At 39.2% G+C, this 54,111-nt stretch carries 40 protein-coding genes and 1 other annotated feature (1 of these 41 cut by a window edge); of the genes, 29 read left to right on the plus strand and 11 right to left on the minus strand.

From position 1 onward, the window contains the following. The 4 genes from rsmB to MT391_RS11400 all read left to right on the plus strand — a co-directional run. Positions 1-1,143: the 3' portion of a 16S rRNA (cytosine(967)-C(5))-methyltransferase RsmB gene (rsmB, locus tag MT391_RS11385; protein WP_499498073.1), read on the plus strand. The gene continues 156 nt to the left of window position 1, outside the view; only the last 1,143 of its 1,299 coding nucleotides appear in the window; the start codon falls outside the window, past its left edge; it ends in the stop codon at positions 1,141-1,143. 42 nt (positions 1,144-1,185) lie between these two features. Further along, positions 1,186-2,562 carry a Trk system potassium transporter TrkA gene (gene trkA, locus MT391_RS11390; RefSeq protein WP_028869375.1) on the plus strand — a complete coding sequence of 459 codons (1,377 nt, stop codon included), beginning with the start codon at positions 1,186-1,188 and terminating at the stop codon, positions 2,560-2,562. Between the two features lie 10 nt (positions 2,563-2,572). Then, entirely contained in the window at positions 2,573-4,018 is a 1,446-nt protein-coding gene (locus MT391_RS11395; protein WP_499498075.1) for a TrkH family potassium uptake protein, read from the plus strand. A 94-nt stretch (positions 4,019-4,112) separates the two neighbouring features. Then, a complete protein-coding gene (locus tag MT391_RS11400) occupies positions 4,113-4,997 on the plus strand; it encodes a LysR family transcriptional regulator (RefSeq protein WP_499498077.1) in 885 nt (294 codons plus the stop codon). Positions 4,998-5,000: 3 nt separating this feature from the next. Here MT391_RS11400 and rmuC read toward each other — a convergent pair whose 3' ends face one another. Both rmuC and MT391_RS11410 read right to left on the minus strand, forming a co-directional pair. Beyond that, positions 5,001-6,362, minus strand: coding sequence for a DNA recombination protein RmuC (gene rmuC, locus MT391_RS11405; RefSeq protein WP_499498079.1), 1,362 nt, complete (start codon positions 6,360-6,362; stop codon positions 5,001-5,003). Then, positions 6,363-6,614, minus strand: a complete 252-nt coding sequence (locus tag MT391_RS11410) for a hypothetical protein (RefSeq protein ID WP_028869371.1) — start codon at positions 6,612-6,614, stop codon at positions 6,363-6,365. A 277-nt stretch (positions 6,615-6,891) separates the two neighbouring features. On the opposite strand from MT391_RS11410, the gene glmS reads away from it, so the two are divergent. The 19 genes from glmS (at position 6,892) to MT391_RS11505 (ending at position 31,278) form a co-directional block, all read left to right on the plus strand. Further along, positions 6,892-8,724, plus strand: coding sequence for a glutamine--fructose-6-phosphate transaminase (isomerizing) (gene glmS / locus MT391_RS11415; protein ID WP_499498080.1), 1,833 nt, complete (start codon positions 6,892-6,894; stop codon positions 8,722-8,724). 142 nt (positions 8,725-8,866) lie between these two features. Next, positions 8,867-9,691 carry a heteromeric transposase endonuclease subunit TnsA gene (locus tag MT391_RS11420; RefSeq protein ID WP_028869369.1) on the plus strand — a complete coding sequence of 275 codons (825 nt, stop codon included), beginning with the start codon at positions 8,867-8,869 and terminating at the stop codon, positions 9,689-9,691. Then, a complete protein-coding gene (locus MT391_RS11425) occupies positions 9,678-11,753 on the plus strand; it encodes a TnsB C-terminal domain-containing protein (protein ID WP_028869368.1) in 2,076 nt (691 codons plus the stop codon). The genes MT391_RS11420 and MT391_RS11425 overlap by 14 nt, the downstream gene beginning before the upstream one ends. Continuing rightward, positions 11,753-13,411 carry an AAA family ATPase gene (locus MT391_RS11430; protein WP_499498082.1) on the plus strand — a complete coding sequence of 553 codons (1,659 nt, stop codon included), beginning with the start codon at positions 11,753-11,755 and terminating at the stop codon, positions 13,409-13,411. Before MT391_RS11425 ends, MT391_RS11430 begins: the two co-directional genes overlap by 1 nt. Continuing rightward, the gene (locus MT391_RS11435) at positions 13,411-14,913 is read left to right on the plus strand and encodes a TnsD family Tn7-like transposition protein (RefSeq protein ID WP_028869366.1); all 1,503 of its coding nucleotides are present in this window, start codon (positions 13,411-13,413) and stop codon (positions 14,911-14,913) included. The genes MT391_RS11430 and MT391_RS11435 overlap by 1 nt, the downstream gene beginning before the upstream one ends. Further along, entirely contained in the window at positions 14,906-16,504 is a 1,599-nt protein-coding gene (locus MT391_RS11440) for a Tn7-like element transposition protein TnsE (protein WP_028869365.1), read from the plus strand. The genes MT391_RS11435 and MT391_RS11440 overlap by 8 nt, the downstream gene beginning before the upstream one ends. A 242-nt stretch (positions 16,505-16,746) precedes the next feature. Next, positions 16,747-17,667: a WYL domain-containing protein gene (locus MT391_RS11445; protein ID WP_028869364.1), complete on the plus strand. Its 921-nt coding sequence runs from the start codon at positions 16,747-16,749 to the stop codon at positions 17,665-17,667. Between the two features lie 88 nt (positions 17,668-17,755). Continuing rightward, positions 17,756-19,300: a type I restriction-modification system subunit M gene (locus tag MT391_RS11450; protein ID WP_028869363.1), complete on the plus strand. Its 1,545-nt coding sequence runs from the start codon at positions 17,756-17,758 to the stop codon at positions 19,298-19,300. Next, a complete protein-coding gene (locus tag MT391_RS11455) occupies positions 19,297-20,490 on the plus strand; it encodes a restriction endonuclease subunit S (RefSeq protein WP_084296293.1) in 1,194 nt (397 codons plus the stop codon). The genes MT391_RS11450 and MT391_RS11455 overlap by 4 nt, the downstream gene beginning before the upstream one ends. Continuing rightward, positions 20,490-21,632, plus strand: a complete 1,143-nt coding sequence (locus MT391_RS11460) for an AAA family ATPase (protein ID WP_499498085.1) — start codon at positions 20,490-20,492, stop codon at positions 21,630-21,632. Before MT391_RS11455 ends, MT391_RS11460 begins: the two co-directional genes overlap by 1 nt. Positions 21,633-21,642: 10 nt before the next feature. Further along, the gene (locus MT391_RS11465; RefSeq protein WP_028869361.1) at positions 21,643-22,689 is read left to right on the plus strand and encodes a virulence RhuM family protein; all 1,047 of its coding nucleotides are present in this window, start codon (positions 21,643-21,645) and stop codon (positions 22,687-22,689) included. A gap of 18 nt (positions 22,690-22,707) precedes the next feature. Next, positions 22,708-25,806, plus strand: coding sequence for an HsdR family type I site-specific deoxyribonuclease (locus tag MT391_RS11470; RefSeq protein ID WP_028869360.1), 3,099 nt, complete (start codon positions 22,708-22,710; stop codon positions 25,804-25,806). An 85-nt stretch (positions 25,807-25,891) separates the two neighbouring features. Continuing rightward, positions 25,892-26,977, plus strand: a complete 1,086-nt coding sequence (locus MT391_RS11475; protein ID WP_499498087.1) for an ATP-binding protein — start codon at positions 25,892-25,894, stop codon at positions 26,975-26,977. A gap of 22 nt (positions 26,978-26,999) precedes the next feature. Beyond that, positions 27,000-27,551: a MarR family transcriptional regulator gene (locus MT391_RS11480; RefSeq protein ID WP_028869359.1), complete on the plus strand. Its 552-nt coding sequence runs from the start codon at positions 27,000-27,002 to the stop codon at positions 27,549-27,551. A gap of 130 nt (positions 27,552-27,681) precedes the next feature. After that, entirely contained in the window at positions 27,682-27,855 is a 174-nt protein-coding gene (locus MT391_RS11485; RefSeq protein WP_169727663.1) for a hypothetical protein, read from the plus strand. A 200-nt stretch (positions 27,856-28,055) separates the two neighbouring features. After that, entirely contained in the window at positions 28,056-28,226 is a 171-nt protein-coding gene (locus MT391_RS11490; RefSeq protein WP_499498123.1) for a hypothetical protein, read from the plus strand. A gap of 9 nt (positions 28,227-28,235) precedes the next feature. Continuing rightward, a complete protein-coding gene (locus MT391_RS11495; RefSeq protein ID WP_499498090.1) occupies positions 28,236-29,390 on the plus strand; it encodes an SAVED domain-containing protein in 1,155 nt (384 codons plus the stop codon). Further along, complete coding sequence (locus tag MT391_RS11500; RefSeq protein ID WP_499498092.1) at positions 29,383-30,573, plus strand: nucleotidyltransferase domain-containing protein; 1,191 nt, start codon at positions 29,383-29,385, stop codon at positions 30,571-30,573. The genes MT391_RS11495 and MT391_RS11500 overlap by 8 nt, the downstream gene beginning before the upstream one ends. Then, entirely contained in the window at positions 30,574-31,278 is a 705-nt protein-coding gene (locus tag MT391_RS11505; protein ID WP_499498094.1) for a hypothetical protein, read from the plus strand. 87 nt (positions 31,279-31,365) lie between these two features. Here MT391_RS11505 and MT391_RS11510 read toward each other — a convergent pair whose 3' ends face one another. Beyond that, the gene (locus tag MT391_RS11510; protein WP_499498096.1) at positions 31,366-31,884 is read right to left on the minus strand and encodes a VspR family transcription factor; all 519 of its coding nucleotides are present in this window, start codon (positions 31,882-31,884) and stop codon (positions 31,366-31,368) included. Positions 31,885-31,990: 106 nt separating this feature from the next. On the opposite strand from MT391_RS11510, the gene MT391_RS11515 reads away from it, so the two are divergent. Both MT391_RS11515 and MT391_RS11520 read left to right on the plus strand, forming a co-directional pair. Continuing rightward, complete coding sequence (locus tag MT391_RS11515; RefSeq protein WP_499498098.1) at positions 31,991-32,197, plus strand: helix-turn-helix domain-containing protein; 207 nt, start codon at positions 31,991-31,993, stop codon at positions 32,195-32,197. Between the two features lie 210 nt (positions 32,198-32,407). Continuing rightward, entirely contained in the window at positions 32,408-38,197 is a 5,790-nt protein-coding gene (locus MT391_RS11520) for an ATP-binding protein (RefSeq protein ID WP_499498100.1), read from the plus strand. Positions 38,198-38,716: 519 nt separating this feature from the next. Here the strand turns inward: MT391_RS11520 and MT391_RS11525 are convergent. The 8 genes from MT391_RS11525 to MT391_RS11560 form a co-directional block, all read right to left on the minus strand. Continuing rightward, on the minus strand, positions 38,717-38,905 hold the full coding sequence (locus tag MT391_RS11525; RefSeq protein WP_499498101.1) for a hypothetical protein: 189 nt from the start codon (positions 38,903-38,905) through the stop codon (positions 38,717-38,719). Continuing rightward, the gene (locus MT391_RS11530) at positions 38,898-39,272 is read right to left on the minus strand and encodes a hypothetical protein (protein WP_206013403.1); all 375 of its coding nucleotides are present in this window, start codon (positions 39,270-39,272) and stop codon (positions 38,898-38,900) included. Before MT391_RS11530 ends, MT391_RS11525 begins: the two co-directional genes overlap by 8 nt. Positions 39,273-39,335: 63 nt before the next feature. After that, positions 39,336-40,703: a site-specific integrase gene (locus MT391_RS11535; protein ID WP_499498103.1), complete on the minus strand. Its 1,368-nt coding sequence runs from the start codon at positions 40,701-40,703 to the stop codon at positions 39,336-39,338. Further along, positions 40,700-42,352, minus strand: a complete 1,653-nt coding sequence (locus tag MT391_RS11540; protein ID WP_499498105.1) for a site-specific integrase — start codon at positions 42,350-42,352, stop codon at positions 40,700-40,702. The genes MT391_RS11535 and MT391_RS11540 overlap by 4 nt, the downstream gene beginning before the upstream one ends. A 7-nt stretch (positions 42,353-42,359) precedes the next feature. After that, positions 42,360-43,493, minus strand: coding sequence for a tyrosine-type recombinase/integrase (locus tag MT391_RS11545; protein ID WP_499498107.1), 1,134 nt, complete (start codon positions 43,491-43,493; stop codon positions 42,360-42,362). Between the two features lie 186 nt (positions 43,494-43,679). Beyond that, positions 43,680-46,115 (minus strand): ATP-binding protein, encoded by a 2,436-nt coding sequence (locus MT391_RS11550; RefSeq protein WP_499498109.1) that lies wholly within the window; start codon positions 46,113-46,115, stop codon positions 43,680-43,682. Between the two features lie 36 nt (positions 46,116-46,151). Beyond that, positions 46,152-47,264, minus strand: a complete 1,113-nt coding sequence (locus tag MT391_RS11555; protein ID WP_499498111.1) for a response regulator — start codon at positions 47,262-47,264, stop codon at positions 46,152-46,154. A 202-nt stretch (positions 47,265-47,466) separates the two neighbouring features. Continuing rightward, positions 47,467-48,686 (minus strand): IS3 family transposase gene (locus MT391_RS11560; protein WP_499498112.1). Its coding sequence is split into 2 segments (ribosomal slippage): positions 47,467-48,392 and positions 48,392-48,686, totalling 1,221 coding nucleotides; the frame shifts between segments, so codons are not numbered across the junction. Beyond that, positions 48,292-48,408 (minus strand) — a sequence feature (AL1L pseudoknot). It overlaps the preceding gene by 117 nt. A gap of 495 nt (positions 48,687-49,181) precedes the next feature. Between MT391_RS11560 and MT391_RS11565 the strand changes: the two genes are divergently transcribed. The 4 genes from MT391_RS11565 to MT391_RS11580 form a co-directional block, all read left to right on the plus strand. After that, positions 49,182-50,003 carry a TnsA endonuclease N-terminal domain-containing protein gene (locus MT391_RS11565; RefSeq protein WP_499498114.1) on the plus strand — a complete coding sequence of 274 codons (822 nt, stop codon included), beginning with the start codon at positions 49,182-49,184 and terminating at the stop codon, positions 50,001-50,003. Next, the gene (locus tag MT391_RS11570; RefSeq protein ID WP_499498116.1) at positions 49,993-52,074 is read left to right on the plus strand and encodes a TnsB C-terminal domain-containing protein; all 2,082 of its coding nucleotides are present in this window, start codon (positions 49,993-49,995) and stop codon (positions 52,072-52,074) included. Before MT391_RS11565 ends, MT391_RS11570 begins: the two co-directional genes overlap by 11 nt. Next, complete coding sequence (locus MT391_RS11575) at positions 52,067-53,650, plus strand: ATP-binding protein (protein WP_499498118.1); 1,584 nt, start codon at positions 52,067-52,069, stop codon at positions 53,648-53,650. Before MT391_RS11570 ends, MT391_RS11575 begins: the two co-directional genes overlap by 8 nt. Before the next feature lie 43 nt (positions 53,651-53,693). After that, a partial coding sequence (locus tag MT391_RS11580) for a TniQ family protein (RefSeq protein WP_499498120.1) occupies positions 53,694-54,111 on the plus strand: 418 nt, incomplete at its 3' end.

Genomic DNA, 54,111 nt, shown 5'->3' on the forward strand with positions numbered 1-54,111 from the left:
CGTTTAGATTTTTTCTGTCGTTCATTGATGAAAAAACCTTTAACGGGTAAACAAAGAGATCTGCATTTTTTAATCTTAGTAGGTATTTATCAACTGCTATACACGCGTATTCCTAGCCATGCTGCGGTGGGGGAAACCGTTAATGGTGCCAAAGCCCTTAAAAAGCCTGCGTTAAAGGGCATGGTTAATGGTGTATTACGTAGTTTTTTACGTGAGCAAGAAAGCTTAATTGCTAAGGCCGATCAACAACCTGCTTTACTGTATTGCCATCCTAGTTGGTTAGTAAAACGTTTGCAGTCTGCTTATGGCGAAGAAAAAGCAGCTCAAATTATGACTGAAAATAACCAGCAAGCACCAATGTGGTTACGTGTAAATTCACGTTTTCATGATCGTGAACAATATCTTGCTTTATTAACCGAGCAAGATAAACAAGCAGAAATAACAGCGTTTAATGACAATGCATTATGTTTAGAAAATGCCTGTGACGTTTACCAACTACCTGGATTTGAAGAAGGTTGGGTATCAGTACAAGATGGCGCAGCGCAATTAGCGGCACATTATTTAGATGCACAACCGGGAGATTTAGTTTTGGATGCTTGTTCTGCGCCTGGCGGCAAAACCGTGCATACTTTAGAGCTACAACCAGAGTTGAAGCAGATGGTTGCTGTGGATTTTGATGAAAAACGTTTAGTACGTGTTAATGAAAATCTACAAAGACTTAATCTGCAAGCGACGGTTATTCATGGTGATGCAGCTAAACCAGATGATTGGTGGTCTGGAGAGCAGTTTGACCGTATTTTGTGTGATGCCCCTTGTAGTGCAACGGGAGTGATACGTCGCCACCCAGACATTCGTTGGTTACGACGCGATAGTGACATTAGTGAGTTGGTTGCTTTACAGAAAAATATTCTTCATGCGTTATGGCAAAAACTAAAACCGGGCGGCGTATTGTTATATGCAACGTGCTCTATTTTACCCGATGAAAATGATCAACAAATTAAAGCTTTTTTGGCAGCAACAAGTGACGCATCACTGATACCATTAGCTGCACACTATGATGGTCAAGCAGTAACTCGCCAAATTTTGCCAAACGAAGAAAAAATGGATGGGTTTTATTACGCTAAGTTGCAAAAAGCGTTATAAGTAGTCAGCGATAATTAGTAAATCGATAAGCAGTGAGATGACATGAAAATTATTATTTTAGGTGCAGGGCAAGTGGGTGCTTCTTTAGCGGAAAACTTGGTTGGCGAAAATAACGATATCACGGTGGTGGATGAAAACCACGAAGCTTTGCAAGAGTTACAAGATCGTTTTGATTTACGTGTTGTTCAAGGTAGTGCCTCAAGCCCACATACTCTCGGTGATGCCGGTGCTATTGATGCTGATATGTTGATTGCGGTAACCAATAGTGACGAAGTCAATATGGTTGCCTGCCAAATCGCATTTACCCTGTTTAACGTACCTAAAAAAATCGCCCGTATTCGTTCTCAAAGTGTGGTTATGCATGAGAAAGAATTATTCAATAAAGATGCCTTTCCGATTGACCATATTATTGCCCCTGAAAAATTAGTGAGTGATTATATAACCCAGCTAATTGAATATCCGGGGGCTTTGCAAGTGGCAAACTTTGCTAATGGCAAGGTTGGGTTAGTGGCGATCCGTGCTTATTATGGAGGGTCTCTAGTCGGTAATGCCATTTCTGCATTAAAAGAACATATGCCCAATATCGAAGCACGCGTGGCGGCAATATTTAGGCGTGGTAAAGCCATTCGTCCGCAGGGCACGACCATAATCGAAGCCGATGATGAAGTTTTCTTTATTACTGCAAGCCCCAATATTCGTGCCATTATGGGCGAAATGCAAAAGCTTGAGCACCCTTATAAACGCATTATGATTGTTGGTGGTGGTTATATTGGTGAAAGCTTAGCGAAGCGTTTAGAAAAAGAAAATTCAGTTAAATTGATCGAAAAGAATTTTCGTCGAGCAGAGTATTTATCTGAAACTTTATCCAATACTATTGTTTTCTGTGGTGACCCTTCTGACCAAGATTTACTGTTAGAGGAACATATCGACCAGACCGATCTATTTATCACTGTGACTAACGATGATGAAGCGAATATTATGTCGGCAATGTTGGCAAAGCGATTAGGTGCGAGAAAAGCGATGGTGTTAATTCAACGTAATGCTTATGTGGATCTGATCCAAGGTAATATTCTGGATATCGCCATTTCACCACAACAGGCGACGTTATCCGCACTACTAACACATGTGCGTAAAGCTGACTTAAAACACGTTTATTCGTTACGAGAAGGCCTAGCTGAGGCGATTGAGATTGTCGCGCGAGGCGACAACATGACCTCGAAAGTGGTGGGTAAAGAGATATCGCAGTTGAAATTACCAAAAGGAACAAGTGTAGGGGCAATTGTTCGTGATGAACAAGTATTAATTGCACATGATGATACGGTAATTGAAAGTGACGACCATGTGATCCTGTTCTTGGTGAATAAGAAGTACATTAACGACATCGAAAAACTATTCCAACCAAGTCCATTCTTCTTATAAGCTGTGTAATATGACCTATCGTCCGCTGTTTTTTATTACAGGTTTAGTACTGTCTAAAATGGCGGTATTTATGTATTTTCCCATGTTATTGGCTTTTTATAATAACACTTTGGGTGGCGTCGAGTTTTTCATTTCTATTATTATTACACATCTTGCTTCAGCTATTTTCTTATACCTAGGTGGCGAACAACAACATTCGCATTTAGGCGTAAGAGAGATGTTTTTATTAACCACAGGTGTGTGGTTACTTTCTAGTTTATTTGCAGCCTTACCTTTTGTTTTTATTGAGCATATTAGTTATAGCGATGCCTTTTTTGAAACTATGTCTGGTATTACTACGACCGGCAGTACGGTACTGCATGGTTTAGATACTATGCACCCGAGTATCTTGCTTTGGCGATCTATTTTGCAATGGTTAGGTGGTGTCGGTTTCATTGTAATGGGAGTTGCAATTTTACCATTTTTAAATGTTGGTGGCATGCGCTTGTTCCAAACCGAGTCTTCTGACTGGTCCGATAAATCCACGGCCAAAACACGTCGTGTTGCCTTAGATATATTATTTGTTTATGTGTTCTTATCTATCTGTTGTTTTGTTGGCTATCGAATTTCAGGCATGAATAATTTTGATGCCGTCAATCATGCCATGACAACCATTTCCACTGGAGGATATTCCACCTCCGATAGTTCGATGGGACACTTTTCCCATATTGCACATTGGAATGCGATTATCTTTATGTTTTTAGGTGGGTTACCTTTTTTATTATTGATTCGAGGTATGAAGCAAAAGTCATTACAACCGTTATGGAAAGATGCCCAGATTCAAGGTTTTGCATGGTTAGTGATTGCTTGTTCATTAAGTCTAAGCATTTATTTAGTCATGAGTGGCCAGTTTTCATGGCTTGATGCCATTAGGCTGAGTGTCTTTAATGTGGTTTCAGTGGTCACCACTACTGGTTTTGGTTTAGATGATTTTCTGACCTGGGGGGATTTCAGCTTGCTGATCTTTGCGGGTTTGTTATTTACCGGTGCTTGTTCTGGCTCCACTTCTGGTGGCATGAAAATTTTTCGTTTTCAAATAGCCTTTAGCTTATTAAAACGCCATCTAATGTTATTAATGCACCCGCACGCGTTACTGACGCAAAAGTACAATAATCGTAAAGTGAGCGATGAAATTTTACGTTCATTAGTGGCCTTTGTCATTGCCTATATGGCTACCATTGCAGTCTCTACATTATTGCTTACTTTATTTGGATCACAGGCCATGCTGGCATTAACTGCATCAATTACTGCGGTATCAAATGTCGGGCCTGGGTTAGTTGAATCAATAGGACCTTCGGGTAATTTTGCTGAACTTCCGAATGTTTCTAAGTGGATATTATCTATTTGTATGTTAATGGGACGCTTAGAGATATTAACTGTAGCGGTTATGTTTACAGGACACTTTTGGCGTCGTTAAACATGTTGTGGTGAATGTGAGCAATTTCCTCTGCGATAGTCTTGATTAATTGGAACGCATGTTCCAACGATAAACGTATTAAGAGAAGATACTCATGATTAATCAAAAGCATTTAAACACCTTTTTGAAATTGGTTGAGACAAAGCACTTTACGCATACCGCAGAACAGTTGTTTATGACCCAACCTGGCGTTTCTCAACATATTAAAAAGCTTGAAAAATACTTTGATACCTTATTGTTAACACGTTATGGCAAACAGTTCGAATTAACATTAGCCGGTGAAAAACTCTATCAAATGGGGTTAAGTATGCGAACTCTTGAAGCACAACTAAGTGAGAGTATTAATCATGATGATGCAACACAAGGAGTCTGTTCAATCACTTGCTCAGGTGCACTCGCAAACTTCCTATATCCCTATTTTGTAAAACAACAAAGTGCGCATCCGCAATTAAGTGTATTTGTAGAAGCAGCGCCAAATCAAAACATTATTAGTGATTTACTCAATAATAAAATAGACCTTGGTATTGTGACTCGGCAAACAGTACATGAACAACTAAAGCAAACATTAGTGGGTTACGAGGAGCTACAATTAGTATTGCCGGCGAATATTGATTTCGATGAAGATGTTGGGTTTGCAACACTGAATAAATTGGGGTTTATCAATCACCCGGATGGTTTAGACTTTCTTGATGAGGTTTTCTCAAGTAACTTTGCGGCGGATTATAAGGGCCCTAGTAGCCTCTATATCAAAGGTTATGTGAATCAAATACAACAAATACTATTGCCCGTTGCACAAGGGGTTGGTTACACTATTTTGCAAAAGCGTGCGATACAACAATTTAACCAACATCAACAATTAAAAATAGTACCATTAGCTAATGCAACGCACGAACCTCTGTATTTAACTCAAAAGCGTTATCGTCAATTACCTGCTCGTTATCAATGGTTTGAAACTAAAATAATGCAACTGTTAAAGTAAGAACTATTCTTCAGTTAATTGTTGTGGCTCGCTATTGTGTTGCGTTAATTGCTCTGCGATCGGCCTTTTAATCGGCACACCTAAACCCTTTAACTGCTCTGCTTGTTGAATTACATTACCACGACCCACACTCAATTGTTTGAGGGCGCTATGGTAAGTTTTTTGCGCTTTATCTAGTTGTGAACCAACCTCTAAAAAGTTGTCACTGAATAAGCGTAGTTTGTCGTATAACTTGCTCGCCTGTTGCGCAATTAACTGCCCATTTTTTTCTTGTCGTTCAAAGCGCCATAGGTTTTCGATAGTGCGGAGTGCAATCATTAAGTTACTTGGGCTAGCTAATAAAATATTATTATCGAGCGCCAGTTGAACTAAGCTTGGATCGTGCTCTAAAGCTGTAATAAAGGCGGGTTCAACGGCCACAAATAACAACACATAGTCGAGCGTGTTGGCACCAATTAAATCCTGATAATCTTTTTTCCCTAAGCCCTTAATATGTTGACGGATAGATAAACAATGTGCATCAAGCGCTTGTTTTTGCTCCCCAATATTTTCACTATTAAAGTAACGTTCATAGGCAACTAAAGACACTTTTGAATCAATAATTATATTACGCTGTTGCGGTAAATTAACCACCACATCAGGAAGAAAACGCTGTCCTCGTGTATCCTTTAAATTAACCTGAGTTTGATATTCATGCCCTTCACGCAATCCTGAATTTTCTAGTATGCGCTGTAAAACAACCTCTCCCCAGTTTCCTTGTTGCTTATTGTCTCCTTTTAGGGCATTCGTCAGATTTTGAGTTTCCTGATGCATTAGGCTATTTAAGTTAGCTAATTGGTCGATTTCTCGTTTTAAGTTAAAACGCTCTTTGCTTTCATTGATATAACAATCGTTGACTTGCTTTTTAAAACCTTCGAGCTGCGTACTTAAAGGATCTAATAGTTGTTTTATGGATTGTTTGTTTAATTGCTGAAACTGTGTCGATTTATCGTTAAAAATGCGCTGTGACAAGACTTCGAACTGTTGGCTTAATTTCGCCTCCGTTGCCTGTTGATCTTGCAATCGTTGTTCTCCTGCCTGCAAGCGAACGTCGGACTCTCTAACACGGGTAGTTAATTTACTGACCTGTGCCTGCAAGCTTTCATTGTGTAAGGATAAAGCTGCTATTTTATTGTCTAGTAATTGATTTTGTTGTGTTTGGTGTTGCAGATTTTGTTCACTTAGCTTCAGAGCTAAATACTGTTCGGTAAGATCTGTTTTGCAGTGAGATAAACGGTTAACAGCGATTAATAAGCTGATAAAAAGTAAACCACTGATAATGCCCATTAATAATAAGCTGTTATTTGCCAATAAATCTGCTGGCATTTAATATTCCATTTTCTTTAATGTATTGATCACATGAGGGTTAAGTCTATTCCAACAGAGTAGGAAAAGAAGATAAATCCCGAGAATCGCCCATTTATGCAAATTTTTACCTTGGTCTAAATCAGAAAAAGAAAACGCAATATAATAGGTGTCCACCACTTCTACATAGACCGCCATAATGACAGGTAAGATCAAAACCGTTAGTAGTTTCCAAGCTAAGGATAATGCTTGAGTAAGCGGGTGATTCAACATGTTTTTTCCAATCGATAACGTAAGAACTGTAACTTTAACCAGTAATTATAAAGAAGTGAATAGGCAAGCGTAAAAAATAAGCATAGCGCACGTTATCTACCAGAGCTTGTTGATAAATAAATGCAGCATTATTTTGCACCTTTTTGCTTTTAGTTTGACCAAATGATGTTAAATATAAAGTTTATGCGTGTTTGTGCGTTTTTTTAAGTGATTTATGTTTAAAAATGCACTAGAGTGCGTGTTTATATAATTTGAAACTAATTACAAGGGGTAGTTTATGTGCGGTATCGTTGGTGCAGTTGCGCAAAGAGAAGTGTCGGAAATTTTAATAGAAGGCTTAAAAAAATTAGAATATCGTGGTTATGACTCAGCAGGTGTTGCCATTGTTGATAGCGAAGGTAAATTAACTCGCGTACGTCGTTTAGGTAAAGTAAAAGAATTGGCTGATGCCGTTGATGCAATGCATACAATGGGTGGAACTGGTATTGCTCATACACGTTGGGCAACACACGGCGAACCTTCAGAAGTTAATGCTCACCCACATGTTTCTGGTGCTATCTCAATCGTACATAACGGTATTATCGAAAACCACGAATCACTACGTAGCTTGTTACAAGAGCGTGGTTATGTTTTTGAATCACAAACTGATACTGAAGTTATTGCACATTTAGTGGAATGGGAATTAAAAACTGCGGCTTCATTACGTGAAGCGGTACAAAAAGCAGTGCCTCAATTAGAAGGGGCTTACGGTATGGTTGCATTAGATAGCCGTGACCCATCTCGTTTAGTAGTTGCACGTTCAGGTAGCCCAATTGTTATTGGTCATGGTATTGGTGAAAACTTCCTTGCCTCAGACCAACTAGCGCTATTAAACGTAACACGTCGTTTTACTTACCTTGAAGAAGGTGATGTAGCGGAAATTACTCGTCGCGAAGTTAATATTTTTGATGCAAGTGGTGAAGCGATTGAACGTGAAGTGATTGAATCTACCGTTGAGCATGATGCTGGTAGTAAAGGTAAATACCGTCACTTTATGCAAAAAGAAATTTTTGAACAGCCTACTGCATTAATCAGTGCATTAGAAGGCCGTATAAACGAAGACAGCATCATTGTTGAAAGCATTGGTAATGGCGCAAAAGAGATTTTATCTAAAGTTGAGCATGTTCAAATCATCGCTTGTGGGACTTCATACAACTCAGGTATGGCCGCTCGTTATTGGTTTGAATCACTTGCTGGCGTAAGTTGTGATGTTGAAATCGCTTCTGAATTCCGTTACCGCGATTTTGTTGTTCGCCCAAATAGCTTATTACTTACACTTTCTCAATCAGGTGAAACAGCGGACACGTTAGCTGCATTACGTTTAGCGAAAGAGAAAGGTTACATGTCTGCAATGTCTATCTGTAACGTATCTGGTTCTTCACTAGTACGTGAATCCGACCTCGCGTTTATGACACGTGCCGGGACTGAAATTGGTGTGGCATCGACTAAAGCATTTACCACTCAGCTTGCTGCAATGTTGATCTTGGTGACTGCGATTGGTAAAGAGCAAGGTACTATCAATAAAGAAAAAGAAGCTGAAATTGTTCATGCTTTACATTCTTTACCTACTGAAGTTGAAAAAGCATTAGCGTTTGATAAAGAAATTGCTGCTCTAGCCCCTGACTTTGCAGATAAACACCACACATTATTTTTAGGTCGTGGCGAATATTACCCAATTGCGATGGAAGCGGCGTTAAAGTTAAAAGAGATCTCTTACATTCACGCTGAAGCTTATGCAGCAGGTGAACTAAAACATGGTCCATTAGCGTTAGTGGATGCTGATATGCCTGTTGTCGTTGTTGCTCCGAATAATGATTTGTTAGAAAAATTAAAATCAAACGTTGAAGAAGTACGCGCACGTGGTGGTTTATTGTATGTATTTGCCGATGAAAACTCAGGCTTTGAAGCATGTGATGGAATGAAGATTATCTCATTACCTCATGTAAATCCAATCATCGCACCTATCTTCCATACGGTACCGATGCAATTATTGTCGTACCATGTGGCATTGATTAAAGGTACTGATGTAGACCAACCACGTAACCTAGCAAAAGCGGTAACAGTGGAATAAATTACAAATTAAGTCTTTATTTATTGTTGGTGCACAATAAAGTTGTTAATTAAACAATAAAGTTATTACCAAAACAATATAGTTGCTAATTTTATCCGTCTGAGCTATTTTTAAAATAAGATAGTTCAGACGGAAGTTTACTATGGGTAAGAAACAATATTGGAACTCTGAGGCTAAAAACCGGCGCTGGATCAAAGAAGGCAGAGGCCAAGGCACAGGAGCAAACTATAAACCTTGGCTTACCGTACGCGATGTAGCGTCAGAAGGCCGATCCCATCGTATTTTTGGACACATAACTCAACGAACCCATCATTTACTCTCCGATCTAGAGCTTGCAACATTTCTTCTACTTCAATGGCGTTCGACTACAAATGATATACGTGAACAATTTCCGCTAGATCGTGAAGTAACGAGAGAGATAAGCGAAAATTTAGGAATAAGGCATCCAACTTATCAAGGTGTGGATCAATACATGAGCAGTGACTTTGTCGTTGATTGTGATGAAAAAAATAATCCAAGATTTATCCTCCAAGTAAAAACATCTGAAGCATTTAGTGACTCAAGAACAATTGAAAAACTTGAGATTGAACGACGTTACTGGCGTGAAAAGGGTTTACCTTTCTATTGGATCACTGAAAAACAGATACCGCCAATTGTATTCGAGAATATCAATCTTCTTTATAACCACATTGTTGATGAAATTGATCAAGCAGACCTCATCGTTCAATTAGAAGTGTTTAATAAACACTTAAGAGCAAATGAAAACCTAAGAGTTAAAGAGTTATGTATGAAACTCGATGCTTCATATGATAACGAACCAGGTGAAGCTTTATATCAAATTAAACGCTTGCTCGCACAACGCTATTTCCATTTTAATATTACTAAACCGTTTACAGAGTTACGCTGTTTTGAAATTACTGCTGAAAACTTTGATGTATTGCAGGAGGGCTGGCGTGTTTCAAATTAACGAAGTGATTAAATTAGAAGATAAACTTTATAGGGTTCTTATAACAACACATACCCATGTTGTATGGATTTCACTCGAAGATCAAAAGGGATTTCCAGATATTGTAGAGCTACCACAACTCGAAGCCTTATTATTAGAAGAAAAGCTGACTCGAGCTAATGATCCATTTGAGTATGTAATAAATCTACTACCTGAACCTGACTCTAAAGAAACAATCATTCGAAATAGAAACTATCAAATCATAAAACCACTGGTTGATGATTCTAACTTTTATATAAAAAAGGTTAGAACAAAGCATGTAGCGAACATTCTCGGATCGGGTGAAATTTCAAGGCCATACCTTTATAAATTAATCCGTCGTTATTGGCAAAGAGGACAGGTGCCAAATACCCTGCTACCTGATTACAAAAATTCCGGAGCAAAGGGCCAGAAACGTATTGCGAATGGAAAAAAACTAGGCCGCCCAAGAAAAATAATGGAAGGAATTGGTGCGTTGGTCGATGAGCCAACTGAAAAATTATTTCGAATAATTATTGATAAATATATTTTAAAAAAACAATTTTCTGTTGCACGAGCACACCGTAAATTCAAAGGGCTTTATGACAATATATTTCCAGGATTGCCTGAATCAGAAAAACCAACAAAGCGTCAGCTAAGCTACTTCTTAGATAGAGAATATAAAAATGTAGATAGAATCAAAGCTAGTGTATCGGATAACATTCTTAAAAAAGATATTCGCCCCTTGCACAGCACCGCAACAATTCACGCTTTAGGGCCTGGTTCACGCTATGAAATAGATGCAACCATTGCCGACGTTATACTAGTATCTGACCATGATCGAAACCAACCAGTTGGACGCCCTACGGTATATGTTGTGGTTGATGTATTTTCAAGGTTTATTGTAGGCTGGTATATTGGTTTTGAGAATCCTTCTTATGTTGCGGCAATCCAAGCACTGCATGTGTCTTTAACCGATAAGAGCAATTTTTTCAAAAGTTTAGAGATTGAAACTGACAACTTTTCTTGGCCTTTACCTGGCTTACCAGACGCAATACTTGCAGATAGAGGTGAACTTTTAGGGCATCAAATTGAAGGCTTAGAATCTAGCAATAAAGTCAGGATCGAAAATACGCCTCCTTATAGAGGAGATGCGAAAGGAATCGTCGAACAAAGATTTAAAATTCTTCAGGCTGAATTTAAGAAGTTTACCCCTGGGGAAGTTATTGGTCCTACAGTAAGAAAAAGAGGTGGAAAAAATTACTGGCTTGATGGAAAACTAACGATTTCAGAGTTTACTGAAATAATAATTTCATCAATCGTTATGAGGAACTTTGTTGATCCCATTGAAAAATATGATCGAGCGAAGGATATGCCAGCTGATTTATCAAAAATCCCAATTCATCTTTGGAACTGGGGACTTAAGAATAGGACTGGGCGGTTGCGTAAAGCTAATCCTGATTCGGTACGTATTGCTCTATTACCGAGAGAGCAAGCCAGTGCATCTGCACAGGGTATATGCCTATTTGGTGTTTACTACTCTGCACCTGAAATTATCGAACTTGGTTGGATGCACCGCTCCGATAAATCAAATAGACCTAAAAAAATTGAGGTTGCTTACGATCCAAACTTTGCCGATGAAATTTACTTATTTCATACACAAGGGAGTAGAGAGCATTGGGTATGTCGGATTACTGACTTATCGCGAGAATTTAGAGGGTTAACATTTTGGGAAGTTTGGCGAAAACAACAGTCAATTAAAATTCAAAGTACAAAAGATAAATTAGAATCAGACAAGCTTCGAATGCATCATGAAAATCGAGTTGAAAACATCATTTCATCAGCAATCAAGCAAACACCAAAGTCAACATCAACAAAAACAGAGCGAATGAAAGGCGTTGGCCATTCTCGCTCTCAGCAACTATTGAAAGAACGGGAACAGCGACGCCCCAAAAGACCTGTACACGACAAAGGGTCAGAAAAAGTAGTTCATTTAACCGCACATGAAGATAATGACGACTACCCTGATTTTGAAGACGAACTATTTAATGAAGGAGATGATTGATGGAACAACCGAATCATTTTGTCACAGCGGTTTACCAGTCAACTGGTATCAAACGTTATTATGGTAACCCCTTTATTGAAGCCCTACCACCTATATTATCTGTTGCTCAAGCAGGTAAAAGCATCAAAGGGAAAATAGAATTCCATCCTTCAGAACGATTAGCCGATCCTAAATCTAGAATGCATATGGTTGTTTCGTTATTAGATGATTACTTTCAACCCCTCTCGCAACATGTTCAGTTACAAGAGAAAATCGATATGATGTTACGCATGGGATATGTCGGGCGCAATATTAGTGACGGTTCTCTTAACAGGAAACTTCAAGAAGGCTATGAATTGATCAAGTCTGGTGGAGAAGCCACCGCAAATTTTAGTATTGAGAAAACAACAGCTAGAAGTATGTCTTTAGTGGGTATCTCTGGTAGCGGAAAAACCAGTTCATTAGTACGAGTTCTGGAAACTTACCCGCAAGTTATCTATCACGAACAACATAACTGCTTTCAAGTAACTTATTTAAAGATTGAATGCCCTAGTAACGGCGATCTTGAAAGCCTTTGCCTTAACTTCTTTAGTGCTGTTGATGCGCTTTTGAGTACAGATTATGAACGCCGTTATGCGAAACAACGCCTTTCTGTCCCTAAAATGCTAGCTTTGATGCGTCAAACTGCAAACAATCGTGCAATTGGGATTCTAGTTATCGACGAAATTCAACGTTTAAGCCAGGTGCGTTCGGGCGGTAAAGAGCAAATGTTAGAATTCTTTGTCGAATTAGTGAATACCGTAGGTATTCCTATCGTGTTAGTTGGCACTCCCAAAGCCCGCCCAATTTTTGAACTGGAATTACAATCAGGAAGGAGAAGTGCAGGTATTGGAGCCATTTACTGGGAAACCATTCCACAATATATATTGAAAGAAAGTGGACGTGAGCCAAGCAAAAACTGGATTAGATTTTCAGATAAACTCTGGAAGTTACAATGGCTTAAACATGGCGATGACCATTTAACAGAGGAGATAAGAGATTGTTGGTATGACCTTTCTCAGGGCGTTCTAGACATTGTTGTAAAGCTATTTGTATTAGCGCAGTTGCGTGCTATTGCTAACAAGAAAGAGCGTATAACCGTTAGTATTCTTCAATCAGTGTATAAACAAGAGTTGAAGCCTGTTCACCCTATGTTGGCAGCATTGAGATCGGGTGATGCCGATAAAATTGTTAAATATTCCGACATGCGAGTAGTAGATCTTGATAAGCGACTCATTCAAATTGGTTCTGAAATTATTGCTGATGCTCAAAAGCAAGAAGAAAAATTATTTGGTGGGAACCAGGATGCTTTACGTTTATATAACGTAATTTTGCAAATTGAGGAGTCTTTTGATCAACAGATAGTAGCTCAGCTCGTCGAACGGATATTTAAAGATCATTCTGATTATAGCATTGCTCAAATGATCCCAGTTTTAGTAAATTGGTATCTAACGAATGAAGAAACGCCTGTAAAATCCAAACAAAAAAATACAGTGAAAGAAAAAGACTGGCATGATTTAGACGTCAACGACCTGCGATATCAATATGTTTACTGCAAAGATGAAAAACAATCACTTCTAGATCGACTTGAACAAAATGGTGAGATGTTCGATCTTGATGGCTGGGCTGCGGGTTACTAATGATTGGATTTCCGTCGCCTTATCCAGAGGAACTGCTTTATAGCACGATAGCTAGATCAGGTGTTCACGATGGCGAAACTTCACCTAAACAGTTGTTGGAAAAAGTGTTCAAAAATCGCAAGGTAATTGCAACCCTGGATTTGCCTAGTCATTTGCAAGTTCTAGCAAATCAATATCCAAAAACATTAGGTATGAACGTTAATGTTTTAATCAATCGCCATACACTTTGGCCCATTTATGCCCCCTTCCTGCCACCTGAACGAAATCATGAGATAATAAAATGGATGAGCGGAAGATCCAAAGGTGCAGTACATTTAGCAAGTGGAATTATAGCATCAAGAGTAAAGACAAAAGGAAGACTCTACGTATGTGCTGAATGCTTGAAAGAGCAAATAATAAGATATGGTGAGTGTTTTTTGAGTCGCCATTGGCAAGTCCCACTAATAAAAACATGCCCCAAACACGCCTCTTTAAGTGTTACAACAATAGTAATCGATGGCGAACATCGACACACCTATACCGCAATAGGGGAGGTTGAAGTATTAGATGCATTAGAGATTAGCTCCATCGACAAATTATTTTCCCAACAAGTAGCTCAATTAATGCAGGTTAAAAGTAAAGGCATTAGCAGTGCTCAATGGACAACATTTTATAAACAATTTGCGTCAAGTCAGGGATATTTAGATGGTCGAAGAATTGATCATGTGAGAATTCACAATACAGTAATAACGTTTTGGGGGAAATGTTGGCTTGATAATGCGGGTATTCTTCCTTCAGATACGGAAACATCCTGGCTCAAGGGCTTGTTTCGTAAACATAGAAAAAGCTTTAGTTTTGCGGAGCATATTGTGGCAATAGTCGCCATCTCAAATGGAGCTTTCACTATTTGTGATGCTATTGAAAAAGCCTCAAATATTACAACTAGCAATGAAAAAAGCAGTTATAAAAAAGAACTGAAACCAATTATCACAAATCAACTAAGCCAAGATCAAATTGAATGGAAAGAGAAAATTGAGCAAAGTTATCCAAAGGCAGTTCGTATAAAAAATAAGGCGCTTTACGCACGACTCTACCGAAATAATTATGATTGGTTGATGCAGATTAATCGTTTATTTCATGCTGAAAAAATAGTGGTTAATAAGCGCGTAGACTGGAAACAACGAGACAGAAAAATTGCTAGAGAGTTGTATTGTGTTTATGGTGAGTTGTGCGAAGATTTAAACGCGCCTCATCTAAGTCGCACATTTCTGATTCACCAGCTTGAACAACGAGGAACTGTCGAAAAACATCTTAATCGCTTACCTCGTTGTTCGACATTGCTTTGCTTTTATTCTGAGAGCATTACAGAGTATCAATCAAGAAGGCTTACTCGTGCCTACCTAGAGATGCAAAAGAGCGGACAAGAGATAAAACGCTGGATCTTGTTGCGGCAAGCAGGTCTAAGTGATGACAGAATGACTGATATTGTTGCCGATCTTTTAAAGGAGATGTTGAGTGAGTAAACCTGATGCGAAGTTTAAAAAGCTGAATGATGATTCCAAAATACTTGCTATCGGTTCTCTATTCCGTGGCAAAGATAGAAAAAATTGGGCGGTCAACGTTGACTTTAATGGTGGGTTTTCTAAGAGCATGCAGTTCAGCAATATACCCGTACTTGCCAGAAAACGTGTTTTAAACCCGACGAAGCAATATAAATTAGCCGGTTTACCGACCGAAATCATAATTGAAAACGCTCAATTATGGGAAGCAGCTAAGGCGTCTGATTGTCCTGCTTATCAGGTACATCGACATGGTGGAGACGGCAATCAACCATGTTTTGCCGTACAATTTGGCAGTCGTAGAATATTTATTCCCCAGCTAGAAATGGCTCGCGTACTTTTTTATCATGATCCTTTTCTAGCTCGACTAAGCCTTCAACATAATGCATTGGCCGAAGACTTTATTCTTGGGAATAGAGATGATGGTCAACCCATTATTTTTGTCCGTGATGGTGCGGATTACCCTGTCTCATACTTTAATCGAGATGATAACCGACGTTTTTTAAGTTGGGTATTGCTTGATCGCGAGGCCCGAACTTCATTTGAAAGCATCAGTATTCACCTTATCAAAAATCAATATCAGAAAAACAATTATTTACATTGGAATTTCCAATTCACTCCACCATCCTTATCAGGTGTGGAGCTTGAGGCTAGAGGGTGGGAAGACAGAGAATCGAATAGTTTCTTTATTTGGGAAATAACCAAACTCACCAATTTGCCATCAGAATTAGAAGGTGAGATTGATTTTTATCACCCTGGTTATGAAAGGAAAGCTGGAGGGAAACCAACCAAAGGCGACGGCAAGCAAGGAGAGGCTCAAGATAACTTTGAATTGGATGATGATGAGCTGTCTGATATAGATAAGGCCACAATTTCACTCATGTCAGAGCAAGTTGTAGTGTCTTTTAAAACACCTCACATCACAAACCGCATCGCGAACAAAACTAAAGTTGTTAATAATGTCATTGGCGATGGCGAAAAGGAAGTCTTGAATAACGACCTTAGCCCAAATGAAAAAGAAGAGTCTGGCACCTTACCAGGGGGAGCGTGGAATAATTTAGATGATCAAACAGACGATGCACACTTGTATATAGGTAAGTTTAAATCCTTTTTTACAATGATCAACTACTTAATTACTAAGCACGGTTTTACCCTGATAAGAAAAGAGTTGGCAAAACTTCCAAAGCTGGGTGATGGAAACAAACATTGGTTAGCTGACACGCAAAACCCTCGTTGCTTGGCTACTGTTGAGTTAGAATTTAATAATCAGTTTTTTACTTTATTGGAAGTAGACACCTCCGATGGCGCAGCAAAACTTTCGACGATGCTACTTACGTCTTCTTCAAGTTGGGTAAAAACAAATGAAAGAATGATTCTACATCGGATTATGAAGAAGCATTTAGGATGGCCAAGTGATTACTTTAAAGAACAGTTAGGCGAAAAAATGTACTCTGGTATTCCTCACCCTAAATCAAAGCAATCGGGTTCATTACCCCCTGAAGAAATATCCCCTTGGGCACAAAGAGTTGCAAATTGGGTTAGCCGAAATGCATAACTTTATTTTAACTTTCTAGATCAGATAATTACCGATCAGTATTCCCTAAAAGATTTTCTATGATAGGATGACACCTAATAAATTTAATGAGGTGAAGCACTATTCAGTGTTGTACCACAGAACATTTAGGGCATAAATCCTGCTTTAACCGATATGGTGTTGATGAAATTTCTCTTTAAGCAAAGCTGATGAAAATCTCTAAATCAAATAATAGATAAACTCCGACTCAGGCAACAAAACGCATGGCAAATGAAAGTTTAAAACAAAATATTATAGTCAATAATGCTAAAGCTCAAATAGCGCAGTTGCCAAAGGCAACTCGGGATCGTATCGCACATATCGACTTTACCTTGTTGTTTAAAGGAGAGGCTGTACGTGCTGATTTAGTAGACCGTTTTAACATTGCGCCTGCACAGGCCACAAAAGACTTTACCCTGTACCGAGAGCTTGCGCCGAGCAACATTGAATATGACCAAAAGCTCAAAGTGCATAAGCGTGGAGAACAGTTTGTGCCTTTGTTCGACTACGACGTGGTAAGAACATTGGCCACTATCAGTCAAGGCTACGGGGATGGCTTTACTGGGAAGGTAAAACCACCACTGGCTTGTGAAGCGCCTTATCATCTAAACAAGCCGAGTTTATCGATAGTGGCGAAAGTCACGGAGGCTACTCACAAAGGTAAAGCCTTGAGTATCACCTATGTATCGTTATCGAGCGGTGAAACAACGCGTGAAATAGTGCCGCATACCCTAGTAGATAATGGCTTACGTTGGCATGTTCGTGGTTTTGATCGCAAGCATGGTGAATTCAGAGACTTTGTCCTGACCAGAATTAAAGCCACTGAAGTGCTTGAATGCTCAATCCTGTCTGAGGAAGAGCTCGAAAATCAAGACAGGCAGTGGAACCGATTTGTAGAGCTGGAATTAGTCCCGCATCCTTCTATCAAGCATAGCGAGGCCATTGAGCTCGACTATGGCATGATCAATGGCGTGATGAGAGTTGAGATTAGAGCTGCGACAGCTGGCTACCTGCTTCGTCAATGGCATGTTGATTGTACTAAAGATCATAAACTTAATAGTCCTGAGTACCAGCTTTGGCTTAAGAACACCCCCACGCTTTATGGTGTAGGGAATTTAAATTTAGCGCCCGGATTTGAAAGTTAACCTTCAGGTCGGTTTAGAACACGCAGAATGGGTGGTTGTAGCGACTCATTCGACAGCCTCTTAATGAATTAACAGCAGGAATTAACAAATGACAAGTTTACAACAACGCGCCGAGCTTCAACGCCAAATATGGGCAATTGCCAACGAAGTTCGAGGCTCAGTAGATGGCTGGGATTTCAAGCAGTACGTACTAGGTACACTGTTCTATCGTTTTATCAGTGAAAACTTTGAAACCTACATCACTGGGGGTGACGAAAGCGTTAACTATGCAGCCATGTCAGATGATGATGAAAATATCGGTTTTGCCAAAGAAGATGCTATTAAAACCAAAGGTTACTTCCTTTACCCTAGCCAGCTGTTTAGTAAAGTTGCTGCAAACGCGAATAAAAACGATAATTTAAACACTGATTTAGCCGCTGTTTTTGCTGCGATTGAAAATTCAGCTAATGGTTACGATTCTGAAAAAGACATCAAAGGCCTGTTTGCCGACTTTGATACCACCAGTAACCGCTTAGGTAATACGGTCGACGCTAAAAACAAACGCTTAGCGGCGGTATTAAAAGGTGTTGCGGGGCTTAACATTACCCAATTTGAAGATAACGAAAACGATCTATTTGGTGATGCTTACGAATTTTTAATTTCTAACTATGCAGCGAATGCGGGTAAATCTGGTGGTGAATTTTTCACACCTCAGCATGTATCTAAGCTGATTGCTCAACTTGCTATGCACGGGCAAACCAGCGTCAATAAAATCTACGACCCAGCCGCAGGCTCTGGTTCATTGTTATTACAAGCCAAGAAGCATTTTGATGCGCATATCATTGAAGATGGTTTTTTTGGCCAAGAGCTAAACCACACCACCTACAACTTAGCGCGTATGAACATGTTCTTGCACAATATTAACTACGACAAGTTTAATATTCAGTTGGGTGATACCTTAGTCGCCCCCCACTTTATCGATGACAAACCCTTTGATGCGATTGTTTCAAATCCGCCTTATTCCGTAAAATGGATGGGTAGTGATGACCCGACACTGATCAACGATGATCGCTTTGCCCCTGCTGGTGTTCTTGCTCCTAAATCAAAAGCTGACTTCGCCTTTGTACTTCATGCGCTTAATTACCTATCAAGTAAAGGCCGTGCTGCCATTGTTTGCTTTCCAGGTATTTTCTATCGTGGTGGTGCTGAGCAAAAAATACGTAAATACTTAATTGATAACAACTATGTAGAAACCGTGATTTCGCTTGCGCCTAACCTGTTTTTCGGCACTACCATTGCCGTGAATATATTAGTGCTCTCGAAGCACAAACCAGATACTACAACGCAATTTATTGATGCCAGAGATCTGTTTAAAAAAGAAACCAATAACAACACCCTAACCAACGAGCATATTGAGCAAATTATTCAGGTGTTTGCCAGCAAAGAAAACGTCGAATACTTTGCAAAATCTGTTGATTTGGATGCTATTGCTGCTAATGACTACAACTTATCGGTGAGTAGTTTTGTGGAAGCAAAAGATAACCGTGAAGTAGTGGATATTACTGAACTCAATACAGAACTTAAGAGCACCGTCGCTAAAATTGACCAGTTACGCAACGATATCGATGCTATTGTGACGGAGATTGAAGCATGAGTCACCTAACATATTTAGAAAAGCAGCTAGACGGTGTCGAGGTAAATTGGAAACCTCTATGGCAAGTAACTATTTGGGATAAAAAATTCAATGCTGTTGATCGAAAGAAACAACCCAAGGTTATTAATTATAAATATCTACTTGCTGTCGATCTTTTTAAATTGAAACAAGAAAGTGGAGATGTATTTCTTCTTTCTACAGGAGAGCAGACAGGTTGGACAAATGAAAAGTTAGCTGGCTCCTATTTAAGGGAAGGAGAAATTGTAACTATTCCATGGGGAAAATCTAGGCCTGTTAAAGATGTTATTAAATATTACAAAGGACGTTTTGTAACGGCGGATAACCGAATTGCAACTTCAAATAATACAGATGAGTTATTAAATAAATATTTATACTACTGGATGATGAGTAAGTCACAAGCCATTGATAAATATTACCGAGGTTCAGGAATACAACACCCCAGCATGGCTAATGTTTTGGACATGTTGATTCCTGTACCACCATTGAAAAATCAAACCGAAATTGTGCGAATTCTAGATACATTTACCGCCATGACCGCCGAGCTGACCGCCGAGCTTAACATGCGCAAAAAACAATACACCTACTACCGCGACCAGTTGTTGAGATTTGAAGATGGTGAAGTTGAATGGGTAACATTAAATAAAGTTGCCAATATCAAAAATGGCAAAGATTGGAAGAAGTTGGGGCCGGGCAATATACCCGTTTATGGCTCAGGTGGAATTATGCAATACGTGGATACTTTTGCTTATGATAAACCAACCGTATTGATCCCTAGAAAAGGATCGATAACAAATATTTTTTATGTTGATGAACCCTTTTGGAATGTTGACACGATTTACTACACAGAATTAGACCTTGATAAAATCATTCCTAAATTCTTTTATTATTTCATGACAACTATCGACATGATGCAATTAGATACTGGATCCGGTAGGCCGAGCCTTACACAGGCAATATTGAATGAAATTAAAGTCCCGTTACCTCCACTTGATGAACAGGGGCGTATTGTAACTATTTTGGATAAGTTCGATACACTAACCACTTCAATCCAAGAAGGTTTGCCCCGCGAAATAGAGCTACGCCAAAAGCAATACGAGTACTATCGTGATCTGTTATTAAGTTTCCCGCAATCAAATTCAGATGAGCCACTATTGAAGGAAAGAGCTTAATGAGTCAAACGCTAACGGAAATAGCTGAATTATTGAAAGCATCTATCAAGAAAGTACAGTTAATTTATGCCTTTAATGGCACGGGTAAAACGCGCTTATCTCGTAACTTTAGGTTATTAATTGATCCCAAGGTAGACCCTGAAATGGAAGGGCCGACAGATTTTTCCAATTCAAAAGTTTTATATTACAACGCATTTACAGAAGACTTATTTTATTGGGATAATGATTTAGAAGAGGATAAAGAACGTCAGCTTAATATCCAGCCTAATTCATTTACCAATAGGCTGTTAACTTTCCTACAAAATCAAGGTTTGGATGGGCAGATAGTCCATCGATTCCAACAATATTCAAACCCAAACATTACCCCATATTTTAATACGGATTTCTCTAAGGTGTTTTTTTCACTTGAGAGTGGAGGGAATGATAGCTTAAATAATATAAAAATATCTAAAGGGGAAGAAAGTAGTTTTGTTTGGAGTGTTTTTTATTCTTTGTTAGAACAGGTTATTAGCGTTCGTAATATACTTGAAGTAGATGATCGCGAAACCCAAGAATTCAATCAATTAGAGTATGTTTTTATTGATGACCCCGTTAGTTCATTGGATGATAACCACCTGATTGAATTAGCTGTTAATTTAGCTGAGTTAATTAAATTAAGTGATTTTACTTATGGAAAAGGACTTAAGTTTATTATTTCGACACATAACCCGTTATTTTATAATGTACTGCACAACGAACTTGATTTAAATAAAGGTAATAAGAAAGAAGGTTGCTATCTGTTGGAACGTTTTGATGATGGACTATTCAATTTAAATGTTAAGTATGGGGATTCTAATCGAAGCTTTTCTTATCACTTATATTTAAGGCAGATATTAGAAGCTGCTATTGCGGCAAATAATGTAGAACATTATCATTTCACGCTATTACGGAATCTATATGAAAAGACAGCGAGCTTTCTTGGATATCAGAAATGGTCAGAACTCTTACCTGGTGACAAAACTGCCTATTTAAATCGTATCATTCAACATACAAGCCATTCTTCATTATCGAATGAAATGATTTCACAACTAAGTGCTCCAGAAAAGAAAACAGTTGAGCTATTGTTTAATCACTTAATAGCAAACTATGGTTATTGGAAATAGGAGAATTCAGATGCTTAATACGGCTCTCAGCCTACAAGACCAAACCTCAGAATTCTTACTTTATACCGCACCTAATGGCGATGTCAAAGTGGAAGTATTACTCAGCGATGAAACCATTTGGCTGACCCAAGAGCGTATTGCACAGCTTTTTGGTGTACAACGCCCAGCGATTACGAAGCATTTAAAAAACATTTTTGAAAGCAAAGAATTACAAGAAGAAGTGGTATGTTCCATTTTGGAACATACCACTGCACACGGCGCGATAGCTGATAAAACCCAAACTAAACCTGTAAAATACTATAACTTAGATGCGGTGATTTCAGTGGGTTACCGGGTTAACTCCGCACAAGCGACGCAGTTTCGTATTTGGGCAACAGCGTTAATTAAGGATTACATCATCAAAGGTTTTGCGATGGATGATGAACGGATGAAAAATGGTCGCTTCTTTGGCAAAGACTATTTTAAAGAGTTACTGGAACGAGTTCGCTCGATACGAACTAGTGAACGACGTATTTATCAGCAAATTACCGATATTTTTGCCGAATGCAGTATTGACTACGATCCTAAATCAAAAACCACGCAATTATTCTACGCACATGTACAAGACAAGTTTCATTTTGCGATTACAGGTCATACAGCTGCAGAAATTATTGCCCTGAAAGCCGATGCAAATCAGCCATTAATGGGCATGACAACTTACAAAAATGCCCCGGCTGATCGAGTCATTAAATCCGACACAACTATCGCTAAAAATTACCTAGCCGAAGATGAAATTAAAAAACTAGAGCGCACTATTACAGCATTTTTTGATTACATCGAAGGCATTATTGAACGTCGCACTAGCTTTACCATGGAAGCCTTTGCCGATAGCGTCAATAAGTTTTTAGCCTTTAATGAATATCACGTGCTTGAGGGATATGGCAGTATTTCAAGCACAGCGGCAAAACAAAAAGCCCACGCTGAATATGAGCAATTTAACCAACAACAAAAAATAGAGTCAGATTTTGACCGTGAAGTTAAAAAGTTGCTTGGCCAATCGAAAAATAAAAAACAATAAGAGAAAGGATTACAGATAATGACGACCTATAAAACCATCGCAGAGTCTAACAATTTTATTGTTTTGGATAAGTATGTCAAAGATTGGCAAGTCCCAGAAAACTTTCAAAGTGAAGGCGATTTAGAGAGAGAATTAATACAAGATTTAGTCAATCAAGGTTATGAATATGTATTGGCGCTAACAACGCCTGATGCCATGATGGCGAATGTGCGTAAACAGTTGCAAACACTTAACAAAACTGAGTTTACTGATGTCGAATGGTTGCGTTTTCAGGAACAGTACCTCAATACGCCAAGTGATAATATTAGCGATAAAACGCGAAAGGTTCACAGCGACTATATCTATGATTTTGTTTTTGATGACGGTCATATTGAAAACATATACCTGTTTGATAAAAAGGTAATTGCACGGAATAAATTACAAGTCATTAAGCAATTTGAACAAACAGGTAGCCACGCTAATCGATATGATGTCACTATTTTGGTCAATGGTTTACCGCTAGTTCAAATAGAACTGAAAAAACGCGGTGTTGCGATTCGTGAAGCCTTTAATCAAATCCATCGCTACAGTAAAGAAAGCTTTAACGCTGAAAACTCATTGTATAAATTCTTGCAACTTTTCGTTATTTCTAATGGTACAGATACTCGTTATTTTGCCAACACAACGAAACGCAATAAAAACAGCTTTGACTTTACTATGCATTGGGCAAAATCTGATAATGCGTTAATTAAAGATTTAAAAGACTTTACAGCAACCTTTTTCCAGAAAGAAACATTACTCGAAGTAATTTTACGATACTCTGTATTTGATATAAGCAACACTTTACTCGTAATGCGTCCTTATCAAATAGCAGCAACAGAACGTATTCTATGGAAGATTAAAAGTGCCTTTAATAGCAAAGGCTGGAGTAATACTGAAAGCGGCGGTTATATATGGCATACCACGGGTTCTGGCAAAACGCTGACCAGCTTTAAAGCAGCTCGCTTAGCGACTGATTTAGATTGTATTGATAAAGTATTCTTTGTGGTAGACAGGAAAGATCTCGATTACCAAACTATGAAGGAATATCAGCGTTTTTCACCTGATAGTGTTAACGGCTCTGATAGCACCGCGGGACTTAAAAGTAACCTCGATAAAAATGATAACAAAATCGTGGTAACTACCATTCAAAAACTGAACAATTTAATTAAGAATGAAAGTGACTTACCCATCTATAACAAACAAGTCGTATTCATTTTCGATGAATGTCATCGTAGTCAGTTTGGTGAGGCGCAGAAGAACCTCAAAAAGAAATTCAAAAAGTACTATCAATTTGGATTCACTGGTACGCCTATCTTCCCTGAAAATGCGCTAGGAGCAGAAACGACGGGTAGCGTTTTTGGTCAACAATTGCATACTTATGTGATTACCGATGCTATTCGTGATGAAAAAGTCCTTAAATTCAAAGTTGACTATAACGATGTTCGCCCTCAATTTAAAAGTATTGAAACAGAGCAAGATGATAACAAACTAAGTGCAGCCGAAAATAAAAAAGCATTTTTGCATCCTCATCGGATTAACGAAATTTCACAGTACATTTTAAATAATTTTAACCAAAAAACGCATCGCGCCTATTCTGGAGCAAAAGGCTTTAACGCTATGTTCGCAGTAAGCAGTGTTGATGCAGCCAAAGCTTATTACGAAGCCTTTAGTCAATTACAGCAAGAGTCCGATAAACCACTTCGAATCGCGACTATATTTTCGTTTGCAGCGAATGAAGAACAAGATTCTATTGGTGATATTTTAGATGAAAGTTTTGAAGTAAATGCAATGAATAGCAGTGCTAAAGAATTTTTAGGCGCAGCGATTACTGATTATAATAAACTATTTAAAAGTAACTATGGCGTGGACAGTAATGGCTTTCAAAACTATTACCGCGACCTTGCTCAACGAGTTAAAAATCAAGAAGTTGATTTATTAATTGTCGTTGGCATGTTTTTAACTGGATTTGACGCGCCAACACTCAATACGTTATTCGTTGATAAAAACTTACGTTATCACGGTTTAATGCAGGCATTCTCGCGCACTAACCGTATTTACGATGCCACCAAGACTTTTGGTAACATTGTGACCTTCCGAGATCTAGAACAAGCGACTATTGATGCTATCACCTTATTTGGCGATGAAAACACCAAAAATGTGGTCTTAGAAAAAAGCTATAAAGAATACATGGAAGGCTTTAATGATCTCGTCACTGGTAAAGCTCGCAGAGGCTTTGTCGATATCGTTAAAGAATTGCAAACGCGTTTTCCTGAACCTCAATCGATTGAAAAAGAAGAGGACAAGAAAGCCTTTGCGAAATTATTTGGTGAATATCTAAAAGCAGAAAACATTCTACAAAATTACGATGAGTTTACTGGCTTAAAAGTTTTACAAAATTTAGATACTAGCGACGAAGAAGCCACTCAAGAGTTTAAAGAAAAATATTATTTAAACGATGATGACATAGATAAAATGCAAGCTATTGATATGCCTGGTGAACGTGCAGTTCAGGACTATCGATCAACTTATAACGATACGCGTGATTGGCTCCGCCGACAAAAACAAGGTGATGATAAAGGTGAGTCAACAGTTGATTGGGACGATGTTGTCTTTGAAGTAGATTTACTTAAATCACAAGAAATTAACCTAGATTACATTCTTGGGCTTATTTTTGACCACAACAAAAAGAATAAGAGTAAAGAGGGTTTGATCGATGAAGTTCGTCGTCTTATACGGGGGAGTTTAGGGAACAGGGCTAAAGAAAGCTTGGTTATTGATTTTATTAATCAAACTAATCTGGATGAAATAAACGACAAAGCTAGCATTATTGATGCTTTCTTCAAGTTCGCGCAGGCTGCGCAAAAACGAGAAGTAAATGACATCATAGCTTCAGAAAAATTAAATAGTGATGCAGCCAAACGCTACATTACTTCATCTCTAAAGCGAGAGTTCGCATCTGAAAATGGCACCGCACTTAATGACGCGCTACCTAAGTTAAGCCCGCTTAACCCACAATATCGCACACAAAAGCAAACGGTTTTCCAGAAAGTAGCTGCTTTTGTTGAAAAATTCAAAGGTGTGGGTGGGAAGCTATAAAAGAACCTACCCTTTTAGTTAAATATTTAGATGGTTAAGAGAAAGTATCAAAATCTCTCAAGATGGGAATGATGGAGGAAATGATTTGTTAAAAACTATATCGGATTTGTTACATCAGTCCCCGGGAATGAAAGGACGTCAAATAGCAAAAAAATTAATGCTGGATAAGTCTCAAGTAAACTCGTTCCTTCACAAAAATCAGGATACATTTACGAAAAACTCAGGTCATGAATGGTATCTTATTCGCATGCCACATGTGGAAATCAATTTTCCTGGAGGTTGGGTTGATGTGCCAGATTTTGAGATGGCTATCCGCAAGCTTTCGGACCATCCAGACGAACCACAAGTTACATTCAAGTTCGGAGTAGATTGCAAATTTCTACTAATTGCCTTGGCGCGTTTTCTAGCACTAGCAAACCAGCTTGTAGCTGTTGGGAAGCTTATTGTCATAGATACCACATCATGCCTTAACACACATAGATTTTTCAGTAGGAATGGTTTTTTTGATTATCTTAATCAAAGTATTACTTGCCTTCCTGATCGGCCAATATTGTCTGCTGCCAAAACATATCAGGGTAATAGTGACACGCTCGTTGAGATCGGGGAGATTTCTCTCCCATGTCAAAACAAAGAACTCATTATTCGTTTAGGTGACAGGTTTATAGAGCATTCTTCAGCTAATTATGCCTTAGCCGCTAAAACTGTTTTTTCAGAACTTGTAGGCAACGTAACCGATCATAGTGAATCGAAGATACCAGGTCTTGCTGGGTTACAAGTGTATCGTCCGTTTAGGAAGCCCAAGCATATTCAAACCATTATATCCGACTCAGGGGTAGGAATAGCAACAACCCTTAGGACTACTTTAAAAGAGGTTCACCCTAAATTATACGATCAATATTCAAAGCTATCCGAAGAAAACGATATCGCGATGGTTCAAAAAGCTTTTATGTCTGGCGAGATAAGTCGTTTTGGTAAAGGACGAGGACTTGGTTTTAAAAGCAGCCGTGAACATGCTAGCAAAGAGAAGGTTATCATCGTTATAAGACAATTAACTTTCTCATTAACACTTGAGTACACAAAAGGACAATTAATCACAGTTACTACGGAACCAGGGTTAATTCCTATTACAGGAACCCATATCTGTTTTGATTTCTATGTTGACTATTTCTGATAAATAGTGTCAACTTAACCAGATGAAACAGTTAAACTATAAAATTCTTCTTTCAGAAGTCGTAGGATCTGATCATGCCTTTGGGAATGACGAAGGTAGTGAAGCCTATATAAAAATCAAAAAGATCGTTGACACTCACCCGTCATGCGATATTTTTTCTATTAGCTTAGAGGGAATGAGGTTTACTGATGCATCCTTTCCTCGCGAAAGTGTAATTTCATTGGCTAAATCCCTAAAAGGTGAAAAAGGATTCTACCTTTGTAAGGTACCAAGCAAAGATCTCTTAGATAATTGGTCCTACGGTGCTTCAGCCAAAGATCAGCCGCTAATAGTGAAGAATGTCTCTGGTTATGATGTGCTTGGTATAAAACTGAGCAGTACTGTTAAAGAACTGCTAGATTTTGTTATTACTAACAAGATGGCTACATCATCAAATGTCGCTAAATATTTTGATATATCTGCACAAAATGCAAGTGGCCGATTGAAGAAACTGCATGCTACAGGCCTTATTTTAGGCCAAAAAGAAGTAGCAGAATCTGGTGGCTTGGAATTTGTTTACCGTTCAATCATCTAAACTTTTTTTCTCTTTCTGATAAATCTGCTTGCGTTAAGCAGATTAGTCGATTAACATTTACTCAGATCCAATGGATCTTTTTTATTAAAGTCTGATAAATGTGATTAAGTTAACCAGAAAAGGAGGCCGCATGGCTACAAATCCCCCGTCAGGTGATGGACATAGAAATGGTGCAGTTAAAGGTAGATCTCAGACTCAAATGCCAAGTGGGCATTGGGTTAAGCGAGATGCAGTGACTGGTCAATTCATGGATGTAAAAACATCCGATAAAACGCCTTTTAAGGGCGTCAGGAAGGAGAAATAGATTGGCTAATGGTAAAACTCATTTGGTCGTCGGGGCAGCGGTTGGTTTAACTGTTGCCCTAGCGGACAACAAAAAAACAAGCTGTCAGTCACCATCCTGGAACGGCCATTGCTGTTGGATCTCTATTTGGCAAGCTTCCAGATATTTTGGAGCCCTCTCTGGGTAACCCTCATCATCGCCAGTTTTGCCACAGTCTATTGGTGTTAACTGCATTAGGTGTTGGACTCAAAAATTTGTATGAGTGGCAACCGGAAGAGGCAATTGATAAGTGTCTTCGAGGACTTGGACTAATCGCCGGATGTGCTTATGTAAGCCATTTGCTCTGTGATGCAATAACACCTCGCTCACTTCCCTTAATTGGCAAACTATAGGAGTTTTGAATGGTTGCTAAAGTCACAAGACCCATAGACCGTAAAGTTGAGCGAGAACTTTGGGCTCGCGCCGCTGCTCGTTGCCAATTTAACGGGTGTAATAAATTGCTATACAAATCAACGGTGACACAGGAATCAGTTAATGTCTCTCAAAATGCTCATATTTACGCATTTTCGGAGAATGGGCCTCGTGGTTGGGGACTCTTTAAAACTAAGTCAACCAGTTTAAATGACGTCAGCAACCTCATGTTGATGTGCTATGACTGTCACAAGAAGATTGATCAGAACGGCAGTGAAGATAGGTATCCAGCTGACCTCTTAATTAGTTGGAAAATTCAACATGAGCAACGTATAGAAATACTTACAGGCATTGCTCCTGATCGTAAATCAAATGTTGTTTTGTATTGTGCAAATATTGGAGCTGAAAAATCACCGATAAATTATCACGGTTGTGTCGAGGCAATGTTTCCGAATTGGTATCCGGCAACTGAAAAGCCGGTGACCCTATCCATGGTATCAGAGCTGAAAGATCACTCTGAACAATATTGGCAAGCAGAGTCGCATCACCTAACGAAACGTTTTCAAAGTAAAATCTCATCGATCATCGAAGAGGATTCTTGTAAGCATTTCTCATTGTTCGCGTTAGCTCCTCAACCATTGTTAATAAAACTTGGCGCTTTGCTTACCGACAAAATTGAGGTCGAGACTTATCAGCTACATCGAGAGCCTAAGGGCTGGTTTTGGCAAGACTGTTCAGATGATTTTGAGTACATCATCAACAGGCCTCAAAATATGAAGGGAAAGCCAGCCCTGGTTCTTTCTTTGAGTGACAATGTGTCACATGAGCGAATTACTCGGGTTATGGGGCCAGATACATCGATTTGGGAAGTGACTATCAAGCACCCTAATAATGATTTCATTCAGTCAAAGCAGCAGCTCTCCTTGTTCAGAAAGTGCATAAGAAAGCTGATTGTTGAAATCAAAAATGCACACGGCGATGTGACGCCACTGCAAATTTTTCCTGTGATGCCAGTATCGTGTGCCGTCGAATTAGGACGAGCGAGAATGCCTAAGGCTGATATGCCATGGCTTATTTATGACCACAACATAAAAACACAACAATTTGTAATGGCAATCGAGCTTCGAGGAGATCTTCATGAGTAATACCAAAAGTAACGATGTTCTAAACACTATTCTGGAAAAAATTGAGCTACCAGACAGTGCTTATGAAAAGGCTGAAAAACGCTATAAGGACCTAGGTGATTGGTTACATCGCACAGAATCAACATGCGGTAATTTTGATCCCCACGTGTTTTCTCAAGGTTCATTTCGTCTAGGTACGGCGATTAGACCCGATTCAGAAGAACAGTATGACCTAGACATGGGGTGCAATCTTCGGCGTGGCTTGGATAAAAGTTCCATCACTCAAAAGCAATTAAAGCACCTAGTCGGTCATGAGTTAGAGCTATATCGAAATGCCAGAGGCATTAAGGAAGAGCTGGCGGAGAAGAAACGCTGTTGGCGCTTAGAGTATGCCGATGGGCTCAGCTTTCATATGGATATTGTCCCTTGTATGCCAGAAAGTGATACAGGAAGAGGCCTTTTGAAAAAGCGGATGATCGAAAACTCTAAGTTTGATGAAAGCTTGGCTCAAAACGTGTCTCAGCTTGCAGTTTCGATTACCGACAACACTGATTCAACTTATGCAGTGGTAAATGAAAATTGGCGTATTAGTAATCCTGAAGGATATGCTCGATGGTTTGAAACGCGCATGAAGACCGCACGTTTAGTAATAAACGAACGTGAAATGCGATTTAAAGCCAGTATAGATAGTCTGCCATACTATCAATGGAAGACGCCCTTACAGCAGGTTATCCAATTATTGAAGCGTCATCGTGACACTATGTTTAAGAACAATGAGGATAGTAAGCCAATATCGGTAATCATTACCACATTGGCTGCTAAATCATATAAAGGTGAAAGTGATTTGGCTTCAGCGTTGAATACGGTGCTTTCCGAGATGGATGACCATATTTCAGCTCAAGCTCCGCTGATTCCGAATCCCGTCAATCCAGCCGAAGACTTCGCAGACAAGTGGTATGACGAAAACTCAGCTCAATACAGATTACAAGAAAACTTTTATAAGTGGTTGTATCAAGCAAGGGCTGACTTTAGAACCCTGTGCTCAAACGATGATGCCCAACGTATTGTAGAAGCTGCACAAAATGGTTTGGACCTGAAACTTGACTCAAATACTGTCGCTTTGGCATTGGGAATATCTTCGGTAACAAGTAAACCAACACATACAATTCATTCATCTGATCCCAAGCCATGGTTCAAGCAATAAATGAAGCATTGGAAAAATATTGGCCTAGAGGAGTTTCTAGCGGCCTATCCGAAAATTAGATTATCTGATATCAATGCTGAGAAGGTGGAGCTGTTAGGGGAATATCAGTTAAAAGCACAGCTTGATGGAAGTCAGCTTATTGAGCGAACCTTTTATCTAAAGATCGTTTGTCCAAAAGACTATCCAAATAAACTACCAATGGTTTATGACGCTGCTAGTTACTTTCCTCGTATTCAGGACTTTCACACCTATGCCAATGGTTCTTTCTGTCTAGGTTCGGAACTGAAAATTAAGTCAATTTTGAGTTCTGATTCATCGCTGAGTGCCTTTTTCGAAAAGATTGTTGTCAGGTTTCTTTATGCGGTTTCGCATAGAGTTGAATTCGGCAACTTTCCCTATGGTGAACTTGATCATGGGGAAAAGGGCTTGATTGATGATTATTCCGAGATATTCAGGGTCAATGGTAAGGCATCAGTTCTACTAGCTCTTAAAGCGCTGGGTCTTCGTAAGCGAGTCGCTAACAAACTACTTTGCCCATGCGGTTGTGGTTATCGCCTGGGCTCTTGTAATTATCGGTTCTTTTTGAACGAGTTTCGTCAAATTGAACGTCGTCGGTGGTTTCGTTCCCATTTGTCAGAGTCTTTCACTAAGATTGAAAGATCCATGAAAATCTCTCGAAGACTACGTAAAAAAGCGACCAATTAATAGTGTAATTTACGTAAAAATGCTTCTACTCATCTAAGTATTTATTGAATGCCAAATTTAGACATTCAGACTGCTAAACTCTTAACTTCATGTGCTTTGCTGTTTCTCTTGGTTAATTAAGCTTTCTATGGCTTTAATTTTCCCTAAAATTTTAGTGTTATTATCCCTTGCTTGGTTTTGCTGACACTGAATTTTAGTCACTAATTCGGGAAATTCATCATAGAGCTCTTTATACGCCTCATTTTCACCAAGGTTTAATAGCAATTCGACTTTATAAGTATTTAACTTTGCTGTTAATGATTCTTTCATACCGTCGCAATGTGTTATTTCATAAGGCTTTTCATCGATGTGTTCAATTAACTTTTTGGCATCAAATTGGGCAGTTTTACTAAAGCGTGTACCTCTTTTTTTACTAGTTGTTTTTTTCTTCAACCATCCCATGCTAACAAGTTTTAATAGTTCTGCGTATAGCTTTCGGCGAATTATTATAGGGTCTAAAAAAGAATCTTTACAGAGAGCCATATAAGCCGATCTGACATCACTTGTTGTAAAGTTATTAAAGTTGGGGATTTTAATTATTTGAACTACCACACTGTCTATTTTCAAAAGAAATCCCCAATACGTTAACTAAAAAACAAATGCTCCGATGCAGGAGCAATTTTATGCTTTTTATTTGGGACAATCAAGCTCCGCTATCGGAGCAGATTAGTTTATGAATATTGTTGGCAAAAAAGTAAAGAATATCCGTGAAAAAAAGGATTGGACTCAAGAGCAACTTGTCGCTAAATGCAACCTTACAGGTTGGCAAATTAGTAGAAGTACTTTAGCCAAAATCGAATCTAATGTTAGAAGGGTGACAGATATTGAAGTGGAAAAATTATCGTTAGTGTTGAATGTTTCGGTTAATGATCTATTTTGAAAAATAAAGTAATTTTGTCAATTAATCATGGGAATGTCGCCACCCCAAAAACATTTAATTAAATATTCTTCAATATTTTTGATCGTTAGCTAAAACAAATTTTTTATACTCCAGAAAGCTCCTCGTTCAGCTAATTCTATTTTTTAGTGCTAATTATTAAATCTTTTTGATATGTTGTTTGTACAACTACTGACAGACGAATTTAAATTTATGAAAATAAAAAATTCAGCGATTATCTATACCGGATATGATTACCAAACATTACAAGGTGTTAAGCTACTAGCTGACTGGCTATACAGTCCAACATCGTATACGCGAGTAGCATTTGAAGCCGATTCTGTCAGCAATGAAGCACCAGAAGGAATAGATGATATTGTCTGTGAACGACCAAATGGTGTTAAAGATTTTTGGCAAGTAAAATTTACCCCCTCCCCAGAAAAGAGTGAAAACGGCCTTACATGGAGTTGGTTATTAAAGATCTTAGGTAAAACATCTAGGTCTCGTTCTATTTTAAAAAAACTCTACGATGCCATAAGTGTTGTGCCCGTTGAAAAGCTCGGGGATGTTGTTCTTTTGACCAACAAGCGACCGGACAGACTTATGGAGTCCTGCCTACAAGGCTCAAAAGTAGATTTTAATCTGATTGATAACGACTCACAGCGAAAGATAATTCACCAGTTAGGAAACCAAGAGGCCGCTTTATTTCTTTTTTCAAAATTAACTATCCAGCATAGTGATGGGAATTATCTTACTATAAAATGTGGCATTCGATCTGAGCTTCTGAAATTTTCCGATGAAATAGGTGTTGAACGACTTTTAGCTAGAGCACGCGAATGGGCGATGTTCCAAAACAACCCTCCAGAAAGCGGTTGGATTTATCTTCATCATGTCAGAGAAGTATTGTCGCCCAAAAGACCGGATCCTATACCTGAAATATTCTCTGTGCCTGAAGACTATTGTCTTCCCGATTCAGACTTCCACAATGACCTGCTCAATAAGATTAACCGCTCTAATGGCGAAGTCATTACGCTAACCGGCAAGCCTGGGGTAGGAAAAAGTACGTATTTGTCATTTCTTTGCCAAGAATTAGAACATCAGGAAATTCCGTTAATACGTCATCACTATTTCTTATCGTTAGGAGATAATACCGAAGATAGACTAAGTCCACGAATTGTTGCCGAATCCCTGTTACATCAAATTGATAGATCTTACAAAGAATCAAGTGCAAGTACATCTCAACCTGAAAACTTGCGTGATGCACTGTTAACTTGCGCAAATTACTACAAAGGCAAAGGGAAACCTTTTGTGGTGTTGATTGACGGACTGGATCATGTTTGGCGGGATAACGCTAAAAACAAGAAACCACTAGATGAAACTTTTAGGCAATTGCTTCCTACTGCAGATAACTTAGTCGTACTTGTTGGAACACAACCAGTTGATGATGAATTACTACCTAACAGACTGCTTACTTACTCTCCAAAAAAAGAATGGTGTTGGTTGCCTGAAATGTCTGGTAATTCGATATACGACTTTTTAAAACTGCATGTTGAGTCTGGTAGATTATTTTCAAACTGTCATAAAGCTCATGAGAATGAAGAAATTCAGAAAAGTGCAACCGCCTTATTAGAAATTACAAATGGCTACCCTTTGCATGTAATTTACTCATCTGAGTATCTTTCCCATAATGGATTAGTGCTTTCTTCCTGGCAAATTGAGCAACTTCCACCATGCACCGATGGCAATATTACGACTTACTATTCTGAGCTTTGGCGTAATCTCAATTATAAACAAAAGGATGTTCTACACCTTTGTAGTGGTTTTCAATTTGCTTGGCCAAGACAGGCGATTGGTTCAGTTGTTAAAGATATTCATGAATATGCCCCAAGCGCAGATGCCGTTGCACATATGTTGTCAGAGGGAGTTTGTGGAGTAAGACCTTTTCATGAAAGCTTAGTTGTGTTTGTGCGAAATCAGGAAGAGCATAAAGAGCGAATAGATGCATTGCTACCATCTGTATGTGAATGGCTGAGCTATAGCGCACCAATTCACCTCAAAGATAATTGGCTTTGGTCTAGTTTGGCTCGAATGGGCGACACTTCCAAATTGCGACAAGGCGTTGTTAGAGACTGGATACTCGATAAGCTTATTACTGGCATGCCTATTAAGTCATGCATAAGACTGCTATCTGAAGCTGAAAAATATGCTTTCGAAGAGCTTCAGTATGCAGAGGCTTATAGCCATAGAGCATTAAAAACTAGGCTTATCAATGGTCCTGAATTCCAGACATGGGATTCTACTAATTTGAATACGCTTTCTCTTGTTTTAGCTGATGAGCCATCAATAAATGAAATACTCTCCGGACAAAATGAGTATTCACCAACCAAGTTATCCATATTAGCAACTTCACTTTGGTATAGAGGCTCGGTTGATCAAGCTAAACGGTTATCACAGAAAGCTATAGAACGATATAGAACTAAAGCCAAGTTATTATCTTCTCGACACGATCAAGATAACGAAGTAGAAGCAACTGCATTAATAAAAGCAGGTGTATTAACCGATAGCCTTAACTACGATGCGATTTTTGAAGAAGGAAACTTCTCTAATTGGCCAGACGGATACATTGCTAGCTTTAGGCGAGCATGTCGAATCAAGAAAGATCTAGCTCTGCTATTCAAAGCTTGGAACTGTTTAGCTCGTGATATAAAACACATTGGTGACATCGAACTTGATGCGATTAGGCTCAGTATTGTAGAAGGCGCAGATATTAGCTGTAGACAAGAATTTAGCCATTTTTCCTCACAGAACCTATCTCCGTTCTTAGACGCATGGGCAAAGAATGGATTTACCAATGTTGAAACACCTTATTTTGATCACCAGCCGGCGACAGCCTTAAAAATTGCAAAGACTGACAGTTACCATAGTTGGTTTTTCTCTTCACTTTGCATCAGGTTAAATGCTGAGGGTGACTTCTCTTGGTTGCCAGTTAGCGCTACATCAGATAGAGAAGATGTGTCAGCTCATTATGATCTACTGAATGAGTTGACAGGTTTGGTCGCAAATGAACTTATAGTAGGAAATCAATTAAACTTCGATGTAGTTTGTGCAATGTTACCGTCAGAACCAATATTGGATGAAATACAATGGGAGACACGAAGAGCTGATATAGTATTCAAACGTGATTGGATTGAAATAGCAGCAGATTGCCACTTGATTACAACTAGATCGGAAATATCACATGTCGAATTAATGAACACCATTGATTCAGGTGTTGTTAGAGTAGACTGGTTACGCCTATGGTATAAGGAGTCTGGCCTTAAACTACTAGCCGATGATGCAGCAGAACTTCTCATTGTAAACGAAGAAAGTCGACAGTCGAATGAGCTAGAGCAAACTATCGAAAACTCAAATGCATGTCTTGAACTCGCACAAATAGCTTTTCAACACGATAACCTGCCTCTTTTTGAAAAATTTTTGAGAAAAACATGGGACTTCGTGCTCGGCTATGGGCACCACAAAGATCCCACTATCTTTGATGTATTAAAAGCTGTGGAATACCTTTCTGAGGTTGATTCAGACTCTGCTTTGGAAATATTAGAACGAATATCACCGATAGTTTTCAATATATCTGAATTTACTGATGGGGATGAAACTAGGCACTCTAAGCATTCCATATCTTCACTATTCGCAAGGTTAAACCCGCAAACAGCTACTTCTATTTATGATCAAGAGATCAGCGATGGCGAATGGTATTATGCTGAAGAGACAATTATTAGGCTGCTTGAAAGGTCTGACTTTTCCTCGCCGATTACAAAACATTTATTTCTTACTGGTTTACACTCTAGTTGCTACCAAATACTTAAAGTAAAGGTTGAACAAGGAGATCTACAAGCCACTCATATCGCTGATGAAATAGAAACCAGTATTGGAATCGATATTCAAAAAATCACTTCGGATAAATCATCCGCTGATGGATTTGATGAAAAAATTGCTTTGCAACCAGCAGATTTTCCACCAGAAAAATTCGCAGAAATGACCATGGCGTTAAAAGGCAAAATAAGCACAAGTAGCTTTTTAAAAACTTGGTATAAGTATTGGAGTGATCATGGTAAAGAAGATGTTCTATTAAAACAGCTAACTCCACATATTCCGACATTTATTGACCGTATTGACGACAAACGGCATTTATTAGATCTTCTTTTTTACAGTACAAAAAAATTCAATGGTAAGGAAAAAGCATTTAATCTTTTAGTCTCTGCTCACAAAGCTATGGGTGGCTGGTCTGATTGGCACGAGCGCTGGGAAAATAGTATCAACCGGCTTAAGGTGGTGGCTGAACAATATCCTAAAAAAACTGACGAGTTTATAAAGCTAACAACATCGGAATTGGATAATTGGCATGATAAATTTGGCAACTTAATCATTCCGAACGATAAATTAGTATTTTTACTTTCCCAAAGTGGAAGGAAAGATGAGGCTCTTGGGCTTACATTAGCGATGGTTGAAAGCCTGGAAGATAGCGTTCGCAACCTTCAACTTACAAAGCCAACGTGGGATTGGCGTCAAGATGACTCTCTCGACGAAGCAATGCTCAAAATGTTAGTTTCAAGACTTAAGTTACCGATACCTTCCGTAAAGTTGTGGGTAATAGAGCAGCTTTCAATACTTTTAATAGCTCAGCACCCAAAAGTTGAAGAATTATTAAAAGAAGACTTAGCCAACAGGAAACAAGAGTCAGAGTGTGTAGAGGTGTTATGCGTATTTTTTGTTGCGAAGTCTAAGGGGTATGTTTGCCCAAATGATCTAGGCCACTTCGTTAAAGCAAGGTCCACACTGTCAGACCTATTAATCACTGAGTTAGTGCCTACAGCAAAAGATTTTGGTGATTATGCCTATCCATTTTCACCCTTTGCCAGCTTGGCACATGATAATAATCGATTCGAATACTATCAGGGGAATCATGTGCCTTTAATGTATAATACGTGGTTAAAAAAAGAAGAGAGAAGAACAAATATACCTTTTACCGATTATTTTCAATCTGAGTGGAACAGTACATTCGAATATCAACCTTCAAAAGCAACAACTATTGATTATTTTTTTAGTGGCGATCGACAAAGGTCCACGGGCCAGTTTTATACACAAGCCAGCCATCGTGGTCGTTCTGCATATTTAAGAACAATAGATCTTGCCAAAGAGTTTTACGGGATGCCAAATTCTTATGCAGAACATTTATCAATACCAGCACTGCCTATCGAACCTGGGTATTTAGGGCTTTGCCCTCAAAAACCAAAGTGGTTACCAGTTTGGAATGACACAGTTTCCGCCACTAAAGATCATTTAACCAGCTATGTTAAAAAAGTATTAGCTAACTTTGCACAAATAGAAGATAGTAATCACCTTTTAGCATTTTCATTACCCATTAAGATTGATGACAATAACTGGATTGATTTAACTGTTATTAGGGTAAGCACCGAAAGTAAGCCAACGCTGGATATTCAGATAAAAGAACGTTCCAATTGTTTGGCTGTTGGCCACCTTCTAGATAAGGAACTGTCTTACGAGCTTAGTGAGAGTAATACATGTGAAGCGTCTACCATGGCCGGTACTTCGTACCCATTTATGCGGTATGGGCACTGGCACTCAGACCTCGAATCACGTGGACTCTACATTCCCAAATGTACTCTTGATGATAAAAAGATTATTGGTTCATCCTCCAATGGTTTGTATTGCTACACTATTGCAGGTACTACTATTGGTTTTTCAGGATTCTGGTACAACAATTGGCAAGCTATTCATCCAAAAGGCGTTCGCTCCCTGTGTGGCTCTTATACAGCGATCAGCAAGGAAAAACTTGGGGAATGGTCAAGCCAAATTGATACTCAAGATACGAGTCGTTATATATGCAATGCTATAATACTTAGCTCTGAAGAAAGTTATAGAGAGCACAACCAACAAGAGTTGAATTTTTTTGTAGGTGATTCAGATAAAGACATGTTTTATTAACAACTTTATTGTTTCATTTTTGCTTGATAAAATTCTAGGCATTAAAAAAGTTAACAACTTTATTTATTATTAATAGAAATCACTCCTATAAAATAAGTAAGTTATACCTTCATTTGTTAGCAACTTTATTATTCACCAACATTTATTTGTCGGAATACAATAATTATAAATAGTTCGTTACATGTAACTATGGCTAACCTTCTGTTTTATATAACTTTGTTTGAGGTTACACTTTTGGATGTTTTTAACTATCTCAAAAGTAACCTTAATTTGAAAATATTAACATTAAATTCAGGCAGTTAGCTGTATATTAGTTGCGTTACATTGCTATTGTCCGCAAGAACATTGCTCAGAGCCATGTTTTTTCGTATTAACGTAGCATTTTGTGATTGAACTTTAGCGAGCATAGCTTTCAATTCTGCCACCTCAGACCGCAAGTCTCGATTGCGGTCTTTGTATTTATTAAGTTCAGTTTGTTTGGCATCACGTTGCTGTCGAATATCTTTGTTTACACCGCCTTTAATACGCTCTATCTAATAGTTCAGGGCAATCACGGTGAATCAATGCTCGACTTACACCTGCTTCTTCGGCAACGGCAGCGACACTCATTTTGCGTTTATGAGAAACAGTATTTGGACGACCTTTTTCGATTCGAACAATGGCAAGTCGAACCGCTTTATGTGTCGCTTTTTCTTTCTGGTTAGACATTTATCACCTCGATATTCTCTCTTTCGTTAATCTCTTGCTTCATAGCTTCAACATCAATACCCAATGCCACTAGAACCTTTTCACAGCGTTCCATGCCTTTTTTTACCGCCGCTCTACCAGCTTCACCAATATCATCCAATTGCATCAGTTTCATTTGCTGCACTAGCATTCCCTCCCAATAGGGCAGGTGTCGCTTATCTACAATGCCGCTTTCACAGCTATCAGGCTTACCACACTTACACTCATCATCATTGGTGCACCACCCAATACCTGTTGAGCGAATTGGTATGGAGCTAGAGTATGCCTTTGCCATAGCACTAAGAGAGCCAAAAGATTTAATTAACTCTTTATCCTCACGGACTTTCATGATGTTTTGAGCTATGTCGCCACCAGTGATAGGCATGTCTAGTTCAAACCAATCTTGCTTAATTTATTCTTCAACCAGATATTTCTCTCGAAGCATTTCTTCAAACAATTCAGCATCAAAAGCATCATTAAAGGCATACAAAGTGGTCATGGTAATTGACCAATGTTTAAAGTGGTCTTTTAATGCTCTCAAGTCACCTAATTCAGAGTGAACCGCATAATTAGCAAAGGTACGTCTGAATTGGTGCGCTGATAGGTTCCAATTATTCCCTATTTGTTCACATAAGTTTGGCAACCTAGTGTTAGTCATTGCCACCCCTGACAATAGGTAAATTGCGTTTCCTTTTCCCCGGTTTTTCGATAGGCAGATGTGGTTTGAGATTTCCTCAAGTCGATGTGCTTCCACATGATCGTTGCTTGCTTTCGCTTTTAGTAAATCACACTCAAGTTGGTCTTGAAGTGGAGCGCTCAAACGGCCAAGAATATCAATCGCTTCCGTGGCTATCCTTGGCGCAATCCACTCAGCTAACCCTGTATGTGTTTTCTCAGAGACAGTTTCGATGTGGTAGTAAGTGGTGTCACCTTTCGTTTCAGAGCGATACGCATCACGCTTAATGCCTAATATTTCATGGATACGCATACCCGTTGTGAGTAACAGCCAGAAGATACAGCTATCTCGAAGTAGCAATGTTTCTCTCTTTTTTGACGATTCCAGAATTTCATCAGCTTTATCTAGGTATGATTTAGTGAACTGGCACAGCGGAATTAGCACTTTATTTGGAATAATGGGGGTCTTACCTTTGGTAATGGCTTCCCGATACGCTTCACCAACATACCCTGCTTGCTCATTAGCGGTTGATTGAGGCCAAGGATGCTCTTTGACAAAATCAAACTCTTTACAGTGGTAATAAAGGTATTCTAGAACGCGGAATCTATCCACCTTGGTGACTGCTGTCAGTGGTTTAGTCTCGCCTTTTCGTTTTGAGTGCAGGGTATTTACATGCCTAACGTAGGCATTTGAGGTAAAAGCTGTCAGCCCATGTGTAACTGTAGTATCTGAGCTTAAAACCCACTGAAAATAACTTTTCAACTTGTCCAATGTTTTCACAAGAGTATTAAGAGCTAACCCCTTTTTGAATTTGCTCCAGATTACCCACTTTGCCATGCGCTTCATTTGAGTATCATCAATCGTAGAAAAAGTAAGGTTTAATGCACTTGCTATAGTTGCTTTCGTACCTTTCCTAGCAGGAAACACCCATACATCTTCCTCAAATCGAGATAGCGTTTGGTATTCACCATTGGCGAGTTTAATGTAGGTCACGATACCCGTTAGAGAGCCATCAATGACTTGCTCAAGCGCACTGGTGCTTGGCTTTGGGCATTGCTGAATTGCAAACTCAGCTTGCGTGAGTATTAACTCAATTGAACTCATTGCGTCACCTTCAACATATCAAGGTTTTGCCAGTACGGATGTGGATTAGATCTTGCCCGTTCTTTTTCAGCCTCTACACGCTGTAGCTGACCAAGCTTTGCAAATTCAGGGACAACTTCTTCATCTACGATTCTTAGAACATTTTTTAAATGACGCTTCCAGTCTTTACGACCAAACTCGTCACGGCTTCGAATAATCGCCCAATAAAAACTAAAGAGTTTGTACAAATCATCACCTGTAATAACGAAGCTTTTACAGCGGAAGCAGCCTAAAAAGTCATTACAGAACGAGCCATTTTTCGGTGCTTTATCGCCATTCTTAGGGTCTTTACAATGCCCTACAGGGACACTTGGCTCTGCGCACGTTAGCTCTTTAACTCGTATCTCACCCATTAAGCCCAAGTTGCGCTTTGATTGCTCAGGAGCTTGCAGGTAGTGGTCAAGCGTTCCTGTCCCACTGTGTTTGGCTTGCCGCGCAGCAATGAACAAACTCTCACCACTCAGCTCATAAATACCATTGATGAACGTCTTGCGAAAACGGCTTACATTAAGTTTCATCGTTCGACCATCTTCATCTCTTAAGTCGTACTCTTTGATGAATTTTTTGATGTTATATCGAAGCAGCCTTTCTGCTAGAGAGGAGACCGTACCTCTCTCTGCACCTATGTGGGCAACTCTAGGCTCATAGACAAATACCAAGTCGGAATCGATAGACTTTCTCACTTGGCTATTACGCTCAATGATAGCCTCAATAAGATAAGCAACATCAAGCTTTATTCCTTGCACCACTTCAAGTTCCTGTGATTTTCGTAAATTGTGCAATTGCGTGGTGTTGCCTCTTTTTTTGAATACGGTTAAGAGCTTGCGGCAATCTTTAAGTGGGTGGTCGGTCAATGAGTCGGTAGTCATATTGAGAAGCGGAGATGTGTTGATGCCTGTCTGAATCGCCACAGCTAACAAACACAGTGTTAACTGATAACCTGTTAGTGGTTCGGTCTTTTGATAAATCGGCTTAATTGCTTGTTTTAGCGCAACTACCACCTGCCTTTTTTCATGGGAAGTCAGAGGTTTCTCGCCCTTTGCACGTTTACTTGAATTTGGAAATGGGCTCTTAGGAAAGAAATCACTGTTTAGGTTGATGTAACCAATGACTGACCAATAGCCCTTGTCCCTCATGTGTATCAGCATTGACTTGAGATGAGTGTAGTAACCTTTTTGGGTGTTATACCCAATATCACTACCTTTAAGGTGCAGTAAATATTGGTCGATCAACTCTGGTGTAATATCTGCTTGTGTTAAGTCCTCACTCGCTGAATACCTAAATAATGTAAGGTATTCAGCGAAATGGGAAAAACCACTATTAAAATAACTTCTTTGAGTTTCCTCGCTAAGAGCATCGGTATTTTTCAGCAGAGCTTTTGCGGTGTAGTACACTCGATTTGTAATGTCGTCATAACCTTTGCCATAGAAACGAGTAAAATTAATGTTAGAACCATTACCACCTTTTGAACCGATATTGGGGTAATTCACAACAGGGTTGATTGGTCGGACTATTTCTCGATTTTGAGTAGTGTCAATAGTTGGCTCTACTGCCGACGTTTTCTTTAGCTTGTCTTTGTTAATCGACAGTTTTTTTCTTTGCCTAGCCATACTTTACCTACGCAATCGCATCAACTTGTTGCTGATACTCAATCGAAAAGTCATCGACTAAATCATTAACCAAGTGCAAATACTTCATTGTGGTTGTGATACTTGAATGCCCAAGCCGAGCTTGTAGGTACATCAAGGGTTCAAATCTGCTGCTTTTATGTTCTAGCATTCCTTTTAGCATGTGCGTTGCGTAAGTATGTCTTAACATGTGCGGTGATACGTGAAAGGGCAAATTAAGCGACTTGAGAGCCTTACCAAAAGCAGAGCCTTGAGAAGTCCACTCTTGACCATCAGACGTTAAAAACAAGCAGTCTGATACCACTCCTGACTCTTGCTGCTTCCGAAAACGAGCCTCATTGACATAACGCCACAAGTCTTCCATCAGTCGTGTTGGAATGTGTATCTTACGCTCTTTCTCACCTTTGGTTCGCGAAATATTGACCTCGTAGTAAGCTCGATTTCCAGTTGGCTTTCGTATTACGTGCAACGGAAACAACAACAGCTCTTTACGTCTGATACCTGTCTGTAGACATAAGCGAACCATCAGCTTTAAGGTTGGATTTTCAATCGAAGATAACAATTCTTGAACTTCATTAGCCGATAAAAACTGAGCTTTCTTTTCAAAAGTTTTCATCATCAAATCAGAGCTGTATTTCTTACCACCATTTCTCTCGGTGTGAGCTAAGAACTGCTGACCCTTTCGCACTGAAACTGACTCTAGTGAATAAGGTAATGAGTCAAACCACCGACCAACACCATAGCTATAAAACCGTACTATCGTTCTTAAATGCTGATTGGTCGAATTAACTGACATACCAAAATCCCCAACACAAAGGTCACGATAGGCACTGACTAGCATTTCATCTTCACTGCTTTCAGAAATATCTCGCCAATCTAAACCGTTCTGTTCACAGAATGTCAGGAATTGATTTAAGTGGCGGGCATAAGTCCACCAAGTATTTTCACTATCTACTCGACCACGTTTCAAGCACTCATAAATAAGGAATTGCATTGCTTCCACACAAAGCATTCCAGATTCAATCCCTAGCTTTGCATTATCAACTTCCCACGTTAAGAGGGGAAAGTTAGGGTACTTCACACTTTCAATTTCAAAGTCAGATGTGGATTTAATGCAAAGCATAATCGCCCTAATTCACTGTATATTAACACAGTATAATTGTACGCATTATGCTTTGCTACAAAAATAAACGATTTTTTATGTGGACATTGGTATGTAACACGTTTCTGGACATAAATGAGCTACAGCTTACGCTAAATTAGCATTTAACGGATAATGTGAGGTATCGCAAACCTTCTCATCGATGACCTAAAGTAACTCATCCACAACGGTCTCTTTGAATTGACTTAACTCGACTTTGATTTGAACCATTAGCTCCAGAGCATCGTCAAAATGATAACTTGATACTGCTTCAGACAGAGCGTAGCTCAGTTCCGGATTAAGCTTTTCAAAACAGGACTTATGCTTGGAATAATAAAATTCAGACTCTAAGTCGTACTCTTCTAGCAATGCTGTCAGGTGGCTCACTTTAGACTCAAACTCCTCGACTGATTTGATATCACACTCGTGTTGAAGATGAGTGGTATCAACGAGCGCAGATTCTGGAAGCTCTTTGTACTTAGGAATTACTGATACTCCGGAGTGGTCAATATCGAGTTTGATGGTAAACCAGAAATTGCTCCCTTTATCTAGCTCACTGTCGACACCAACATGACCGCCCATTAACTCTGTAATGTGCTTAGAAATCGCAAGGCCAAGGCCAGTACCTCCGTATTTTCGGGTCGTTGAGGCGTCTGCCTGCTGATAGCTGTCAAATACGACGGTCTGGTCGTGTTCAGACAAACCAATCCCCGTATCCATGACACTAAATAGCAGGTGAATATGGTTTTCGCTTCTTTGCACGACACTGACTGCGATGGTTACATCTCCTCCTCTAGAAAACTTGATGGCGTTACTCACATAGTTCAGGAGGATTTGCTTAATACGAAGTTGATCGCCAACGACCTGAGGAATGGACTGATCAACTTCAGTCATAAGATGAACATCGTTTTTTCTGGATTTGTGCTCAAAAATGTCGTGCACATCCTGAATTGTCGCTCGAATATCGAATGGTGCCTTCTCAATATCAACCTTATTTGCTTCAAGTTTAGAAAGGTCCAGAATGTCATTAATCAGTGTCAGCAAATGCTTGCCTGATTTATCGATTTTCAACAGGTTATTTTTCTGCTCAGACGTGAGGTCTGAATTTAACAGTATGTAAGATAACCCGAGAATCGAATTCATCGGCGTACGTATTTCATGGCTGACATTTGAAATAAACTTGCTCTTGGTTAGGTTAGCATGTTCAGCCGATAATTTTGCCTCAGTCAGTTCGGAGGTAAGCCTATCCAACTTGCCACCCATGTTGATGATCGCGTTTGCTGTTTCGTTGAGCTCTTTTAAACGGAAGCCTTCATGAGCTAAGTTAAAATCACCCAGCCCGACTCGATTGACCATGCTCTGGATCTGAGTTAATGGCTTAGCAATAAATTCACTCATCTTCTTGGACGAACGCCAGATGAGGATAAAGAACAAGGTATAGAATGCCACTAAACCGAAGATCAGAATGTAACCAATTTTTTGGTATTTTTGTTCTAGCGCATGAGAAGTCGCATACATTTCCTTCTCACCAACAATCATCAGTAAGCGCCACTGAGTTTCTGGTATGGTCGACCATGATAGCAGTTTATTTTCACCATTCAGTTTGAGCTGCATAACCCCATTGGTGTTCTTGAGTAAACGCATGCTCAAGTCAGCGGTGTCATCACGTTTATACAGGTTAAATGCCTCAGGCTTAAAAATCTCTTTGGTGATTGCTTGCTGGTAGCTGTGCTCAGTGAGTTCTTTCAAGCCAAAATCGTGTTCTCCTTGTGGTGGCAAAGCCATAATTGTGCCGTTACTACTCGCTAAAACAGCGTAGCCGCCGCCCCAAGGAATGGCTAGATTTTGAATGCTTTCTATAATGTCACTGACTTTGATATCAAGCCCGACAACACCCTCGAGAAAACCTTGGTTGTAGACCGGCGCGATAGCCGATGCCATCCAGCCGTGGCCCGCAGGATCAATGTAAACATCTGTCCAAATTGTCTTCTGGTCAGGATTGTTTTCAGCGTTTGCCAGGTAGTAAAAGTTGTACTCCGGAATGTCCATTTTGGGAGGGTACTGAGCGACGGTGTAGAACCACGGGTAGATTCGGTTGTATGAATCCCAGGTATTAAAGTAAATCGACGCAACCAAATCGCTATTATTTTCGATTTGTTTCATCAGTGGGTCAAGGTGAGCGAGTTTATACACCTTCTCCCAATCTTTTTCGGCGGTAAGACCAGAGTAGAAAGAAGCCGAGCCCCCTAAATCTTGTTTAGAATACAAGACGCCATCTTCGCTCACGGCAAGATTATCTTTTTCAGATCGGTCAATGGTGTGTTCTTCTGATAAAACACGTTCTGTTTCGTTTTGGTATACGGCCGTTAAGCTTTCTATTGAGAGCAGCTTCTCTCTAATGATTGCTGCTTCTCTCTCCGATGAGATCTTCAACTCTTCATTTACTTGTGTGTAAATGTATTCCATGTTGTCGGCACTGATAAAATGGTTACTTATTAGGTAAACGGCAATAAGAACCGCTTCCACCAGAATGAGGGGAATGATTCCGGTTTTGACCATTGAACGCCACACCCACGATTGCGTGGTGATTTTCTTGTCTTTCATGTTTGTTCCAGAAACGGCTATAAGTACTTGTCTTATCTAGTTAGTGTATTCTTGAGCAATGGCATCGAGTTCATCTGTAATTTCAGCGAAGGCATCGATGATAGTAGGGTCAAATTGAGTGCCTTTGCCTGACACAATGATATTTACTGCGTCTGAATGTGAAAACGCAGGTTTATAAACTCGCTTGCTGATGAGCGCATCATAGACGTCTGCTATAGTCATGAGTCGGGCGGACAACGGAATTTGCTCTCCAGCAAGACCTAATGGGTATCCTTCACCATCCCAGCGTTCGTGATGTGAGTAGGCGATCTCTTTTGCGACAGTCAAGAACTTCATAGGCTGGCCGCATACTTTCTCAGCATTTTTAATCGCTTCATAACCGATGGTGGTATGAGTTTTCATCACTCGAAATTCATCGTCGGTCAGGGAGCCTTCTTTCTGCAAGATGTTGTCTGGAATGCCTATTTTCCCGATATCGTGCAGAGGCGCTGATTTATATAACAGGGCAATAAAGTCATCGGTCAGTTCTGAAACATAACGCGAGTTTTGGCGTAATTGCTCTGCTAAACGTTTTATGTAAGCTTGGGTACGTTTAATGTGGTTACCCGTTTCGTTATCGCGGGTTTCGGCTAACGAAATCATGGCATAAAAGGAAACATCTTGAATTGCGTGAAGCTCTTCTTTTTGCCGCAAAGCTTCGTTGGTTCGTCTTTCGACCTCTTGCTCTAGCACTTGATTCTTGTCTTTTAAGATATCGGAAGCCACTTTGAGAGATACATGTGTTTTAACACGTGCCTTCACGACCTCTGGGTTAATTGGTTTGGTTATGTAGTCAACGGCACCCAATTTTAGCCCTTTATGTTCATCGACTCTTTCAGCTTTAGCTGTGAGGAATATTATCGGGATATCACTGGTTGCTGGGTTTGATTTAAGCTGCTGGCATACTTGATAACCATCTATTTCCGGCATCATGATATCGAGCAAGATCAAATCTGGATTAGCAGTTTCGGCAAGTGTAAGCCCGCGCTCACCGCCGTTTGCCCCTTTTACCTTATAATCATCTTTAAGTAGCTGATACATCAGCGTGAGGTTTTCTGGAATATCGTCGATAACCAATACAGTTGGCTTCGATGAAGAAAAATCGAACATACTTCCTCCTTTTGGCAGCAATACGGCAAATTGCGATTTAGTGCATAATATTTATGTCAATAATCACTTAATGATCTTGAACTCTTTACTAAAATAAAGATGAAATAGGCTAGAATCGGTATCATCACGAACGTCGCGCAATAAAGTATCGAAATAGCCACAATGAATCGCCCCGAGTTCATCGGAGACCAGTTTGTTTAAGTCAGGCCACTTTACCTGACTCGTTTAAATTATCATAGTAGTCTGTTTCATATTGAGCTGGTGAAATATACCCAATTGAAGATAATAAGCGTTGATTATTAAACCAATTGACCCACTCTAACGTTGCGTATTCAACAGCATCAACATTCTTCCACGGGCCATTTCTGCGAATAATCTCTGTTTTAAATAATCCATTTATTGTTTCAGCCAATGCATTGTCATAAGAGTCACCCTCACTGCCTACAGACGCTTGAATTCCAGCTTCAGCAAGTCGCTCAGTGTATCGTATAGACAAATATTGGCTGCCTCTGTCGCTGTGGTGAATTAACCCTTCGGGGTTGCCACGATGCCAAATAGCTTGCTCTAACGCATCAAGAATAAGCTCTGTGTGCATTGTCGTTGATACACGCCAACCTACAATGTATCGTGAAAAAACATCTATCACGAAAGCGACATAAACAAACCCACTCCATGTGGCAACATAGGTGATGTCAGCTACCCAAAGTTGATTTGGCTGCTCAGCAGTAAATTGAAGATTAACTAAATCAAGTGGCTTATCTTGTTGCTCGTCAGGTATCGTTGTCTTATGTGCTTTACCCCGACGAACACCTTGAATTCCCATAACTCGCATCAATCGTTCGACTGTACAGCGGGCGACTTGATGGTCGTCAAGCTGTAGCTGCTTCCATACTTTTCTTGCACCATAAACTGACATATTATCCTCCCACACTTCGCGAATGAGTATCATCAGCTCAGCATCACGCTTTTTACGGTTAGACAGTCGCTCAGGCTCTCTTTGTATCTGTTTATGAGAATAATACGTTGATGGTGCAATCGGCAATTCCTTGCAAATTGACTCGACACCGTAATGCTCTCTGCAAGCATCAATAAAATCCACTATTACTTCTGTTTGCGGTCGAGCTCCGCTTGGGCGAAAAAAGCGGCAGCTTGCCTCAGGATATCATTCGTTCGCTTGAGCTCTTTATTCTCGCGCTCTAAGACGGCAAGGCGTTCTTCAGTTGATTGCGTATTAGAAGAGGGTTTAGACGGTTGAGCTTGAGATTTCTTGACCCATGCTCTAAGTGTTTCTGGGGTACATCCCAGTTTATCTGAAATCGATACTAGCGCAGCCCAAAGAGAAGGGTATTCATGCTGTTGTGTGGTAACAAGCCTAATTGCACGTTCACGAAATTCTGATGTATAGCGATTTGATTTTTTCATAGTTCCAGTTTCTCAAGTTATTGAGTCTCTGGCAAACACGGGGCGATTCACAAATACAAATAACTTAAACCGATCTTCCAGCAAACAACCATTCCACAACCTTTTGATTGATTCTATCATCGAACTAGTCCCGTCTTATGCAACTTCAAGTGAAACTGGCTATATTGAGTATCTAACATTAGATAATGTAGGTCAATATGATCGCGCTTGTTTGATCAAGTGTAACTGCCCTAAATTGCAAAGGGGCAGAAATGAGTTTGGCAACATCGCCTCTGTTAGATTCCAATCAGCACAGAAAGTACTACCTCTATAAGAACTATGCTTTAGTTCAGTTCACCCTTACAACCGCAGATATTAACCATTAAAGGAGATGTTACACTTTTAAGTATGCATAACAATAAAGTTTGATCTATTACAATAAAGTCTGATCATATACATTAAACATTGATCATTTTTCAACCTCCTGCTAAGTTTAACTTAGTCGGAGGTTTTTTTATGTCAGATGAAAATAAATCACTAAACAAGAAAGATCAAAAACGTTTAAAAGAAAAACGTGGTGAAGGAGCGGGTAAAGATTATATTCCATTCATTAAGGTTGGAGAGTTTAGTAGTTCAGGAGAAAGCGTTCGCGTAAAAAGCTCGACCGTAGGACGTATTCATCATTTTCATTCAGGAATTGAACTAGCGGCTTTTCTGGTTTTTGATTGGTGTGCGGATGTCGTCGATATTCGCGAACAGTTTCCAATCCCAATTATCGATTCGCTTAATATCTGTCGTCAACTTGGCATAAAACATCCACAAGTGAAAGGTAAGTTAATAATAGTCACTACGGACTTATTAATTAATATGGCTGATGGTTCACAAGTAGCTATTGCAGTTAAGCCAGCTAACCGCCTTGATAATAAAAGAGTGCTTGAAAAGCTTCAAATAGAAAAATCATACTGGGAAAGCTCGGGTAGTGCTTGTTTCTTGTTTACTGAGAAAGAAGTCTCGAATAACCTAAAAATGAACTTGAAATGGTTACAACCAGTCTTAGACATCGATCAAGAAGTTACTTATCAACTTGCAAAACAAGACGTCGTGAGTCTTTTTGGTCGAATTAACAAAGATCCAGCTGCATTTGTTGCTCGTTACTGTGCTCAGCTAGATGATCGATATCAAGTTGAGCCTGGCTATCATATCGAAGTACTACGTTTTGGCATTGCAAATCACTATTTAAAAACCTCTTTAGAAACGTCTTTTCCAAATTGGAAATGCAATGATATTGAATTCGTTTCTGTAGATAAATTAGAGTTAGGAGTAGTAAATGCTTCTTAGTCAAACTTATCAATTTACTGATTCTGAAGAGAGAATTCGTGTTGTATATGAAGAGATTGATTATATTTGGTTGATCAATATAGATGATCAATCTGCTTGGCCTGTGTTTAAGATTTTATCTGAGTTTGAAGAGCTAATCGCTAGTGGGGTTATTGCTTTAATTGACGAGCCTTTTACCTTTTCACATGTAGATGCCAATAGTCCTCAAGGTTTAAAGAGAGATGAAGCATATTCTTTGCTCAAATTGCTTTTGGACAACCATACTCTGTTATTTGACAAGACTTCTAGAAATCGACTGATTCGAAGTGTTGTAGAGGAAACAGAAAAGCCAAGGATTTATTTCATTCGACAACTGCGTCGGTACTGGCAGAGAGGAATGACTCCAAATGCTTTAATACCTGATTACCATAATTCAGGTGGTAAAGGTAAACCAAGAAGAGATATAGAAAATAAATTAGGACGAAAACGCACAACAACCCAAGGTGTTGGCGCAATTATTACAGATGATGTCGCGGATATATTTCGTTTGGCCATTGATGGTTTCTTTATTAAAAATAATAAGTTTTCTATCAAAGCGGCTAAAGACAAGGCCATTGGATTATATAGATCACGGTACCCTGATTCTGATAAAACAACGATTCCAACATTACGTCAATTTCGGTATTTCTATGAGTCTAACTACAGAACACATGACATAGTAAAAAAACGAACTCCTTCAAAAATATACGATAAAGATATCCGCCCTCTTACAAGTACCTCTACTTATATGAGTATTGGCCCTGGTGGACGCTATGAGATCGATGCAACAATCGCAGACTTATATTTGGTTTCTGAAAAGGATCCAAACCGTATTATCGGGCGACCTGTTATCTATGCTGTTAAGGATGTTTTCAGCCGTATGGTTACTGGTATTTATGTTGGTTTAGAGAACCCTTCTTGGGTTGCTGCAATGATGGCTATTTCTAATGCGTTACTTGATAAAACAGAATATTGCCATAATTATGGAATAGATATTGATTCTAGTATCTGGCCTTCAGTTGGTGTCCCTGCCACGATTATGGCGGATAAAGGTGAGTTATTGCATAGGCAGGCAGATGTTCTGGTTAATGCATTTAATATACAGTTGAGTAATTCTCGGTCTTATCGAGGTGATGATAAGGGCGGAGTTGAAAGATACTTTAATATTCTTCAAACAACATTTCGGCCTTATATTGGCGGTATAGTTGAGCCTATTAATGGTAAAAAGCGATTAGGTCGTCGTTATGAATTAGATGCAGAACTAACGTTACCTGCATTCACTGAAACAGTAATTAATATAATCATTAATTATAATACTCACCACGTAGTTAAAGACTATGATTTTGCTGAAGACATGCCCGAAGATTTACCTGCTGTTCCCATTCAATTGTGGAATTGGGGAATAAAAAATAGAACCGGTCGATTAAAGCCATGCACCAAAGAAATGGTTAGCATAAATCTACTTCCTTGTGAAAAAGGAACTGTCTCAGAAGTTGGGATAGGGTTTAAGGGATTGAAATATACTTGTAAAGAAGCAATGTCAGAGGGGTGGTTTGATCGCTTTTCGCATACAAGGCCCACAAAAGTTGATATTGCGTTTGACCCTAGAAGAACAGACGTGGTGTATTTACGTCCTAACAATGATTATGAATCCTATTGGATATGTGAATTATCAGATAGAAGTCGAAGATTTAAAGGAATGAGTTTTGTTGATGCTGCTGGCATATTTAAATTAGCGAAAACTGCAGAGGCTATCGCCAACCAAAGTGCAGATTTTGAAGCACCTGATTTACAGCGTCAAATTGAAAGTATTGCCAAGCGAGAGCGCACTAAAAAAACAAATACACTTAAATTAAGTGATTCAGAAAGGTTAGCGGGAATTAAGCGTAATCGAAATAATGAACGAGAGTTTGAGCGAGAATGCAGTTCTGTAAACCTGAAGCCAGATACTAAGCCGTCACTTGATAATATTGTTGATATTAAAACGGGTAATAATTCAGAAGCAATTGAATATCCATCACTTGATGATTTTCTAGGAGATGATGATGATTAAAATCCATCATGCTGAATATGTCGATCCGCAAGTCGAGGATTATCGAGGTCAGCCGTTGATTAATGCATTACCTTTACTGAATTCACCCAAAGATACAGCTAAAGCATTAAACCGTTATCCAGTGGTACGAGACAGTGAAAAAATATTACCTGGTTACATTCGGCGTCATGCAATGATGAGAATTTTAGATGGCTTTCTTTATCCAACTAAAGCCCATCTTCAATTAGAGCAAATGATCTCAGGGATGATACGTAGGGGATATCTAGGTCGAAATATTGCTACAACGGAGTATCAACGGAATATAATCGATGTTGATAGTATCGATTTCCTCGCTGTCTCTCGAAATGCAGGAAATGCAGCTCTAGCAAGTTCAGTTATAGGTTGTTCAGGGACAGGGAAAACAACAGCGGTACAAGCTATTTTAGATTCATACCAACATCAAACTATTTATCACCCTGAGTATCAACATACTCAATTAGTATGGTTAAAACTTGACTGTCCACATGATGGCTCTGCAAAAAGTTTATGTATTAATTTTTTTAGAGCAGTGGATGATGCTATTGGCTCTGATTATGAATTCTTATATGTAAAAGCCAAATCGTCAGCAGAATCAATGCTAGGGGATATTGCTCGGGTTTCAGCTATACACTCTGTTGGTATTTTAGTTATTGATGAAATACAGCACCTACAAGCCGCTAGATCAGGTGGTGCAACCAAGTTATTGAATTTTTTCGTTACGCTGACGAATGTAATTCAAGTACCTGTATTATTTATAGGTACTCCCAAAGCGCTTGAACTTTTTTCACCTACAATGCGTTCAGCACGCAGGGCCTCTCAGTTTGGTAGTTTAAATTGGAATCGATTTGAGCATTTAAAAAAAAGTGATGAGGAAAGTGAATGGGATAAATTTATTAATCGAATGTGGAAATTGCAATGGTTTAATAACCCTACTCCACTTACAGAGTCGATGAAGTCCTTATTTTGGGAGCTAACACAGGGGGTTGCACACGTAGCGGTTTCTCTTTTTTATCTTTGCCAAGCTCGGGCCGTGATGGCTGGCAAAGAAGAGATTAGCCTGAAACTGGTTAAGGCTGTATTTAACGAAGAGTTATCCATTATCCAACCAATGATTAGAGCGCTACAAAGTGGTAGAAAAGAAGAGATAATAAAATATGCTGATTTGGATTTACCAATCGACAGTATTCGTATCGTAGGGCAAGTTGATGAGGCAGATTTAACCACTCCCGAAATATACGATGAAACTCAACAAGACAAAGAAACAGAGCTGATTGATATGCTGATTCGAATGGGAATCGGTGCAGATATTGCTCCTCTAACAGCAAAGCAAGCTTTGAAAGAAAAGCCAGAAGAAGACTTATTTGGTTTAATCGCTCACATAAAACAATTGAGTGAGAGCCCTAATACAGCATTGAAAGCGACTACTAAAACGATCGAGAAGTTACAGCCTATCTTTGTTAAAAATGATTTGAGGTTATTACGGGGTGACGAACCTCTTTCTACTTATCGTAATTTGAAAAATGAAGGGATGATATTGGATATTACGCCTTACTTGTAAAGAAGGGCATTCTGGTCATAAAACGAATTAATTGGTGGCTGATATGTTGACTCATTTTACTATTGCTCAACCAGGGGAATTATTAGGTTCCATACTTGCAAGGTTTATTGAGCAACACCGAATAGGTGATGATAAAGTGGCATTACAATGGTTATTTGATAATCGGAAAGTAGTGCCTTCAGCTCACCTTCAAGGTCATATTAAAGAGCTTCATAAGCGTGTAGGCCATATCTGGAAAATTACGCCAGAAAAAATTATTTATCAACATACGTTATTACCTCTTTTTGCTCCTTTTACTCCACCTCAGCGTTATAAAGAAATATTAAATAACATCATTGATGGTTCAACGAATACAAGCTCACTGCGAACAGGTATGAATACAGGTTCACTAATTTGGCCTGATACATATCAAGTGTGTCCAATTTGTTTGAATGAGCAAAAGCAAAGTGTAGGCTTTTATT

Origin of the sequence: Vibrio sp. 1-Bac 57 (assembly GCF_037546855.1) — a bacterium.
Classification (GTDB): Bacteria; Pseudomonadota; Gammaproteobacteria; order Enterobacterales; family Psychromonadaceae; genus Psychromonas.

Bases quoted from the DNA above. Each gene is read 5' to 3' on its own strand.
- MT391_RS11515 (WP_499498098.1), top strand. From the start codon at position 31,991: ATGAATATTGTTGGCAAAAAAGTAAAGAATATCCGTGAAAAAAAGGAT.
- MT391_RS11545 (WP_499498107.1), bottom strand. From the start codon at position 43,493: ATGCTTTGCATTAAATCCACATCTGACTTTGAAATTGAAAGTGTGAAG.
- MT391_RS11570 (WP_499498116.1), top strand. From the start codon at position 49,993: ATGCTTCTTAGTCAAACTTATCAATTTACTGATTCTGAAGAGAGAATT.
- MT391_RS11530 (WP_206013403.1), bottom strand. From the start codon at position 39,272: ATGAAAGTCCGTGAGGATAAAGAGTTAATTAAATCTTTTGGCTCTCTT.
- MT391_RS11395 (WP_499498075.1), top strand. From the start codon at position 2,573: ATGACCTATCGTCCGCTGTTTTTTATTACAGGTTTAGTACTGTCTAAA.
- glmS (WP_499498080.1), top strand. From the start codon at position 6,892: ATGTGCGGTATCGTTGGTGCAGTTGCGCAAAGAGAAGTGTCGGAAATT.
- MT391_RS11550 (WP_499498109.1), bottom strand. From the start codon at position 46,115: ATGAAAGACAAGAAAATCACCACGCAATCGTGGGTGTGGCGTTCAATG.
- MT391_RS11575 (WP_499498118.1), top strand. From the start codon at position 52,067: ATGATTAAAATCCATCATGCTGAATATGTCGATCCGCAAGTCGAGGAT.
- MT391_RS11410 (WP_028869371.1), bottom strand. From the start codon at position 6,614: ATGTTGAATCACCCGCTTACTCAAGCATTATCCTTAGCTTGGAAACTA.
- MT391_RS11535 (WP_499498103.1), bottom strand. From the start codon at position 40,703: ATGAGTTCAATTGAGTTAATACTCACGCAAGCTGAGTTTGCAATTCAG.
- MT391_RS11445 (WP_028869364.1), top strand. From the start codon at position 16,747: ATGGCAAATGAAAGTTTAAAACAAAATATTATAGTCAATAATGCTAAA.
- rmuC (WP_499498079.1), bottom strand. From the start codon at position 6,362: ATGCCAGCAGATTTATTGGCAAATAACAGCTTATTATTAATGGGCATT.
- MT391_RS11450 (WP_028869363.1), top strand. From the start codon at position 17,756: ATGACAAGTTTACAACAACGCGCCGAGCTTCAACGCCAAATATGGGCA.
- MT391_RS11480 (WP_028869359.1), top strand. From the start codon at position 27,000: ATGAAACAGTTAAACTATAAAATTCTTCTTTCAGAAGTCGTAGGATCT.
- MT391_RS11495 (WP_499498090.1), top strand. From the start codon at position 28,236: ATGGTTGCTAAAGTCACAAGACCCATAGACCGTAAAGTTGAGCGAGAA.
- MT391_RS11505 (WP_499498094.1), top strand. From the start codon at position 30,574: ATGAAGCATTGGAAAAATATTGGCCTAGAGGAGTTTCTAGCGGCCTAT.
- MT391_RS11485 (WP_169727663.1), top strand. From the start codon at position 27,682: ATGGCTACAAATCCCCCGTCAGGTGATGGACATAGAAATGGTGCAGTT.
- MT391_RS11525 (WP_499498101.1), bottom strand. From the start codon at position 38,905: ATGTCTAACCAGAAAGAAAAAGCGACACATAAAGCGGTTCGACTTGCC.
- MT391_RS11460 (WP_499498085.1), top strand. From the start codon at position 20,490: ATGAGTCAAACGCTAACGGAAATAGCTGAATTATTGAAAGCATCTATC.
- MT391_RS11435 (WP_028869366.1), top strand. From the start codon at position 13,411: ATGATTGGATTTCCGTCGCCTTATCCAGAGGAACTGCTTTATAGCACG.
- MT391_RS11555 (WP_499498111.1), bottom strand. From the start codon at position 47,264: ATGTTCGATTTTTCTTCATCGAAGCCAACTGTATTGGTTATCGACGAT.
- MT391_RS11430 (WP_499498082.1), top strand. From the start codon at position 11,753: ATGGAACAACCGAATCATTTTGTCACAGCGGTTTACCAGTCAACTGGT.
- MT391_RS11520 (WP_499498100.1), top strand. From the start codon at position 32,408: ATGAAAATAAAAAATTCAGCGATTATCTATACCGGATATGATTACCAA.
- trkA (WP_028869375.1), top strand. From the start codon at position 1,186: ATGAAAATTATTATTTTAGGTGCAGGGCAAGTGGGTGCTTCTTTAGCG.
- MT391_RS11565 (WP_499498114.1), top strand. From the start codon at position 49,182: ATGTCAGATGAAAATAAATCACTAAACAAGAAAGATCAAAAACGTTTA.
- MT391_RS11500 (WP_499498092.1), top strand. From the start codon at position 29,383: ATGAGTAATACCAAAAGTAACGATGTTCTAAACACTATTCTGGAAAAA.
- MT391_RS11400 (WP_499498077.1), top strand. From the start codon at position 4,113: ATGATTAATCAAAAGCATTTAAACACCTTTTTGAAATTGGTTGAGACA.
- MT391_RS11420 (WP_028869369.1), top strand. From the start codon at position 8,867: ATGGGTAAGAAACAATATTGGAACTCTGAGGCTAAAAACCGGCGCTGG.
- MT391_RS11455 (WP_084296293.1), top strand. From the start codon at position 19,297: ATGAGTCACCTAACATATTTAGAAAAGCAGCTAGACGGTGTCGAGGTA.
- MT391_RS11470 (WP_028869360.1), top strand. From the start codon at position 22,708: ATGACGACCTATAAAACCATCGCAGAGTCTAACAATTTTATTGTTTTG.
- MT391_RS11540 (WP_499498105.1), bottom strand. From the start codon at position 42,352: ATGGCTAGGCAAAGAAAAAAACTGTCGATTAACAAAGACAAGCTAAAG.
- MT391_RS11465 (WP_028869361.1), top strand. From the start codon at position 21,643: ATGCTTAATACGGCTCTCAGCCTACAAGACCAAACCTCAGAATTCTTA.